Genomic DNA, 55,379 nt, shown 5'->3' on the forward strand with positions numbered 1-55,379 from the left:
TCATGTGCATCCGGCCGGCAAGATGGCTGACCGCCTTGCCGCCGTCCGAGGCCGGATCTTGCTCGCCTCCGACCAGATTGACGAACAGGTCGCGCCGCACGCCGGAAAAATTGCGGTCGCTGCCGCAATGCAGCGTCATCATGACGATGTCCTGCCACATCGACACCGATGCGTCCCAGCCGCAAAGCGGGTCGGCGATGTATTTCTCGACTTCAACGGCATCGCGCGACAGCCAGTCGAACGGCGTCCGGTGATTGGGCACCGCCTTGCCCCAGGCCCGGAACGTCAGCCGGGGCAGCAGGCGCGACGGCACGTCTGAGCCAAGCCGGAACTTTTCCCAACCAAGCATGGCCAGCGCGATTTGGCCGAGCAGTCCGGCCGAGAAATTGCCGTTCCAGATCGCGGCGGCATGGATGCGCGCCGAGTGGCGGAGGACAAAGTTCAGCGCGACCGACGCGCCCAAGGAGTGACCGAAGACGATGACCGGCAGGCCCGGCTGTTCCCTGGCGATGAGATCATGGACGGCGGCGACATCGGCGATGACCTTGGCACCGCCATCCACATCGGCGAACCTGCCAGGTGGCGCGTCGGGCGCCTTGGTGGCGCCGTGGCCACGGTGGTCGTGCGCGTAGACCTGGTAGCCGCGCTCGCCAAGGAAATCGGCGAAACGGGCATAGCGCGCCGCGTGCTCGGCCAACCCGTGATTGACCTGGACAATGGCGCGCGGTTGGCCGATGGCGTGTTTCACATAAAGGTTGAGCTCGGCGCCGGTCGGCGATGCCAGCATCCTCTGCTTGTCAAATGGCATGTCTCGCTCCCGTCGGCGACTGTTGGGCGACGCAGCGATCGACGTCAAGGGACGTAGGTACCCATTCGACGGTAGTTGACAGCATGCTGTCAATGTGATTACATGACAGCATACTGTCAAATGGTCAGCGGCAGATTGGGGGTATGACTATGAAAACCACCGGGGCCATTTCGCGGCGTGCAATCTTGCTGGCGGGCTTCGCCTTCACGACGACCACCCTGTTGTCAGGGATTGCTGCGTTCAGTCAGGAAACCAGGGAGATGACCATGATGACGTCCACTGTTCCAGGCCCGCAAGGCCAGCTTGCCACTTATAGGATCAACGCCGGCAATGGCCTGCCGATCATGTTCCTGCATGGAGATTGCAGCCGCGCTTCCCACTGGGACCGGGTGATGCAGCTCTCCGTCGAAGGCCGCGAGGCGGTAGCCTTCGATTTTCGCGGTCATGGCGCCTCCGCGCCGGCGCAGGACGGTGACTATGGTTATGACGGTCGTGCAATGGATGTCGGTGCCGTGGCCGACGCGTTTGGCCTGAAGCGGTTTCTCATTGTCGCGCACAGCGGCGGCGGTGGCGTGGCGCTCGCTTATGCCGCCAGCCATGCCGACCGGGTCGCCGGTGTCTTGCTCGTCGACCCGGCGACCGATCCTCGTGCGCTGCCGCAGGCGATTCGTGACGGCTTTGTCCGCGATCTGGCCGGTCCGCAAGGCCGTGATGTCCTGAACGCCTATTACACGTCGATTGCCGGCCCTAACGCGGCTGTTCGCCAGCGTGTTCTGGCCGATGCGGCAGTGGTCGATCCGGCGGCGAGGGCAAGTGTCGGCAAGGCACTGGCCGAATGGAACCCGGAGCCGGCACTCGATGCGTATCGCGGGCCTATGTTCGTATTGGCTACCGAGGCCAGTGACACTCCAGCCGCGCTCTACCGGCTGCGCACGGACATTCCGCGCCAGATCGTGGCGGGCAGCGGCCATTGGGTGATGCTTGACAAGCCCGAGGTCGTAGCCGAAGCCGTTAATAATTTCGTCGCGACCATCGAGGCCGGCCAGAAATGACGACCAGGACCGAAGCGGCAAATGTGCTCACCGAACTGGTGCTTGCCGTGTTCAGGATGAACGGCAGTTTTCTGGATGCGGCCGACCGGCTGGCCGCTCCAACCGGGCTGACGGCAGCGCGCTGGCAGGTTTTGGGTGCAGTTTTGAAGGAGCCGAAATCTGTGGCCGACATCGCCCGCGACATGGGTCTCGCCCGTCAGAGTGTACAGCGGCTGGCCGACATACTGGCTGCGGAGGGGCTTGCCGCCTACGCCGACAACCCGGCGCATCGCCGCGCCAAGCTGTTGTCAATAACCGATGCCGGCCGGGCAGCGGTCAAGAATATCGGCACACGCCAGCATGTTTGGGCGAACCGCGTTTCGGAGGGTATGGACGCCGACGCGCTGAAAGCCTCGCTTGATCTGCTGCGCACCCTGACGGAACGGGTGGAGGCGGGCGGATCCTGATCGACCGCGCGGGAGCCGTCTCAATGCGCTGGCGATTGTTTTTACGGCCGGCGAAAGAAATCGTAATTCTGACATGTCGCAAGTTTCTAGCTTGCGGCGTGAATCACGAGGAGTGCCGGAATGCGGATTTGGGCGATATGGGGGGCGGTGTTTGTTGCGTTTGCTGGCGCAAGCGCGGCGCGGGCCGATGTGAAGATGACCGGCTCTTTCGTCGCCGATGCCGCCTGTCCGGCAACGCAGGCGATCAAGAGCGGCAAGAATCCCGGCAATGTCTCGACCGCGGCTGGTCAGAGTTATGATCTGCTGGCCGGCAACAAGGACGCGCCCACGCACTATCTCATTCGCGTGCCGGGCGCCGATCCGGAGCGCCGCTGGGTTAAGATCAGCTGCGGTGGTGTTTCGGGCGGCAGCGCGTCGACGATGCCGGCTGCACCGGCGCCTGCCGAGCCGAACAAGCCATCGGCGTCCGGAAAGCCGGAATATGTCTTCGCGCTGAGCTGGCAGCCGGCTTTCTGCGAGACCAAATCCAGCAAGGCCGAATGCCGTGCGCAGACCGCCGCCGGTTTCGAGGCGACCCACTTCACCTTGCATGGGTTGTGGCCGCAGCCGAACGGAAATTTCTATTGCCAGGTCGCCGCAAGCGACAAGGCGAACGACGATCCGGCGCACTGGCGAGACTTGCCGCCGGTCACCCTTGACCCGAAAACGCGAGCGGAACTCGACCAGGTGATGCCGGGCACCGCATCCGCCCTCGAAAGGCATGAATGGATCAAGCACGGCACCTGCTACGGCAAGAGCCAGCAGGAGTATTTCGCCGTCGCTTTGAACCTGATGCGCGCGATGAATGCGTCGCCGGTGCGCGATCTCTTCATCAAGAACATCGGCAAGCAACTGACATCCGATCAGATCCGCAGCACCTTCGACAGTGCCTTCGGCAAAGGCGCGGGCGACCGGGTCCGCGTGTCCTGCGTGGTCGATCCTTCGAACGGCAGGCGGCTGATCGGCGAACTGACGCTCGGCCTGACCGGCCCGATCGCTTCGAACGCTTCGCTCGGTGCCCTGCTGCTTGCCTCGGCGCCGACAGCCAAGGCTGGCTGCCCGAAGGGCGCGGTCGATGCTGTCGGGTTCCAGTAAACAGGCCGTACGCGACTGTCGCTTTGCACCGGGGATGGTATGATCCCGGGGGCATCATTCATAGGGGGTGGCGATGAGTGGTATGACGGGCGGCGCGCTGGCGCGGCTGGCGTTCTGGGCCAAGGGCATGACGGCGATCCGCGACGGCCATATGGAGTGGCCGGGCTTTTCCTACACCGAAGTGGAGTGGGCGCGCATGACCACGCTCGCCAAACCCGTCGGCGGCGGCACCTACCAATTGTTCACGCTGGTCAACGCGGCGATCTTCATCGCCATTGCCGCGCTCGGGATATTCTGTGTCTTCCTGCCGCTGGCGGCGCTGCTGTTCCCGGTACCGGCCGAAACCAGTGCGATCAAGTTTTCGCTGCTCCTGGCGGCATGCGCCTTCCTGATCATCGGCATCGGCCTGCCGATTTCGCTGCGTCTTTCGACCACGCTGGTGGCGCCGAAGGCAATGCGGGCCGCGCTTGTCGCCGTGCCCGGCGACCAGGCGCTTGCGGCAAAAGTGTCATGGCAGATCAACCGGATCACGCTCGTGCTCTGCGGCCTGCTGGTACCGGGCATTCTTCTGTTCATTGCCTACGACATCGAAGCCGGCCCGATTATTACCGCGTTGAAATGGCTGGCGATCGCGCTGATGGCGGTTTCGGTTGCGATCGGCGGATGGCAGCGGCGCAAACAATCCTGATTGAGCCAATCGCAGGCCTGGGCAGCGTTACGCGCCGGCGCTGCGCTCCGGCCTGGTCCATGTGTTGCGGGCGTCTGCTTCGTTGCCGCCCGGTTCGCCGACAACGCGATCGCGTCCCGTGGATTTGGCCTTGTAGAGACGCTGGTCGGCCAGCGCAAAGAGATCGGCAAGGCAACGGGTCGTCTCGCTGACCGTCGAGATGCCGGCGCTGACGGTAATGTCGAACCGGCTGGTGCTCGCGGACGTCTTGACCGCTTGCCTGACGGTTTCGCCCAGCAGTCTGGCGAGCGGCTGCGGACGCCAGCCGAGGATGGCGAATTCCTCACCGCCGATCCTGAACAATTGATCTTCGGTCCCGACAAGTTCGCCAAGCAAAATTGCCAGGGCTTTCAGCACCTTGTCTCCCTCGGCGTGGCCGAAGCGGTCGTTGATCGATTTGAAGTGGTCGACATCGATGATCAGCAGGCTGAGCGCCCTGGCGGTCCGCAGGCTGGCGGCGACGGCGGCCTCGCCATCGCTGTCGAAGCGCCCCCTGTGCAGGAGGCCGGTGAGGCCGTCGCGACCGACATGCTCGACCAGCGCCTCATAGCGCTCGCGATAGGTCAGCGTGTCGAAAATGTCGGAAAGCCCGCGCGCCGCCGGCACCTGCCGCGCCTCGAACCACCTGATATAGCCGACCAGCATGGTGCTGTAGACCAGGGCCGCTGCCATCTTGGCGAACCAGCCGCCGAAGAACACCGCGACCGGCGCGCCGGTGACGAAATGCAGCGCCGTGAAAAAGCCTGCCTGGTCGAAGGTGAGCACGCAGGCGACGGAGACCAGGATGCGGGTGAAAAGCGCCTTGCGCAGATATTTGCCGAGCTTTTCATAGAGCAGAATGATCAGGATGGCGTCGCGAACAGCAGCGTCGTGCCCCACACCATCAGCCAGCCCATCTCGTCGATGAAGCCGATGTCGGGAAGCTTGCCGTCGGGCAGCGGTGCGATGTCGTGCAGGCGCAGGATCAGCACGAGCCCGATCATCAGGGCATTGCCGAGCAGCAGGCCATAAATCGGCTGCCGGACAGTTGCCGCGTCCTCCTTGATGTAGAGCAGGAGCAGCATGACCAGCTTGCCGGAAACAGCACGGCCGAACCCGGCGATACCATGCCGAACGGCAGCGCGACGTAGAAGACGCTGGCGAGATAGGTTTCCAGGAAATGCATGACGCCAAGGGCGCAAACAAAGACGCCGAGGCCGATGCGGCCCCTGAACCGGAAAAGCGTGACCATGATGCCGAAATAGAGAACCGCTTCGGCAAAAAGCAGGAAACTGTTCAACACGGCCCGATCTCTCTCCCCGAAATCGCGGCTGCCAGCGATTTCCCATCCAACATTGTTTGACGCGGAATGGTTAACCGGAGCTTTCGCCTGGGCGCCGGCACGAAATGAAGCGGCTAAGCGTTTGTGGGTGCGACCAAATCCGCTTGGGGCCAAAACTGTTTGCCGTTCGCGGCCGCATCGCTTACATAGCCCCCAACTTCCATTCAATCCGACATCAGTCGACTTTTCAGGGAAAGCGCGCGTGGCACGCCAGTTCATCTATCACATGGCCGGCCTCAACAAGGCCTACGGCACCAAGAAGGTGCTCGAGAACATTCATCTGTCCTTCTATCCGGACGCCAAGATCGGCATCCTCGGTCCCAACGGCGCCGGCAAGTCGACGATCCTCAAGATCATGGCCGGCATCGACAAGGAGTGGAGCGGCGAGGCCTGGCTGGCCGAGGGTGCTACCGTCGGTTACCTGGCGCAGGAGCCGGCGCTCGATCCGAACAAGAACGTGTTCGAAAACGTCATGGAAGGCGTCGCCGCCAAGACCGCCATCATCGAGCGCTACAACGAATTGATGATGAACTATTCCGACGAGACGGCGGACGAGTCGGCCAAGCTGCAGGACGAGATGGACCGGCTCAACCTCTGGGATCTCGAACAGCAGGTCGAGATGGCGATGGAGGCACTCGGCTGCCCGCCCAAGGAGGCCGATGTCACCAAGCTGTCGGGCGGCGAACGCCGTCGCGTCGCGCTTTGCCAGCTTTTGCTGCGCCAGCCCGACCTTCTGCTGCTCGACGAGCCGACCAACCATCTCGACGCCGAGACGACGGCGTGGCTGGAAAAGCATCTGCGGGCCTATCCGGGCGCGGTGATGATCATCACCCACGATCGCTACTTCCTCGACAATGTCACCGGCTGGATCCTCGAGCTCGATCGCGGCCGCGGTATCCCGTACGAAGGCAACTACACCAAATATCTCGAAGCCAGGGCCAAGCGGCTCAAGCAGGAAGGCCGCGAGGACGATGCGCGCCAGCGGGCGATCGGCCGCGAGCGCGAGTGGATCCAGTCCAGCCCGAAAGCCCGGCAGACCAAGTCGAAAGCCCGTATCCAGGCGTTCCAGGATCTGCTGGATGCAGCCGACAAGCGGCGTCCGAGCGACACCCAGATCGTCATTCCGCATGGCGAGCGGCTCGGCAATGTGGTGATCGAGGTCGAGGGCTTGTCGAAGGGCTTTGGCGACACGCTTTTGATCGACGATCTCGAATTCAAGCTGCCGCCCGGCGGCATCGTCGGCGTCATCGGCCCGAACGGCGCCGGCAAGACGACGCTGTTCCGCATGATCACCGGCCAGGAAAAGCCCGATGCCGGCACCATCCGCGTCGGCGAGACGGTCAAGCTCGGTTATGTCGACCAGAGCCGCGACGCGCTCGACCCGACCAAGACGGTCTGGGAAGAGATCTCGGGCGGCGCCGAAGTGGTCAAGCTCGGCAAGTTCGAAGCCAACACCCGCGCCTATTGCGCGTCGTTCAATTTCCGCGGCGGCGACCAGCAGCAGAAGGTCGGCAACCTGTCCGGCGGCCAGCGCAACCGCGTGCATCTGGCCAAGATGCTGAAGACCGGCGGCAATGTGCTGCTGCTCGACGAACCGACCAACGATCTCGATACCGAAACGCTGGCCGCACTTGAAGACGCGCTCGAGAGCTTCGCCGGCTGCGCCGTCATCATCTCGCACGATCGCATGTTCCTCGATCGCCTGGCGACGCACATCCTCGCCTTCGAGGGCGACAGCCATGTCGAATGGTTCGAAGGCAATTTCGAGGATTACGAGCAGGACAAGATCCGCCGGCTTGGGCCTGAGGCGGTCAATCCGCACCGCATGACGTATAAGCGGCTGACGCGGTAAGACATTTACAGGGCGGCGAATTCTCAAATGATCTGAGGAACCAAGATGGCCGACTGGTCCGCCGCCCTCTACCTGAAATTCGAGGACGAGCGCACCCGCCCCGCGCGCGATCTCGTTGCGCAGGTGCCGGTGCCGGAACCGCGCCGGGTGGTCGACCTTGGCTGCGGGCCGGGCAATTCGACCGAATTGCTGGTCGAGCGCTGGCCGCGGGCACAGATCAGCGGCTTCGATACCTCCCTCGATATGGTCGAGAAGGCCAGGGCGCGCCTGCCCGGCGTCAGCTTTGCCTTGGCGGATGCGGCGGCGTGGCAGCCGAACGAACCGGTCGACGTGATCTTTGCCAATGCGGTGTTTCAGTGGCTGCCGGAGCACCCGGCGGTCTTCCAGCGGCTGATGGGATTTTTGGCGCCCGGCGGCGCGCTTGCCGTGCAGATGCCGGACAATATGGCTGAGCCTTCGCACCGGCTGATGCGGGAGACCGCGGCCGAGATGCCGTTTGCCGAAAAGCTCGAGCGCGCGGCCCGCGCGCCGCTGCCGCCGGTCGCGTTCTACTACGACCTTTTGTCGCCATTCTCGGATCGGCTCGATATCTGGCACACGATCTACAACCATCCGCTGGCCGATGCCGAGGCGATCGTCGAATGGGTGAAGTCGACGGGGCTGAAGCCGTTCCTCGATCCGCTCGACGAGAACGAGCGGCAGCTTTTCCTGAAGCGCTACACGGCCGGGATCAGCGAAGCCTATCCGAAAACGGCAAGCGGCAAGGTATTGCTGCGCTTTCCCCGTCTCTTCATCGTGGCGCGGCGTTCTGCTTAGAAGCTCTTAGCTACACCCAAAAACAGCCAGCAGCGGATGCTTGACCGGCTTTCGCCGTCATGCGCATCTCGCTGGGGCAGGGATAAGGCCCTTCATGGGCCATGGGGATGGATGATGACACTGAAAAAGATGGGTTTCGGCGGCAGCGTTTGTGCGGCCGCTGTGCTTGCCTTGTCTATATCGGCGGAGGCCAAGCGAGCGCGCTGCTTCACCAGCGACGACGGCTATTTCTCGTGCAGCTATCGGGCGCTGGACGATGCCGGCAGCTTTCGCATCTCGGCGCCGGGTTATCCGACCTACGTCCTGGAAATCGACGGACCGGGTTTTGCCTATGGCTATGTCAATCTCGGCCGCCGCAACGTGCCGCTGCCCGGGCAATTCGTGCGCAGCCGCGATGACGGTGCCTGCTGGAACAACCCGCAGACCAATACCAAGCTCTGCGCCTGGTAAAGACCCGTCCCAGGGACTTGATTTAAGCCGGCATAAACTGGCTAGGTGCAAAAGAGGTTGCGCCGAGCTTTTTGCGGCGTCGACATGAAGCCGCAACGCCTGCGCACGGGACGAACTGGAAATGCATCGCGTCATCATCAGCGGCATCGGCGTTGAAATCCCCGAAGCTTCGATCACCAATGAGGAACTCGTCGCCAGCTTCAACAGCTGGGTGGACATGGAGAACATCCGGCGCGAGGTGTCGGGCGAGCCGCTGGTACAGAAATCGGACAGTGCCTTCATCGTCCATGCCTCGGGCGTCCAGACCCGCCATGTCATCGAACGGGAAGGCATCCTCGACCCGACCCGCATGGCGCCGCGCTTCCCGGCGCGGCCCGACGATGCGCTGTCGCTGGAGGCCGAGTTCGGCATCGCTTCGGCCGGCAAGGCGCTCGATCATGCCGGGCTGAAGCCGGGGGATATCGACCTGGTGATCTGCTCGGCCTCGCACCATCAGCGGCCCTATCCGGCGATCGCCATCGAAATGCAGCAGGCGCTGGGGACGAAAGGCGCCGGCTTCGATATGGGGCTTGGCTGCTCTTCGGCAGCGGCGGCGTTGCACATCGCCGTCAATCTGGTGCGGGCAGGGGCGCACAAGCGCGTGCTGGTGACGACGCCGGAGATCATCACCGGGCATCTTAATTTTCGCGACCGGCAGACGCATTTCATCTTCGGCGACGCTTCCGTGTCGATGATCGTCGAAGGGCTTGCCCAGGGCGAGAAGCGGCCGGGGCGCTTCGAGGTGCTCGACACGCGCGCCTGGACGCAGATGTCGAACAGCATCCGCACCAATCTCGGTTACTTTACCCGCGCCACCCAGGACGATCCGTATATGATCGATCTGGAAGGCAATCTGATCAAGCAGATCGGCAACAAGGTGTTCAAGGAAGTCACCGTTGCCGGCCACAAATTCATCGTCGAATTCCTGGCCGAGCACGGGCTGACGCCGCAAGCGATCCGGCGCTTCTGGCTGCATCAGGCCAATGCGCGGATGAACGCCATGATCCTGAAACTGTCGTTCGGCCATGACGTCGACCACGACCGCGCGCCGATGGTGCTGGAGCGCCTCGGCAACACCGCCGCCGCCGGTGCCATCATCGCCCTGTCGGAGAACCATGCCGACATGAAGGCCGGCGACTACGGCCTGCTCTGCGCCTTCGGCGCCGGCTACTCGATCGGCGGCGCGCTATTGCGCATGCTTTAGATTTTGTTTTACGCATGTCGTTGTCCCAAAACCGCTGCACACTTTTGGGCGACATGCATTAGCTCGGCGCGAACGGCACCAGCATCGGAACGCGCCTGGCATAGTCGCATCAGCCGTCTTGATCGGAGCATCAGCGCTTTCGACTGGACCTGATGAGCTGACCGCGGCTAATTGCGCGTATCACGCGAGGCACGAACCCATGCTGGATCTTTTTCCCGAAGCCGAAACTCCGGTCGAGATCGTCCCGTCGCGAAAACTCGCCGCCAGGGTGGCAGCGCTTTACCTCGCACCGTTCGATCGTTTTGAGACACGAGCGGTGGATACGCTGCAACTCGGTTTCGACGGCATTGAAGGCGATTTCCATGCCGGCACGACGCGGCGCTCCGGCGGGCGGGAACCCTGGTATCCGCGCGGCACCGAGATGCGCAACGAGCGGCAATTGTCGATCGTGGCAGCGGACGAACTGGCAATCGTCGCCGAACGGATGGGCATCGCCGAGATCAAGCCGGAATGGATCGGCGCCAATCTCCTGATCGAAGGCCTGCCGCACCTCTCGATGCTGCCGACCGGCACGCAGCTGTTCTTCAAAGGCGGCGAGACCGTCAAGATCGACGCGCAGAACGGGCCTTGCCGGATCGCCGGCCGGTCGGTCGCCGAAAATGCCGGGATGCCCGACCATGAGGCCGGAGCGCTGCTGTTCCCGAAGGCGGCGAAGCGCTTGCGTGGGCTCGTCGCCTGGGTCGAGAAGCCCGGCACGATCGCGGCCGGCGAGGAGATTTCGGTACGCGTGCCGGAGCAGTGGATTTACCGGGCCTAGTTGTTTTCCAGGCAAGGCGGCATTGCCAGTCAAAGCCGCGTTCCTTCGTACCCCGCTATCCTGCAGGGCAGGGAGGCACTGTCCCTCGACCTCTGAGAACCTGGGTTCCTCGCCCACCGCGAAGCGGGGGAGAGGTGGCCGCGAAGCNCCGGAGAGGGGCCTTCGTAGAGCGCGGTTCCCCCTCTCCGTCTCGGCTTCGCCGAGCCACCTCTCCCCCACTTTCGTGCTAGGGCATATACACATCTCGCAGAGCCCATCCATCGGCACAGGCACGGAAGTAGGCCAGGCCGTTGTAGAAGGTGATTGGTCCCGGTGGTCTGGAGGAAGCATAGCCGTTCCAGCCGCCGAGCTTGGCGATGATCCATGCCGCCCAGGCGAGCGAGCTCCTGGGGTGGGGATTGGCTTGCAGCTTGGTCTTGCCTTTGAAGCGCTTCTCGAGCGCGGCAAGTGTGTCGATCTCGTTTGGCGTGAAGACGAGGCTTGCCGGTTGAGCGTCCTGGCCGCTGCGGGACTGCACGAGCTGCATGACGATGACCGCGGCCTTGGCGGCGATGGCAATGAGTTTCTCCAGGCGTGCGGCCGATTGCAGCTGGCTGTCTTCGATCTTCAAGCCCTGGGCCTTCATCGTCCGGAAGAACTGCTCGATGGTCCAGCGCTGCTTGTACCAGGCGACGATCTGCCAGGCCTGGGCAGGGCTGCTCACCGCATGGGTGGTCAGAAGCAGCCAATGAAGCGGCTCCACGCCGTCGGGCGCAGCCGTCTCGACGACTTCGACCCAGCGCAGCGTCACCCCCTCTGGCAGCCCCTTTGCGCGCAGGTTCGCCGGCCGCTTGATCGTGGCTTCGCCAAAGCGCAGGCACAGCTCAGCCCGGCGCGCCGGGCGGTCCTGGCGCTCGCGCAGCTCGATCACCTGCGTATCGCAGAACACCACTTTCGCCACGGCGCGGCGCAGCGTGCCGCCAGTGGTGAGGGCCCGGTCATTCATGAGACGCGACAGAACATGGCAATGGCCGTCCGGCACACCAGCCCACATCATATACAAGTCGCTCTCACGGTCGGCGATGAAGGTGACCATGCCGGCCCGGGCCAGCACCGGCTTGGCCGCTTCGGCCGTCTCGATCCAGTGGCGCGATTCCTTTTCGCTCAACGGCCGCTCGGCATGCGGCGGCAGCTCCTCGTCCCCGCGCGTCCACACCTGCCCGCCCACAAGACCCAGGCAAGAACCGCGCTCGGCATCAAGAGCCAGCATTGGATGCAGCAGCAGGCCCCAGCAATTGCCCTTTTTGACCTTGCCCAGGCCGCGCCGGTTGCCCTCTGTCGTCGGGAACTTGATCTCGCTGGTGTCCTGCACCGCCAGGACATGCCGGCCCTCGACCGCAAGCCGGGTCTGATCGCTCCAGCCTGCGATGATCCGGTCCGCTGTCACCGCGTCATTGCCGAGAAAGCGCCCATAGCGGATCTCTTCGGAATGGTCGCCACCGGCAAGCCGGCGCAGGCAAACCGTTTCGCGCAGCACCATGCCTTGGAGCAGCCTCGCCCCCCTTTATCGAGACGACGATCTCCAAATGAACCCAAGGACCAGTCCTGGCATGTCTGCATCGGCGACGCTCCTCCAAATCAGAACGTCACAGAAGAATCATACAGCACACGCCGGCGGAATCCGACACGTCACAACCGAGTCAATCCGTCGCAGCAAGATGTGTATACGCCCTAGCTNACAGCACACGCCGGCGGAATCCGACACGTCACAACCGAGTCAATCCGTCGCAGCAAGATGTGTATACGCCCTAGCCCTTTGTGGGGGAGAGTGGGCGGGAACTCGGCGCAGTTAAAACACCTAAGACCGCCGCATCACCTTCGGCGCATGGCCATGCTCCTCCCGAAACGCCCGCGCAAAGCTCGACATCGAGGCAAAGCCGCAGGCCAGCGCGACGTCGCGCACCATCAGCGTCGAATGCGCCAAGAGGTCGGCGGCACGCTTCAGCCGCAGGCGGCGGTAATAGCTGTTGGGCGAGATACTGAGTTCGGAGCGGAAATTGCGTTCGAGCTTATCGGAGGAGACACCAAGTCGCCCCGCCAGTTCCGCCATGCCGAGCCGCTCCTCCACCGCATCCTCCATGATGGCGATGGCCGACAGCACCAGTTCGTTCTGCACGCCGGTCCGCAGCCTGAGCGGCATCAGCTTGCGGTCGACGCTGGAGCGTAGCGGGCTGTGCACAAACCATTCGGCGACGCCGGCGGCCAGTTCGGCGCCATAATCGCTGGTGATGATCTCCAGCATCATGTCGAGGCTGCCGACGCCACCGGCCGAAGTGAAGAGCTTGCGGTCGATGACATAGAGATCGCGCCTCAGCTCGATATCCGGAAACGCTTCGGTGAAGGCAGCCTGGCTGGTCCAGTGCAAGGTGCAGGCATGACCGTCGAGCAGGCCGGCCCGAGCCAGGAAGAAGGCGGCATCCGCCACCGCACCGATATGGGCGCCGTCGCGCAGGCTCCTGCGGATCCAGCTCACCGCATCGTGCGCGACGAGATGATCGGCATCGCCGCCCGAGCAGACGACGACGCGATCGACCTTCGGCGCGTCATGGGCGGCAAAGCCGGGCTGGATGACGACGCCGTTCGAGGCCTCCACCGGGCCTTCGGCGGCGCCGACGATGATCCAGCGATAGCAGTCCCGCTTGGCCAGCACGTTGGCGGCGCGGAGCGGCTCGATCACCGAGCTGAACGCCATCATCGGAAAGCCTGGGAAGACCAGGATGGCAAAGGTTAGGGGGGTGTCGCTTGCCGTCGGTTGGTTGCGTTGTCGGTTGTTCATAGCTTATGGAGCCAAAAGGATCGGGACGCTACAATTCAGGCAGATGCGCCCTGGGTCAACGGAATAGCGTGCAAGCTTGGGGGTGCGACGCAGAACAATTGCCGCTTGTCGGCGATCCCTCACGCCCCCCTCTGTCCTGCCGGACGTCTCCCCTTCGCCGTCCCGTCCGTTTCAGCGTTGGAGATTGGCGAAAGCGCAAGATAATGGCCAATCTCCCCCCTCGTGGGGAGATTCCCGGTAGGGCAGAGGGGGCGCCGTCCCGCCGACGTCTCGCTATCCGGCTCAACTGGCCAGCGCCTGATCCAGATCCGCGATCAGATCGTCGCCGTCCTCGATCCCGGCCGACAACCGCACCAGCGAATCCGAAATCCCGATCTCGGCGCGTTTTTTCGCCGGGATCGAGCCGTGCGTCATCAGCGCCGGGTGCTCGATCAGGCTTTCGACGCCGCCGAGGCTTTCGGCCAGCGTGAACAGTTGCGTATGTTCGAGGAAGCGTTTGGTGCCGGCGAGGTCGCGGTCGAGCTCGACCGTGATCATGCCGCCGAAGGCGTGCATCTGCCGCCTGGCGATGGCGTGCTGCGGGTGGCTGGGCAGGCCGGGATAGATGACACGGCGGATGTCGGGACGGCTTTCCAGCCAGTGCGCGATCTTCTGCCCGTTCGACGAATGACGCTCCATCCTCAGCGCCAGCGTCTTCAGTCCGCGCAGCGCCAGGAAACTGTCGAACGGCCCTGAAATGGCGCCGATGGCGTTCTGCAGGAATTTCAGCCGGTCGGCGAGATCCTTGTTGTCGCCGACCACGGCGACGCCGCCGACCATGTCGGAATGGCCGTTGAGGTATTTCGTCGTCGAATGGACCACGATGTCGATGCCGAGCTCCAGCGGCCGCTGCAGATAGGGGCTGCAGAAAGTGTTGTCGGCGACTGAGAGCACGCCTTTGCGCCTGGCAAGTGCCGCGACGCCTTCGAGGTCGACGACACGCAGCAGCGGGTTGGTCGGCGTCTCGACCCAGAGCAGTTTGGTTTCCGGGCGGATCGCCGCCTCGACCGCGGCAAGGTCGGTGAAGTCGACGAAGTCGACCTGCAAATTGGCCGAGCGCTTGCGCACCCGTTCCAGCAGCCGGAACGTGCCGCCATAGATGTCGTCGGTGGCGACGATATGCGCGCCTGAATCGAGCAATTCGAAAATGGTTGCGATCGCCGCCAGCCCCGAAGCGAAGGCGAAGGCGGCTGTGCCGCTTTCGAGGTCGGCCACCGCGCGCTCGAAGGCGAAGCGGGTCGGGTTCTGGCTGCGGGCATATTCAAAGCCCTTGTGCACGCCCGGGCTCTGCTGACCGTAGGTCGAAGTGGCATAGATCGGTACCATCACCGCGCCCGTCGTCGGGTCGTGGCTCTGGCCGCCATGGATGGTGCGCGTCGAAAAGGCGAGGCGGTTTTTGCCCGATACGGTGGCTTTGACGGTCATCGGGCGCGCCTCAGATGGTTGATCAGGTCGATGCGTGTTATCAGGCCGATGAATTCGTCGCCATCGAAGACGATGGCGACCTCGTTGCGATCGAAGACCGGCAGCAACGCGTCCAGCGTCTGGCTGGCTTCCAGCGTGTGCAGGGTAGAGGTCATAGCCGTACTGACCGGGGCCTTGAAGCGGTCCCAGCGGCTGTCATAGGGGCCTTCGACCTTGGCGAGGATATCGCTTTCGTCGATGATGCCGACGAGCTTGCCCTCGTCCAGCACCGGCAGCTGCGAGACATCCGATCGGCGCATGCGGCCATAGGCGTTGAGCAGGCTTTCGTCCGGGCCGACGGACACGACATCGCCGGTGCGGAGCGTGCGCATGACCAGGTCCCGCAGATCGCCATGCTGCTCCTGCTCGGCCAGGCCCTGCTCGACCAGCCAGAAATCGTCGAAGACTTTCGACAGGTACTTGTTGCCGCTGTCGCAGACGAAGGTACCGACGCGCTTCGGCACGGTCTGCTCGCGGCAATAGCGAAGCGCTGCCGAAAGCAGCGTACCGGACGACGAGCCGGCGAGAATGCCTTCCTTCGAAAGCAGGTCGCGCACCGCAAGCATGCTCTGCTTGTCGGGGATGGAATAGGCCTTCCTGACCAGCGACAGATCGGCATTGGGCGGCACGAAATCCTCGCCGATGCCTTCGACGGTCCAGCTTCCGGCCTCTACCATCTTGCCGGTCTTGATCAACGGTGCCAGCACCGAGCCGACCGGATCGGCCAAAATCATCTCGGTCTTCGGCGAGACTTTCGCAAAATAGCGGCCAAGCCCGGTCAGCGTGCCGCCGGAGCCGACGCCGACGACCACCGCATCGACATCGCCTCCGAGCTGTTGAAAGATTTCCGGCCCGGTCGTGGTTTCGTGGGCCAGCGGATTGGCCGGGTTGGCAAACTGGTTGGCGTAGAAGGCGCCGGGCAACTCGGCGGCGATCTTTTCGGCCATGTCCTGATAATATTCGGCATGGCCCTTGCCGACATCGGAACGCGTCATGCGCACTTCCGCGCCGAGCGCCCTCAGATGCTGGATTTTTTCGCGCGACATCTTGTCGGGCACGACGAGGATGATGCGGTAGCCCTTGGGGATGCCGACCTGGGCGAGACCAAGACCGGTATTGCCGGCGGTCGCCTCCACGATCGTCCCGCCGCGTTTCAGTTTGCCCTGTTTTTCGGCGGCGGCAATCATCGACAGCGCGATGCGGTCCTTGATCGAGCCACCGGGATTCTGGCTTTCGAGCTTGATGAACAGCCGGCACTTGCCGATGTCGAATTTGGTCAGCTCGACGACCGGTGTCTGCCCGATCAGGTCGAGAACCGAGGCATAGGGCGGGCGCAGGCGGGACGATGCATCGTCTGGTGCCACGATCTTGTGCTTGCTCATGTCAGATGCTCCGTTGCCAGAATGAGCAACCGCCCTGGAAGACGGCAACCTACCGTCTTTTCCAGCCGTTTGCAGTTGGAAAGAAGATAGATCGTGCCAATCCGGCCGCCAGCAGGGGAATGGAATTTCGCGAAAGCTTCGCCGGCCTGCAGGCAGGCAAAAGATTTGCAGAACCCGCTTAGGGTTCAGGCGATCGCCGCCTGGGCTTCGGTCTCGATCAGAAAATCCGGATTACCGAGGCCGGCGACGCGCAGCACCTTGATGATCGGCGGCGCGCCACGGTTTGCCCAGAAGGCCATCCAGGCGCCGAAGGCCGGCCCTATGTCCAGGTCGCCGGCGATATAGACCGAGAGGCTGACGAGGTCTTCAGGCTCTGCCCCACCGGCTTCGAGCACCTTTGCCAGGTTGGAAAGCGCCTGAGCGGCCTGTGCAGGGAGATCGTCCCTGGCGACGATCCGGCCTTGCGCGTCGACGCCATTCTGGCCGCCGACCAGCACGATGCGCGCGGATGCCGGCAGCGACACGCCTTGCGAATAGGCCGGATTGCTGTGCATGCCCTCGGGGTTCAGCCTTTCGATGTCACCGCGCTTTTCCTCCTCAGCGAAAATTATCCCGCGGCCGCCCGGCCGCCCATAGGGATCGCGCGGCACAGAACGGCAATCGTGCGGCCGTTTCAACGCACCATCTCGTTCGTTGCGGCTGCCGATTCCGCCATGCTACCCGGCGCTGGGCGAACAGCAATGCAAGGAACGGCCGATGAAGATTCTTGCCTATGACAATTTCAGGCCCGGCGTCACGCTCGACGATTTGCGGCCTTATCTGCGCGACGAAGTGTCGAATGTCTGGCGGCTCTGGAAGGCGGGGATCGTGCGCGAGAACTATGCGCGCGGCGATATTGGCGGCGTCATCATCGTCTTCGAGCTCGACAGCGTCGCGGAAGCGAGGCGATACACCGAGGACTTCCCGCTGTCCAAGGCCGGGCTGCTGGAATGGCACTTCATCGCCTTCGACGCGCCATTGCCGCTGGAATTCCTGTTCGATCCGACGGTCGATATCGCCAAGCCATGGGACCGGACTGCGGCATGATCCGGGCGAGCGACGGGATCGAAATCCCGGCCAGCCTGGCTGAGTGGTGCGATCCGCGCCGCACGGCGCTGGTGGTCTACGACATGCAGGTCGGCATCTGCCGGCAGGTGGCCGGCGCCGCCACCATCGTCGAGCGCACCGGCACGGTGCTGGAAGCGGCGCGCATGGCCGGAATGCGGGTGGCGTTCACGCGCCATCTGTCGCTGCCGCGCAAATGGATGGGCGCGACGCAGCTGCGCACCGCCATGAACTGGCAGCGGCGCGACAGCCCCGACACGGTTGAGCCGTGGTTCCCGCGCGACGCCGAAGCGACGCGGATCGTGCCCGAGCTGGAACCCCGCGATGACGAGGCGGTGTTCGACAAGCTCACGATGTCGGCCTTCGATTCCACCGCGCTCGGCTTTGCCTTGCGCGATTGCGGCGTGCGCACGATAGCGCTCGCTGGCATCGCCATGGAGATCGGCATCGAGCCGACCGTTCGCCAGGCGACCGACAATGGCTTTGTCGCCGTGGTAATCGACGACGCCTGTGGCTTCGGCAACCGCGAAGCGCGCGACCGCTCGATGGCGACGCTACGCTTCCTCGGCGAAGCCGTCGTCACCGACGTCGCAAGCTTCTGCAGCGCGCTTGCCGGCGCGGGTTGAGGGCAATCGGCTTGCCGCGCGACCCACCGTTTCACGGCAACGCCGAACCGCTCCATCGCTTTGTCTTCACGCAATTGCGGACGGAAAACCGCTCCGCGCTTTTCCCGGAATTGATCTAGGTGGTGGCTGCGCTGTCGGTGCGAAAACGCACGCCCTCGGCGCGGCCGTGCACGCTGCCCCAGTCGTAGAGCGCCTGGAGCGCGGCGGCGAGATCTTCACCGCGCCCGGTCAAGGCATAGCGCCCCTTGCCGTCGGGCGACGTCTCGAGCGTGACGAAGCCGATCTCGACAAGCTCGGCCAGGCGCTGCGTCAGCATCTTGTCCGAGAGTGAGGGGATCAGCCGGCGCAGGTCGGAATAGCGCATCGGCTGTTCCTTGATCCGCGCCAGGATCACCGTCTTCCATTTGCCGCCGAGCGCGTCGAGCGCGAACTCGACCGGACAGCCGTACAGTCTTCCGCGTTGGGTCATGCGCCAATGCTAGGCAAGGCACGGTGACAACGGAAGCAGAATTTGCCCGGTCATCTGGCCAGGGTCGCGGCTCACGGCCTGGCCGGCTACAAAATCCATGGAGGAGAACGAAGATGAGCGCCCGCGACACCAATCCGGTCAATGCGAGACGGCCGAAACGTGTGGCGTCATCGCCAACCCGGCTGTCTCGACCACCACGGGCTGGCCGGTCGGCTTCTGGTGGAGCGAGCTCCCGCACCCTTGGTTCGCCTTCACCGAACGCGGCTATGTGGCCGAGATCTTTTCACCCGGCGGCAGGTGTCCTGCGTCCGGAATTGCGTCAAGACAAAGGGCCTCATCCGAGTAAGCGCTTGCTTAGCCGCGCACACTGCACGCGAATATCGGGAATGGCGTCGATTTCGAAGAAGGTGCCGCGCGTCAGTGGCCCGACGGCGAGGATCTTGGCGGATACCGTGCCGTCGCCGGCGATGACCTCGCAGTTCGCGGTCACGTCGAGGCCGAGGCGCAGCGGATCCGGCCGTGCCAGCCCACGCTCGACCAGCGACCGCACCACGCTGTTCGAGGTGGTCGAGATGTCCCTGGCGATGCCTGTGCAATCATAGATGCGGGTGACGTCGAAGCTTTCGAGCTGCTGCGTGTGGCGCGACTGGACCTGTACGCTGAAGCCGTCGCCGGCGGCGATCTCGACGACGCGCCCGGCGACAAGGCGGATGCGGCCCGCTTGCACCGCCTCGGCAACGCGGGCGTAGACTTCAGGCGCCATGCGGTGGCGGTGGATGTCCCACCAGGCTTTGGTGTGCTCGACGAAGCGGCGCTTGGCCGAGGACGGCCAGTTCTGCCAGATCTTCTGGTTGAAGGGTCTCAGACCGTCGACGACGTCGCGCCAGTCGATGCCGGCCTTCTGGTTTTCCCGGATCAGGTCGCGGAACCAGCCGACGAAATAGGAAAGCTGGGTGCCGAGCGGAATGTCGGCAACGTCGAGCTTGATCGGATTGCCCTTGCGATGCGGCGAAGGCAGCAGGCCGCGCCGAGACACCGCGACGATCGCGCCGCGGTGGCCGCGCTGCTCGAGCGACAGGAAGGCATCGACCATGCTCAAGCCCGTGCCCAGCACCAGGACTCGGGCTTCGGGGTCGAGCGCAGTGTCCGCCTCGGATCCCATCCTGATCGCATGCCCCTGCCCCGCCCCCGGCTCTTCGTCATGCCCGGTGGCGAGCACGGCAAGATGCGCGACCACGCTGGTGCCATTGGCCAGCGCCACTTCGACGCCTGACGCGGTCGGCGAGATCGACAGGCTCTCCTCGCGGATCAGGCGCAGCCGGCCCGTCTGCTGCTCACGCGCCTCGAGCTCGTCGAGCAGCTCCTTGAGATAGCGGGCGTAGACGCTGCGCGGCGCATAGACCGGCGCCTGTTCCGGCGTTGCCAGGCCGCGTTCAAGCAGCCAGCGCGAGAAATTGCCGGGATCGTCGGCATAGGCGCTCATGCCCGACGCGCTGACATTCAGCACATGTGCCGACAGCAGCGTTGAATAGGCCATGCCTTGCCCAAAATGAGGGCGTTTTTCGATCAAGCTGACACGTAGATCGGGATTGGGCGACTTCAGCAGATGCGCGGCAAGCACGACGCCGCTGGCGCCGCCACCGACAATGATGATCGAACTTGGCGTAGCGCGCACGGTCATGCGCACACCAGCTGTCCTGGCGATCGTCGCCGGCTCAGGAGAGATTGGTTCAGGCTTGGATTTTCAACGCCGCCGAAAAATCCTCGTCGCCGGCGATGTCGCGCATTTCGGCGAGGCTGCGCTGGTCCAGCACCTCGGCGATGGCCTGCCGGACCTCCAGCATCAGGTGTCGGACTTGGCATGTCGCCTCGTTGCAGTCTTCGCAGCGCTGATACTGGGTGCGGCTGGCGCAAGGAATGGGGGCAAGCGGTCCGTCGAGCACGCGCACGACGTGGCCGACCTTGATCTCGTCCGCCGGGCGTGCCAGCCGGTAGCCGCCCTCCTTGCCCTTGCGGCTCTGAACGAAACCGGCATTGCGCAATTCGCCAAGGATGGCATCGAGGAACTTCTTCGGAATATTGTTTCCTGTGGCGATGTCGTTGACGAAGGCGAGCTGTCCAACCGGCAGGCGCGCCAGATGGACGAGCGCCTTGAGGCCGTATTTACCTTTTTTCGTGAGCATAACCCGAACGTTTCTCTGTCATGCGATGGCGCAAGGCCACCGGTTGCGAAACGCCTGGCGTGCCTCCCCGCCGCGTCCAAGCTGTCACTACAGATAAATTCTAGTGACATGATATACAAGCCGAGAAACGTTGATTTTGCTTCGTTTTCACGCCGCAATGGCCATTTTGGCCGGGGCTTGTGCTCTTGGAAGCACAGAAGCCGCCGCCAATGGCGCACCGCCAAACTGGCCGGCGGCAGGAATGTCCCCATTGGCGAGAATACCGACAGCAGCTTCTGCCCCTGAATTTGAAGGCCAAAGCATGCCGCGCGCGGCAACAAGGAGGGTGGCGTCGCTCATCGTCCTCTCCAATCCTTCAATGTCGATAAGGATACTAGACTTAACCGCGAACACAGGGAACTTGTTTCCAATTTCTTGGCTATTCACAGCACGGGTTTGCCGATGCAGGGGCGAAAACGGGAAATCCTTGTTGCGCGCATGGACGACGTGGAAGCGGTTCCCGGGCAAGGATGATGGTTCTCACCCGGGCCGTCACCCAGAAGCGCGCGAACTGCCATAGCCAGATGACTTTTTCTAACAAGACCGAACCGATTGGAAGGATTTAACTCTACAAGGACGATAGAGTTAGGTGACTATGAAACGCAATCCGGGTTTTTCTCGTTTTTCAAGGAGCCTTTCATGTCCACCATTTCGCGACGTATCGTTCTCTTGTCCTCGGCGGCCTTGGCTGGTGCGGCCTTTCTCGGCCCAGCCGATGCGCAGGACCTCAAGATCACTATCGGCTACCAGACGGTCGTCGAACCCTCGAAGGTGCCGCAGGCCGACGGCGCCTATGAGAGCGCGACCAAGGCGACAATCGACTGGCGGAAATTCGATTCCGGCGCCGACGTGATCGCGGCGATCGCTTCCGGTTCGGTCGACATCGGTTATGTCGGCTCGAGCCCGCTGGCGGCGGCGGCGAGCCACGAGCTTCCCATCCAGACAATCTTCATTGTCGGGCTGATCGGCGAATCCGAAGCCCTTGTCGCCCGCAACGGCGCCGGCATCGAGAAGGCCGCCGACCTTGCCGGCAAGAAGGTGGCGGTGCCCTTCGTTTCGACGACGCATTACAGCCTGCTTGCCGCGCTGAAGCATGAGGGTGTCGACCCGAAGTCGGTCGATATTCTCAATCTGCGGCCGCCGGAGATCGCGGCGGCATGGGCGCGCGGCGACATCGACGCCGCCTATGTCTGGGATCCGGCACTCGGCCAGATCAAGACTTCGGGCAAGGTCGTGCTGGATTCCTCGCAGGTCGCCGCCTGGGGCGCGCCGACCTTCGACGCCTGGATCGTGCGCACCGACTTCGCCGAAAGGAACCCGGAAGCGGTGCGCGACTTCGTCAAAGTGACGGGCGCGGCCTATGCCGAGTTCCTGGCCAAGCCGGACGTCTGGTCGGTGACGTCGCCGCAAGCGGCGAAGATCGCCACGATCACCGGGGCCAAGCTGGAGGACGTGCCGCAACTATTGAGGGGCTATGTCTTCCCGACGCTCGAGGAGCAAGCCTCGGACAAGTTCCTCGGTGGCGGCACGGTCAAGGCGGTCGAGGCGACATCGGCCTTCCTCAAGGAGCAGGGCAAGATTGACGCCGTGCTGCCGGATTATTCGAAATACGTGTCGTCGAAATATGTCAGCGAAGCGCTTGCCTCGAACTGACGCCAACGCGCGCGGTTCTCCTTCCCTGACGCCGCGTGCTCCCTGCCCCGAACCGCTTGCGAGGAGCGGCTTCGGGGCAGACAGATTCGGAATATCGGCGAGGTTCCCATGACGCATCTCGTGCTCGACAAGGTCTCGGTCCACTATGACGGTCAGCCGGCGCCGGCGGTCGAAAATGTGTCGATTGAGATCGCCAAGGATGACTTCGTTGTCCTGGTCGGCCGCTCAGGCTGCGGCAAGACCTCGTTGCTCAACGTCGCTGCGGGCCTGGTCGAGCCTGTGCGCGGACGCGCCACGATTGGCGGCAGGCCGATCACGGCGCCAGGTTCTGACCGCGCCGTCGTGTTCCAGAACGACGCGCTGTTTCCGTGGCTGACCGCGCGGGAAAATGTCGCCTTTGCGCTCAGGCTGCGCGGTGTCAGGGCCGCCGAACGGGCGCGGACTGCCGACGACCTTCTGGCGCTGGTGAAACTCGACGGCGCCGGCGACAAGCGCATCTGGGAGCTTTCCGGCGGCATGCGCCAGCGCGTCGGCCTGGCCCGGGCGCTGGCGGCCGAACCGCAATTCCTGCTGCTCGACGAGCCGCTGGGCGCACTCGATGCGCTGACCCGGGAACGCATGCAGACGATGCTGCTCGATCTGTGGACGGCAAGCCAGGTCGGCGTGCTGATGGTCACGCACGGCATCGACGAAGCGCTGGTTCTTGCCACCCGTATCATTGTGCTCGCTCCCGGCCCTGGCCGGGTGGTGTGGAGCTTCGAGACCGGCTTCAGCCGGCGCTATGCAGCCGGCGAGGCCATTCGCAGCATCAAGGCCGATCCCGCGTTTGTGGCGGCGCGCAGCGAACTGACCGACGCGATCTTCGAAGGAGAGGCGGCGTGACCATTTCCTCCTACACCGAGCGGCCGCAGCGCTCCAATATCGACGACGGAGCCGACGCACTGTCGGTGCCATGGTCGCGGCCGCCGCCGAGACGCAGCCGCGTTTCGGCCCGCATGGTCAGCGCAATCACCATTCTGGTGGTGCTGGCGGCGTGGACGGTATCGGCCCGCCTGCAATTGGTGTCGCCGGTTTTCCTGCCGTCGCCCGTGGCAGTCTGGAACAAATTTGTCGTCGTCGCCCGTGACGGCTTTGTCGACGCGACGCTCGCCCAGCATATTGCCGCCAGCCTGTGGCGGGTGTTTGCAGCGCTGATCGCGGCCGTTTTCGTCGGCGTTCCCATCGGGCTGGCGATCGGCGTCAGCACGATCGGGCGCGGCATCTTCGATCCGCTGCTCGAATTCCTGCGGCCGATCCCGCCGCTCGCCTATCTGCCGCTGATCATTATCTGGTTCGGCATTGGCGAGCCGTCCAAGATCCTGGTGATTGCCATTGCCATGCTGGCGCCAGTTGCGCTGTCGACGGCATCGGGTGTTCGCGGCGTATCGAAGGACCGCATCAATGCAGCGCGCTCACTTGGCGCCACGCGGCGCCAAGTGATCAGGCAGGTGATCCTACCCAGCGCGCTGCCCTCGATCCTGACCGGTCTGCGCATCGCGCTTGGCGCCGGCTGGTCGACGCTTGTCGCCGCCGAGCTGGTGGCCGCGACGCGTGGGCTTGGCTTCATGATCCAGTCCGCTGCCCAGTTCCTCGTCACCGACGTGGCGGTGATGGGCATCCTGGTGATCGCGGCCATTGCCTTCGTGCTCGAATTCATCATCCGCAGGATCGAGCGGGTGCTCGTCCCGTGGGCGGGGCGGGAGTAACCGGACCGGAGACGTGACGATGCCCCATTCCACCGCTGTACTGTTTGCGCATTTCGGCCATTGGCTCCGCCTGATCAAGGCCGGAGACAAACAGCCGCCTGACGGCGAACGCAAAACGCCGACGCCGGTGCATCTGGACGCGGAGCGCAACCGCCTGCCACCGCGCGACGAAAGTTTCTACTGGGGCTGGCAATACTGGTCGCGGTGAGCGGCCGCCACGGGTCCGCTGTGTGCTGCTCCGGCGAATGCCTGAGGATCGACCCCTGCTCAAACGCGCGAGCGGTTCGCCCAGGCCAGCCCCGCCAAGCCAACCAGCGCGGTGACGATGCCGGCATACAGCCATTGCGACTGGCCGGTCATGAAGCTGCCCTGGACCCAACCGATGCCTTGCAATGACCACAGCACGCCGATGGCGAGCACAATCAAGGCCAGCAGATTTTTGATCAATCTCATCGTTGCAAACTCCTTTTCAAAGTCGATCGCCAGCCGTGCCCTCGTACCGGTGGAAGAGCGAAAAGAAGCGGTTCGGTCACGCCAACTTCTACTTAGATGCTAACCTCTGATCCTGCGCAAGACATGCGGAGATCGGTGCAAAGATCATCAAGGAAGCTGTGCCGCTCTGCGGCAAATCTCTGACAAATTGTTTCGCGCCGACTCCAAACGTGTAACATTGCCATGGAACCGACAGATCATTGCCGCATTTGCTGCCTCATTCGCCCCTAACCGCCGCGGGTCTGTCAACGGAGCCAGTCCCCAACACATGAACAAAAGCAACCGGACCGCGCTCGTCGCGGCCATGATCGCGGCTGGCCTGATGGTCGGCGCATCCACTGCCAGCGCCGCCGCGCAGTGCGGCCGTGCCTCCTGGTACTCACTGCATTCCAGAACCGCTTCCGGTGAACGCATGAACCCGTCGGCGCTGACCGCAGCGCATCGCAGCCTGCCGTTCGGCACCAAGCTGAAGGTGACCAACCGCAACAATGGCCGCAGCGTCGTCGTGCGTATCAACGACCGCGGCCCGTTTATCAGGGGCCGGATGCTCGATCTGTCGAAGGGCGCCGCCAGCCAGCTTGGCTTCATCAGCTCGGGCCACACCGCTGTCTGCATGGCACGGGTCTAACGGCCGCCACGGCCGGACACCGCCTCCGACGCTCGTCCCCAATAGCCGTGCTGCTTGCCAGGCCTTCGCAGGTGCACATTGAGCCGGCTGTTGCCGTTCCAGGCGGATTCTCAACGCCTTGGACGAAAGAACGAGGATAAATCACGCAAGTTGACGTATTGCATCGCAGCAGATTGTTGCTAACTTCCCCGCAAGGCATTCAAGGCTCGGCGCTGCTCGTCGGCCCTTCGATCGCAGTCGGCAGCGGGGTTCTCGATGTTCTACCAGCTCTACGAACTGAACCACGCCGCCTTGCAGCCGGCGCGCCTCTATGCCGATGCGGTGCGCCTGTTCTACTCCAATCCGCTCAATCCGGTCTCACACACGTCCTGGGGCCGCTCGGTTGCGGCAACGGCCGAACTGTTCGAGCGCACGACGCGCCGCTACGGCAAGCCGCAATTCGGCCTGACCAAAACCGTGGTCGACTGGAAAACCGTCGAGGTCAGCGAACGCACCGTCTGGTCGCGGCCGTTCTGCAACCTGGTCCGTTTCGAGCGCGCGGTTCCGGCTGGGCGCCGGCCGGATCCGAAGCTGTTGATCGTCGCGCCGATGTCGGGCCACTACGCGACGCTGCTGCGCGGCACGGTGGAGGCGATGCTGCCCTATGCCGACGTGCATATCACCGACTGGGTCGACGCCCGCATGGTGCCGCTGGCCGACGGCAGCTTCGATCTTGACGACTATATCGACTACATCGTCGACATGCTGCATGCGCTGGGCCCCGACACCCATGTGATGGCGGTGTGCCAGCCTTCGGTGCCGGTGCTGGCGGCGGCGGCACTGATGGAAGCCAAGGGCGATCCGTTCGTGCCCTCGACGATGACGCTGATGGGCGGGCCGATCGACACGCGCCGCAATCCGACGGCGGTCAATCTGCTGGCGCAGGAAAAGGGCATCGACTGGTTCCGCGACAACGTCATTATGCGCGCGCCCTGGCCGGTGCCGGGCTTCGGCCGCGAGGTCTATCCTGGCTTCCTGCAGCTTTCGGGGTTCATGAGCATGAACCTCGACCGCCACATCATCGCCCACAAGGACTTCTTCATGCATCTGGTGAAGCATGACGGCGACAATGCCGAGAAGCACCGCGAGTTCTACGACGAATATCTGGCGGTGATGGATCTGACGGCGGAATTCTACCTGCAGACCGTCGACACCGTGTTTGTCCGCCAGGCCTTGCCCAAGGGCAAAATGACGCATCGCGGCGTGGCGGTCGACCCTTCGGCGATCCGCAATGTCGCCCTGTTCACGGTCGAGGGCGAGAACGACGACATCTCCGGACTCGGCCAGACCAAGGCGGCGCACGACCTGTGCATCAACATCCCGGCCGACAGGCACGCCCATTACATGCAGCCGGCGGTCGGCCATTATGGTGTGTTCAACGGCTCGCGCTTCCGCTCCGAAATCGTGCCGCGCATCGTTGATTTCATTACCAGCTATGGCCGTCAGAACCGCGTTGCGGTGAAGCCGAAACTGGTCCGGACCGGCAAGAAATAGGCGACCAGCGATGATGCCGCGCCCGCGACCTCGCATCAGGTCGGCCAACGCTAAAATTACCGGTTGGAACCGGTGTAGTCCATCCGAGCTGTTGCACAATAGTCGCGTTGGCGCCACGCGGGTAACCATGCCGCAAAATCAATCCATCCTCATAATTGACACGGACTGTAAATACCCCTTAACGTTTCGTTAATAACAAGGGACAAGCGGGGACAATGATTTCCTCACCAATGGCGAGAACGCTGCGCCTGTGCGCGCTGGCCGGACTTACTGTGGCGGCAGGTTGGGCCGGTTCGGCCTCGGCAGCCAGCCCGATGATAACAGGTGGCCCGACCTCGCAGCCGATCGGCCATTATGATTTCTGCAAGAGCTACGCGTCCGAATGCACGATCCGCCCGAAGGATCTGTCGCCCGCCAGCCTGACCGGCTCGCTGTGGCGCAAGCTGCTCAGCGTCACGGCAAGGGTTAACGCCGCCGTCAAGCCGGAGAGCGACTTCGACATCTACGGCAAGGACGAGGTCTGGGCCTATCCCGACAAGGGCGTCGGCGATTGCGAGGACTATGTCCTGGAAAAGCGCCGTGAGCTGAACCGGCTGGGCGTCTCGTTTTCCGATCTGCTTATGACCGTCGTGCGCAAGCCGGATGGCGAAGGCCACGCCGTGCTGACGGTGCGCACCGACAAGGGCGACTACATCCTTGACAATCTGACCGACCAGGTCCGTTCCTGGGACCAGACCGGCTATCGTTTCCTCAAGCGGCAGGCGATTGACAATACCGGCCGCTGGGTCTCGATCCGCGGCGGCCAGCAGGTTCTGGTCGGCTCGGTCCAGTAACAAGGCAGCTCATTTCGGCCGTGCCAGCGCGGCGCGGATCGACGCAATGATGCGGCGAAGCTCGGCTTCGTCGAGCTTTTCAATGTTGTCGGCCAGGAGATTGGCAAGCTCGGTCGCCGCCGGGCTAAGGCCCGACGTGTCGAGCTTGACGCGCGGATGCGAGGTTTCGGCCAGCCGCGCCAGTTCCTCGGCGTCATCCCAAATGATGTTGAAATAGCCGATGATCTTCTGGATCAGCGTCCAGCTCGGCGCACCGCGGCGGCCGTGTTCCAGCGCCGAGAGATAGGCTGCGCTGACGCCGATCGCCTTGGCCATGTCCTTCTGGCTGACGCCGCGCTCGTTTCGCAGCACGCGAAGCTTTTCGCCGAACGGGGTCACAAGCGCACCTTCATGGGTGCATCCTCATAGGTGCGTCCCTCATGGGCGTGTCCTCATGAGCGCGCCCGCCGCAAGCGGATATAGAGCGCACCCGAGCCGCCATGTTTGCGGGCGGCATGGTCGTGGCTGGAGACGAGGGGCCGGAAGGCGGGTGTCGACAGCCATGACGGTACGGCGCGCCGCAAGACGCCATCACCGCCCGACGAGGAACCCTTGCCGGTGATCACAAGGACGTAGCGGATGCCGCCGGCATGCGCCCGGCACAGGAAGGAAAACAGCAGCGAATAGGCTTCGTCCTGGGTCAGGCCATGCAGGTCGACGCGGCCCTCGATCGGCAGCCGGCCCTTCGACAGCTTGTCCAGCGTCGGTTCGTCGAGTGCGTGGGAGACATGCTGCGCCTTCGGCTTTGCGGCCGTGGCAGCATTGCCCGCGACCTGTGCCGGCGGCGGCGCCTGCCTGGTCTCGTCGATCTCCGGCCCGACGTCTGGAATTTCGACGGCGGTTTTGCCCTTCAGCGGCTTTGCCGTGCGCGCCACCAGGTTCCACAGCACCCGGTCGTCCTCGCTCAGCCTGTCGATGCGCCGGGTCATCGGCCTGCTCCTGAAACCAGCGCCCGGGGGATCAGCGCATAAAAATCGGCGGCGTTGCGGATAACGCCGGCGATCTCGCCGGCCGCATCGCCCGACCCGGCAAACAGATCGCCGCGGGCCGGCCCGGTGATCGCCGAGCCGGTGTCCTGCGCGATCATCAGCCGCCGGAACGGTTTTCCGTCGAAAGCGGTCAGCGACGGCGCATCGATATGGAAGGGCGTGCCGAACGTGTGCAGCAGCCGGTCGACGGCGATCGAGCGGCCGGGTGTCAGCGCCACCTTGGCGGCAGCGATCGGGCCGAGCTCTGGGTCGTCGACGCCCATCTCGCGGAAGAAGATGTAGGAGCGGTTGCGCCAAAGGATCTCGTCGACGCGTTCCGGATGCGCCTTGAACCAGGCACGGATCGACTGCATCGTCACTTTCTCCAGCGGGATCTCGCCTTCCTCGCTCAGGATCTGGCCCGGTCCGGTAAAGCGCTGGCCGGATTTGGCGGCATAGGTGATGCGGCGAAGCCTGCCGTCGGTCATCTTGAGCCGCGCCGCGCCCTGCACGTGAATGAAGAAGGCGTCGACCTTGTCGGCGAGCCAGGCAATTTCCAGCCTTTTTCCGGCAAGCACGCCGCACTCGATCTCGCCGCGGTCGAAATATTCGACCGGGCCGTTCGGCGTCGCACGAGCAAAGGCGAGATAAGGATCCAAGCCTGAAGGACGATTGCCGTCGTCGACGTCGACAAGATCGGCCGGGCGCGACAGCAACGGCACCGAAAACCGTTGCGTGCGTACCGGCGAGGCTTCGACCTCCGGCTCATAAAAGCCGGTGACCAGGCCGGGAGCACCATCTTCGGCATCGATACGGGCCGGCACGAAATGGCGCTCGAAAAAGCTTCGGGCCTGCAACCGATTCGCCGGCGAAACGGTGCGCGCTTCGGCATAGGCATCGGCAAAGCCATTGTAATCGACGCCGAGCGCGCCGGAGCGGTAGGGTTTGGTCAGGACATGAAAGGCCGAGCGGCGAAAGGCCTCAAAGGCAGGGAGATGGTCGTCCTCGCCCCAGCCCGGCAATTCGCCAAAGGATTTTTCGCTGAAGGCTCGAGAAAGCGACACGACAGCCTCCGCCGCCGTCCAGTTCAGTCTTCTTCTTCGGTGGCGACGAGCTTCCAGTTCGGATCGCGCGAGCGCGCGTCACGAGCGAAGGTCCAGACATCCTTGACCTCGGCGACGGTTTCGGGATCGCCGTCGATGACGGCGCCGGCCTTGTCGCGGGTCGCCGAAATCAGTTCGCTGACGATGCGCAGCGTGATGTGCGCCTCGCTGCCCTTCATCTCGGCCGAAACGATGTCGGCCTTGTCGATGCCGACGAAGGAGGACTGGATCTTTTCGGCTTTCGCCTCACGGTCGCCGATGGCCGCGACGAAGCCGTCATAGACCTCGCGCGACAAAAGGTTCTTCAGCGTTTTACGGTCGCCATCGGCGTAGGCCATGACGATCATCTCGTAGGCCATCTTGGCGCCGTCGACGAAGGTCTTCGGGTCGAAGGTCGGATCATTGTCCTTGATCGCCCGCAGGCCCCGGTTGAGATCGGTGTCGGGCTTGGCAAAGGCGTCGATCGCCGCATAGGTGTCGGCCGCCGGCTCTCCCGCCAGCCGCTTGCGCGGCAGCGAAACCACGTTCTCGGGTTTCTGGGCGGCATCCTTGTCGTTTTTGCGCGCTGCCGTATATGGATCGAAGGGTGGGCGCTCGTTGCCCGTGCGTCGGCCAAGCACGTTGCGCAGCTGGAAGAAGATCACCACCGCCGCAATCAGAAAGAAAATCGTGCCGAAGTCGAAGAAGCCCATATCTTGCGCCGATCAATCCCTGCTTTGGCCGGACCAGCGGCCAAGCAAGGGCCGCGATCACATAGCGTTCAGTATCCAAAGCATATAGAACGCATGGCGCAATCATTCAAATCAAAGGCAGCCATACCTATCTAACAGCTCTGGTGCCAGCGGCGATTGCTCGCCGGCCGGCAAAACATCGAAAACGATCGGTCAAGATTTGCGTATCTCGCTGCTTCCCCTGTTCATTCTGGCGCTTCCGCTGCTGGAGATAGCCGGTTTCGTTATTGTCGGCCGCCAGGTCGGCGCGCTGGCGACAGTCGGCTTGGTGCTGGCCTCGAGTGTCGCCGGCGCCTTGCTCCTTCGACACCAGGGTTTTGGCGTCATGGCCAGGGTCCGTGCCGAAATGGATGCCGGGCGTGATCCGAGCGGCCAGCTTGCGCATGGCGCCATGATCGTGCTGGCAGCGATCCTTTTGATCATCCCCGGCTTCATCTCGGATATTTTCGGCCTTCTGCTGTTCCTGCCGCCGGTGCGCGATCTTGCCTGGCGGATGCTGAAAGGCCGCATCGTGCTGGCAACCGATTTCAGCAGTGGTTTGCGGGCAAGGCAACGCGGCAAGACCATCGATCTCGACGACGGCGACTATTCGCGGGCCGACGACCATACGCGCGGACCGGGTTCTCCCTGGCGCCGCCTCAAGGACGAGTAGCTGCAAGGCAACCGGCGTCTTTTGCAAACTTGTCTTGTCGGGCCGGCCATGATAGCGAACGCCCGAATTTCAATCCGGTCAGCAACGCTGCCCAGGCAAAAGGACCACAGCTTATGGCCAGCAACGACGACGCGCCGACCGGCGCAGCCAACGGTAATGGAAATGCGGCGCAGCCTTCGCTCAACGTGCTTGCGCAATATGTGAAGGACCTGTCCTTCGAAAGCCCGGGCGCACCGAACTCGCTGCGCGGCCGCGACAAGGCTCCGGGCATCGCCATCAATGTCAACGTCAACGCCAATCCGCTTTCCGACAAGCAGTTCGACGTCAATTTGACGCTGAACGCCAAAGCGTCGTTCGACCAGGAAGTGCTGTTCAATGTCGAACTGGTCTATGGCGGCGTCTTCTCCATCAGCGGCTTCCCGCAGGAGCACATGCTGCCGATCCTGTTCATCGAATGCCCGCGGCTGCTGTTCCCGTTCGCCCGGCAGATCATCGCCGAGGCAACACGCAATGGCGGCTTCCCGCCGCTGATGCTAGACCCGATCGATTTCGCGCAGATGTTCCAGCAGAAGTTGGCCGAGGACCAGGCTGCCGCCAAGGTCAAGGTGAGCTAAAGCGGTTGTCTCGCTTGAGTGTGGAAAACCCGGCCTTGCGCCGGGTTTTTTGTTTGAGACGCCGGCGGGACAAGTACCCCCCTCTGGCCTGCCGGCCATCTCCCCCTCAAGTGGGGAGATCGGACTTCACGTCAGCCTTCGCCAATCCTTCATCGCCGCAGGAATGAGCGAGGCGCTGGGTCTGCCAATCTCCCCCCTTGAGGGGGAGATGTCCGGCAGGACAGAGGGGGGCGCGAAGGATCACTCCGGTCAAAATCACTATGCCGCGGAACTCGCTTCCGGGACGACCCGCAGCCACAGCGCCTTTTCGCCCAATGTGCCAACCATGCCTGCGTGTGCTGTGCGCTCGGCGTCGGTCAGGCGCGCGGGCAAGGCGATCGGCCGCACGCCGATCGAAATATCGATGTCGTCGACATTCTGCCTGCCGCCCGCCGGAGTCAGGATGCTGTCGAGGATGAGGCTTGCCTGCTTGCCGCCGATGAGCTCGATATAGACCTCGGCCAGCAATTCCGAATCGAGCAGCGCGCCGTGCTTGGTGCGGCGGCCGTTGTCGATGCCGTAGCGGCGGCAGAGCGCGTCGAGCGAATTGGGGCCCATCGGATGCTTGCGGCGCGCCAGCGCCAGCGTGTCGACGATCCGTCCCGGATCGATGGCCGGATGACCAAGCCGGCCGAATTCGAGATTGAGGAAGCCGATGTCGAAGCCGGCATTGTGCGCGACCAGCTTGGCGCCGTCGATGAAGGCCAGAAACTCCTCGGCGATCTCCATGAAAGTCGGCTTGCCCTGAAGATCGGCGGCGCTGATGCCGTGCACGGCCTGCGCCTCGTGATGGATCTGGCGGCCTTGCGGGTTGATATATTTGTGGAAGGTTCGGCCGGTCGGGAAGCGGTTGACCAACTCGACGCCGCCAAGCTCGATGACGCGGTCCTCGCGCGCGTCGAGGCCGGTGGTTTCCGTATCGAAGATGATCTCACGCATCGAATCAGTCCACTGGTTCCGGCATCATTCTAGCCGAATCACACCAGGAACAAAATGGCAACAAGTAATGTGAGTCTGCAAGCCTCTTAACCAGGCCTGGCTGCCTTATCCACGACTAGTTCGGCGATGATGGCCTTGACGGCCGCGCGAGCGGCGTCAAAACCCTGACCGGTGTCGATGACGAAGTCGGCGCGCCGGCGCTTTTCGGCGTCGGGAACCTGCCTGGCCAGGATCGACGCCAGTTTCTCCTCATTCATGCCCGGCCGCGCCAGCACGCGGGCGCGCTGGACTTCAGGCGGCGCGGTGACGACCACGACCTTGTCGACGCGATCGCGGCCGCCGGTCTCGAACAGCAGCGGTATATCGAGCACGGCAAGCGGCGCGCCGGCGGCACGATGTTCAGCCAGGAACGCATCGGCATCGGCACGGACCAGCGGGTGGATGATCGCTTCCAGCCGTTTCAGCGCGGGGGCGTCGCCGAGCACCCGCTCCGCCAGTGCCGCGCGGTCGACCGCACCGGATCTGGTGGTGCCGGGAAAGGCCGCCTCGACCAAGGGCGCGGCCTTGCCGGCATAAAGGCGATGCACAGCCTCGTCGGAATCATGGACCGGCACGCCGGCTTCGGCAAACATCTTGGCCGTGGTCGATTTGCCCATGCCGATCGATCCGGTGAGGCCGAGCACGATCATTTTATCGCGCCGATATCGGCGATGATCATTTGCCGCAGTTCGGCGGTGACTTCTGGCCTGATGCCGAACCAGCGCTCGAAGCCGGGCACCGCCTGGTGCAGCAGCATGCCGAGCCCATCGACGGTTCTCAGGCCGCGCGCTTTGGCCGCGGCAAGCAGCGGCGTCTCCAGCGGCACGTAGACGATGTCGGTGACGATGGCGCCGTCCGGCAGTCTGCGGGGATCGGCGGACAGGCCTTCATTGCCATGCATGCCGAGCGCTGACGTGTTGACCAGCAGGCCGGCATCTTCGAGCAATTCGCCGGTCGCCGCCATGCCATGGGCGGAGACGCCGGCACCGAAGCGGTCGCGCAGCTCCTGCGCCCTCGCAAGCGTCCGATTGACGATGCGGATGTCGCTGATGCCGCGCTGCTTCAGCGCATGAATAACCGCGCGAGCGGCGCCACCGGCGCCGAGCACCACGGCGCGGCCGTTGGCCGCCCAGCCCGGTGCATATTCGTCCAGATTGGCGGCAAAGCCATGGGCGTCGGTGTTGCCGCCGCACAATTCGCCATCCTCGAACCACAGCGTGTTGACCGCACCGATCTGTTCGGCGTCGGCGTCACGCCGCTTGGCCAAAGCGAAGGCGGCTTCCTTGTGCGGGATGGTGACGTTGCCGCCGCGATAGCCTTGTGCCTGCAGCGTCTGCAGGAATTCGGCAAACGCCTCTGGTGCAACGTCGATGGCCTCGTAGACGCCGCCGATGCCGTATTTCGCCAGCCAGTAGCCGTGGATCTTCGGAGACCTGGAATGCGCGATCGGGTGGCCCGTGACAAACGCCTTTTTCGTGGCCTCAGCCATCGATCGCCCCGAACTCACGCAGCTTGGCCAGCACCGGCAAAAGTGGCAGGCCGACAATAGTAAAATAGTCGCCTTCGATTTTTTCGAACAGCTGGATGCCTTCGCCTTCGATCTGGTAAGCGCCGACGCTGGACAACGCCTTGGCGCCGACGCGCGCAAGATGGCGGCCGATGAAGGCCGGATCGAGCTTGCGCATGGTCAGGCTGGCGATGCCGACATGCCGCCACAGAACCTGGCCGTCACGGCCGAGCACGACGGCGCTGTTGAGATGATGCGTCTTGTCCGACAGCGCCAGCAGATGACGGCGCGCTCCTTCCATGTCGGCCGGCTTATGGAACAGCTCGTCGCCGAGCGACAGCGTCTGGTCGCAGCCGAGCACTAGGGCGCCGGGCTTGCGCTCGCTGACGTCGGTGGCCTTGGCTTCGGCGAGCACCAGGGCGACGTCCTCCGGCGACACGCCACTATTCTGCAGCGGCGCCTCGAGCGCGCGCTCATCGACAGAAGCCGGAACCGCTTCGACAGTGACGCCGGCATTGACGAGCAGCGCCTTGCGGAACGGGCTGCCCGAGGCAAGGATGATTTTTTCAGCCATTTTTTTCGCCTGATCTTTCCTTCTCCCCTTGTGGGAGAAGGTGGATTGGCGCGCAGCGCCAAGATGGTTGAGGGGTGCTGGACGGAGTGCAGGTGATGCCAAGCTGGAACACCCCTCATCCGACCAAGCTTCGCTCGGCCACCTTCTCCCACAAGGGGAGAAGGTAAGGACCACCCACAGCACAAGCGCCCAAACCCTAGCGCGTCTTGCCGCGCAGGGCAACGATGGCCGCCGCCGTCTCCTCGATCGAACGGCGGCTGACGTCGATCATCGGCCAGCCGTGCCGCGTGCATATCTGGCGGGCATAGGTGAGCTCTTCGGCGATCGCGGCACGGTCGACATAGTCGGTCGGCTCATAGGCGCTGGTGCCGAGAATGCGGTTCTGCCGGACTTGCGATATGCGTTCGGCGGTGGCGACCAGGCCGACGATCAGCGGCCTCCTGGCATTGACCAGGATTTCGGGCACCGGCACGCCGAGCACGATCGGGATGTTGGCGGTCTTGATGCCGCGATTGGCGAGATAGATGCTGGTCGGCGTCTTCGAGGTGCGGGAGATGCCGACGAGCACGATGTCGGCATCGTCCATATTGGCCGGCAGCTGACCATCGTCATGCTCCATGGTGAAGTTGAGCGCGTCGATGCGGCGGAAATATTCGGCGTTCAGCACATGCTGGGCGCCGACGCGTCGGCCGGCAGGCGTGCCGAGATAGGACTGGAACACCGTCAGCACCGGCTCCAGCACCGAGACGCAAGGCAGGCCCATGGCCGCACAGCGTTCGTCGATGCCGCGGGCAAGCTTCTGGTCGACCACCGTGTAGAGGATGATGCCCGGCTCCTCCTCGATGTCCTCGAACACCTTCGTCACCTGCTTTTCGGTGCGGATGAGCGGGTAGATATGTTCGATGGCGCGCGCATCCTTGTATTGCGCGGAAGCCGCGCGGCCGGCGGCCAGCAGCGTTTCGCCGGTGGCGTCGGAAATCAGGTGAAGATGAAAGAAGCTCTGCGGTTTGTTCACAGGATACATTCCAGGCTGTGGGCCGATGTGGATAAGCCGGGCGGAAAACTCGGCCACCGCAAAGCGACTGTATCAGATGCCGGTTTGTCCACAATTCGATGTGCTGTCGGCTTCTCCGGGCGGTTGGGGACAAGTCCGGGGACGGAGCTTTTTGCCTTCGCTTCATCCACAGGGGCAATTTCCCTGGCCTGGCGGCAACGCATTGACTTCAGTCGTAAATTCGCGGTTTTCCACAAAGTCCTGCAATCCCGTTGGAGAAGCGCGCGACAATATGCTGGCTGGTCTTTTCGAGGGCAAAGCGGGACAGGAGACAACCACCACAACCAACAGACTCTTAGAATCATAAGATTCCTAAAAATAGAATATTTAATTATAGGGAAGCCTGGAAAGGCGAGCGCTCAATGCCTCAAGACCGGATCGTGCTGGACGTGTTGAGAGGCAAAGCGGCGTTTCCGCCGCCGCTCTGGATGATGCGCCAGGCCGGCCGCTATCTGCCGGAATACCGGGAGACGAGGAGACGGGCCGGATCCTTCCTCGATCTTTGCTACGACCCGGATCTCGCCGTCGAAGTGACGCTGCAGCCGATCGAACGCTTCGGCTTCGATGCATCGATCCTGTTTTCCGATATTCTTGTCGTGCCGCATGCGCTTGGCCGCGACGTGCGCTTCGAGGAAGGACGCGGCCCGCTGCTGACGCCGATCACGGCTGCGGAAATTGCGGCTCTCGACGGCGAAACGTTTCACGTGAATCTCGAGCCGGTCTACGAGACGGTGCGGCGGTTGCGCGCCAGACTGCCTGATGAAACGACGCTGATCGGCTTCTGCGGTGCGCCCTGGACGGTGGCGACCTACATGATTGCCGGCCACGGTACGCCCGACCAGGCGCCGGCCAGGCTGTTCGCCTATCGCGAGCCGGCGGCCTTTCTTAGGCTGCTGAAGGTGCTCGCCGATCATTCGGCTGCCTATCTGATCCGCCAGATCGAGGCCGGCGCCGACGTGGTGCAGATCTTCGATTCGTGGTCAGGCGTACTCGACGAAGCGTCTTTCGAGTTGTTCTGCGTCGAGCCGGTGGCCTCGATCGTCCGGCAAGTGAAGGCTGCCCATCCCAATGTTCCGATCATCGGCTTTCCCAAGGGCGCGGGAGATCACTATCGAAGCTATCGCCAGAAGACCGGCGTGACCGGGCTGGGCCTCGACTGGACCGTGCCATTGTCGACGGCGAAGGAATTGCAGCGTGACGGCGCCGTGCAGGGCAATCTCGATCCGCTGAGGCTTGTAGCCGGCGGCAAGGCGCTTGACGACGGCGTGGGGGCGATCCTGAAGGCGCTGGGCGACGGGCCGCTGATCTTCAATCTCGGCCATGGCATCACGCCGGAGACGCCGCTCGCTCATGTCGAGCGGATGGTCAAGCTGGTGCGGAGCGCATCGTGACGATGATGGGCGCGGACAATGCGAACGGCACCAACACCGGTAAGGGCGCGATGCGCCGCGCGGCAATCGCGATCGCCATTTTCCTGGTGCTGGCCGGCCTGCTGTTGCTGTTCGGGCCCGATGATTTCTATCCCTGGGCAAAGGCGATCCATGTGATTGCCGTCATCTCCTGGATGGCTGGCATGCTCTATTTGCCGCGCTTGCTGGTCTATCATGCCGATGCCGAAAAAGGCTCCGTCCAGTCGGAGACTTTCAAGGTGATGGAGCGCCGCCTGCTGCGCGGCATCATCAATCCGGCAATGGTGATCACCTGGGCATTCGGCCTGTGGCTTGCCTGGAAAGGCTTTGGTTTTCAAGGCGGCTGGCTGCATGCCAAGATCGCCGCGGTGGTTGGCCTGTCGGCCGTGCATGGCTATCTCGCCGGCGCCGTCCGGAAATTTGCCGAAGACCGCAATGAAAAATCGGCAAGGCACTGGCGGATCGTCAATGAGATCCCTACATTGCTGATGATCGTCATCGTCGTCCTGGTTATCGTGAAACCGTTCTGACGTCTTCGGTTGCCCGCAAAAGGCGGCTTGCTCTTTCAACCGACCGACGATAAAAGACGGGTCTTCCTTCCCGTCATGCGCCGCCCATTTATCGCTTCGGCCGCGCCCGGCATTTGTCGCATCCCGCCGATATTTTTCCCAAAGCTTACTCAGAGTCCGTCTAATGATGCAAGAAATGAAACTCACAGAGTTCAAGAACAAGAAACCGCCAGAGCTGATCGCTTATGCGGAATCGCTCGAAGTCGAGAATGCCAGCGTCATGCGCAAGCAGGAGCTGATGTTCGCGATCCTGAAGAGGCTGGCGACCCAGGATATCGAGATCATCGGCGACGGCGTCGTCGAAGTGCTGCAGGACGGCTTTGGCTTCCTGCGCTCCGCCAATGCCAACTATCTGCCAGGTCCCGACGACATCTATATTTCACCGTCGCAGATCCGGCGGTTCTCGCTGAAGACCGGCGATACGGTCGAAGGGCCGATCCGCAGCCCGAAAGAGGGCGAGCGCTATTTCGCGCTGCTCAAGGTCAACACGATCAATTTCGACGACCCGGAAAAAATCCGCCACAAGATCCATTTCGACAATCTGACGCCGCTTTATCCGACCTCGCGGCTGAAGATGGAGATGGAGGTTCCGACCTCCAAGGATATTTCGGCGCGCGTCATCGACCTGGTGGCGCCGCTCGGCAAGGGCCAGCGCGCGTTGATCGTGGCGCAGCCGCGCACCGGCAAGACGGTGCTGCTGCAGAACATCGCCCATTCGATCACCACCAACCATCCGGAATGCTATTTGATCGTGCTTCTGATCGACGAGCGGCCGGAGGAAGTCACCGACATGCAGCGCTCGGTGAAGGGCGAGGTGGTGTCCTCGACCTTCGACGAGCCGGCGGTGCGCCACGTCCAGGTCGCCGAAATGGTCATCGAAAAGGCCAAGCGCCTGGTGGAGCACGGCCGTGACGTGGTCATCCTGCTGGACTCGATCACCCGCCTCGGCCGCGCCTACAACACCGTGGTGCCGTCGTCCGGCAAGGTGCTGACCGGCGGTGTCGACGCCAATGCGCTGCAACGGCCGAAGCGCTTCTTCGGTGCTGCCCGCAATATCGAGGAAGGCGGCTCGCTGACCATCATCGCGACAGCGCTGATCGATACCGGCAGCCGCATGGACGAGGTCATCTTCGAAGAGTTCAAGGGCACCGGCAATTCGGAAATCGTGCTCGACCGCAAGGTGGCGGACAAGCGCATCTACCCGGCCATGGACATCCTCAAATCCGGCACCCGCAAGGAGGACCTGCTGGTCCCACGCCAGGACCTGCAGAAGATCTTCGTGCTGCGCCGCATCCTGGCGCCGATGGGAACGACCGACGCCATCGAGTTCCTTATCGACAAGCTCAAGCAGACCAAGACCAACGCGGATTTCTTCGATTCGATGAATACGTAAGGGTTGCGGGCCTTCCCTTCTCCCTTGTGGGAGAAGGTGGATTGGCGCGCAGCGCCAAGCCGGTTGAGGGGTGCCGGACGGAACTCCGTCGGCGCCAAGCTGGAACACCCCTCATCCGACCGAGCTTCGCTCGGCCACCTTCTCCCACAAGGGGAGAAGGTGGAGCCGCGTTGGACTCATTGCCGGTGCAACAGCCGCTCAAGCTCCTCGGCACTAGTCACCACCGGCAGGCAGACCTGCCCCGTGCAGAGCCAGGCGCCGGGCTCGGCCGTTGGCGGCATGACGCCGCCTGGCAAGGCCGGCAGATTTGTCGCCGAGCCAACAGGCACGACGATGTCCACCCGGCGCGGGTCTGGATTTCGATTCGCAACCGGAACAAGCCTTGGATTCTCCGGTCTATCCACGATCACCAGCTTCAGCGGTTCAAGCGACAAGGCACAGGCATTGACTATACCCGCCTGGCCATAGCCCTGGTGCTCCGCCCGCCCGCCCGCGTGCTCTGCGACTGTCCAGGCTTTTTCCCAGAGATCGAGATCGCCCGAAAGCGACGACAATCGGACCAGGGCTTCGATGATCTGGCCGGTAGCGGAAGGAATGGCTTCGTCGACATCGCCGCGGATGCGGATCGGCACATCCGCGCTGTCGGACGCGGTCAGATAGTAGCCGGTCTTGTCGCTGTCCCAGTGCCAAAGATCGAGTTGCTCAATGAAGTTCCCGGCGCGATCGATATAGTCGGGATTGCCGGTCGCCTCGAACAGTGAGATGGCGGCGTTGGCCATGGCGGCATAGTCGCTCGACAGAGCCGGAAACAGCTTCTTTGCGCCGAGCATCGAATGCGGCAGGCGGCCGTCACGTCCGGCAGCCGCAATTGCGGCAAAGGCCGCTGCCGCCGCTTCGATCCAGTCGGATCGGCCAAGCGACCGTCCGGCCTCGGCAAGGGCTGCGATCATAAAGCCGTTCCAGTCGGTCAGGGCCTTGCCGTCACGCCCGGGCCGCACGCGCTGTTCCCTCGCTGCCAGCAGCCTTTGCCTGAGCGGAACGAGAAGGTCACGATCGACGACGCTCTGCGCCTGTTGAGCATCAGTCTGGCAAATGATCGGCTTGCCTTCCCAACCATGCGTACCGGCAAGCGTGAAGTATTTGAAAAACAATGCTGAATCGTCGCCAAGGGCTGCTTCGAGCTCATCCCTGCTCCAGGTGTAGAACAACCCCTCCTCGCCCTCGCTATCGGCATCAAGGCTGGCGGCAAAGGCATCGCCCTCGACTCGCATTTCGCGCAACAGCCAGGCAATCGTCTCTTCGATTCGCAGCCGGAACAATTCCTTGCCGGTTGACGCACAGGCCCAATTGCACAAGCGGATGAGCTGGGCATTGTCGTAGAGCATTTTTTCGAAATGCGGGACCAGCCATTCGGCGTCGGTCGAGTAGCGGCTGAGTCCGCCGCCAATATGGTCATAGATGCCGCCGGCCACCATCTTTTCGAGGCTTAGGAGAACAGTGTCGCGGTGGGATGCGGTGCCGTCGCGCAGCCAGGACAGCCAGAGGCTCTGCATGAACGGCGCGTTGGGGAATTTCGGCGCGCCGCGCAGACCGCCCAAATCGCGGTCGATCATGCCGTCAATGCCATTGGCGAGGTTCGCCAGCATGCCGCGGTCGAGCACGGCCTTGCCATGGCTGCCCGCCAGCCGCGTCTCGACATGCGTGGTCAGGCCGTCGGCACTCTGGTTGAGGCTTTCTTTCTTCTCCCGCCAAGCCTTGTCAACCGCCTCCAGCACCTGGACGAAGCCCGGCCGGCCGTAGCGGGCTTCGCGCGGAAAGTAAGTGCCGCCCCAGAACGGCTTGCCGTCCGGGGTCAGGAACATGGTCAGCGGCCAGCCGCCTTGCTCGCCCATCGACGACAGCGCCGCCATGTATATCTGGTCGATGTCGGGGCGCTCCTCGCGGTCGACCTTGATATTGACGAAGAGACGGTTCATGACGGCGGCGACGTCGTCGTTCTCGAAGCTCTCATGCGCCATGACGTGGCACCAATGGCACGCGGCGTAGCCGACAGAGAGCAGGATCGGACGCTGCAGCACCTTTGCTTCGGCCAGAGCGGCGCGCGACCATGGCCGCCAGTGCACTGGATTGCCGCTGTGCTGCTGCAGATAGGGGCTGGCCTCTTCGGCAAGCAGGTTTTGTGCAGGCAATGTCACGGCGCTACTCGATGGCGGATTGAACAAGCATAGCTAGGGCGCTTCGGCAGAGCGGGCAAATGATTTCAAAAGACTCCATCGTGGCGCTGTCGAGCGGGCGCCTGCCGGCCGGCATGGCAGTGATCCGGATTTCGGGGCCGCAGAGTCGATTTGCTGTCGAAACGACTGCGGGATCGAAGGTGCCAAACCGCGTTGCCACCTATCGCAAGTTCCGGGCGCCCGACGGATCGGTGCTGGACAGCGGCCTGGTCGTCTTCTTTGCCGGCCCCGACAGTTTTACCGGCGAGGACGTTGCAGAGTTCCATGTGCATGGCGGGCGCGCCGTTGTGGCGAGGATGCTGGAAACGATCACCTCCTTCGACGGCGTCAGGCATGCCGAGGCTGGCGAATTCACCCGCCGCGCCTTTCTCAACGGCAAGCTCGATCTGGTCGAAACCGAGGCGCTGGCCGATCTCATCAACGCCGAAACCGAGGCGCAGCGGCGCTTTGCCGTTCACAACGCCCAAGGCGTGCAGAGCGAACTCTATCTGGGCTGGCGCCGACGGCTGATCCACGCCCGCGCGATGATCGAGGCCGAGATCGACTTTGCCGACGAGGATGACGTGCCGGGCTCGGTCGCCGATACAGTCTGGTCCGATGTCCGGGCGATGATCGGGGAAATAGAGCGCCACGTCGCCGGCTTCCGAGCTGCCGAAATCATTCGCGATGGGTTCGAAGTGGTAATCCTCGGCGCGCCGAATGCCGGCAAGTCCAGCCTGTTCAACGCCTTGGCGCAGCGCGAAGCGGCCATCGTCACCGACGAGCCGGGCACGACCCGCGACCTGCTCGAGGTGGTACTGGACCTTGAGGGGATGCGGGTAAGGGTAACCGACACCGCCGGCCTGCGCGAGGCGCCTGGCATGATCGAGGCGATCGGCATCGAGAAAGCCAGGACCAAGGCGCACAGCGCTGATCTGCTGTTGCTGCTGGAGGATCTGGCAGACCCAATCGCGATCGGTGTGCTGACGAGCGACATTCAGGCGCTGAGGGTCGGAACAAAAATTGACCTGTTGGGGGGCAAATCGCCCTCGCCCGCGGCGCACTATGATTTCGCTATCTCGACGCGGGACGGCACGGGTCTGACCGAACTGCTGGACGAGATCGGGCGTCGTGCCGCAGTCCAGATCGGCAAGGCCGGCGATATCCTGCCGTCGCGGCTGCGGCATGTCGAGCTGCTCAACGAGACGAAACGCTTCCTGCTCGCAGCAGTGGCCAGTTGTGATCGCGGCCAGGAACTGCAGGCCGAGGAGCTGCGCCTGGCGGCGGATCGGCTCGGACGAATCGTTGGGTCGGTCGATGTAGAGGATATGCTCGACGTTATCTTTTCGCAGTTCTGTATCGGCAAATGACTCACGTGAAACATTGCCAAGTGCCGAGATGCGGGCGTGTCGCTAGCGTGCTCGCATAGTGGCGGGAAGCCGGTGATGATTCACGTGAAACACGTAGCGATGAACGCAGACGGAATTGTTTCACGTGAAACGACTAGTTGGTGTCCTTGACAGTGCAGGCTCACGGGCACATGTGTCGGCAGATTTGAATCGGAATATACAAATGACCAATCACTATGATGTGGTTGTGGTGGGTGGCGGTCATGCTGGTTGCGAGGCAGCCAGTGCCGCTGCGCGGGCTGGCGCCAGGACGGCGCTGGTGACGCTGCGCTTCGACACGATCGGCGTGATGTCCTGCAATCCGGCGATCGGCGGCCTCGGCAAGGGCCATCTGGTTCGCGAGATCGACGCCATGGACGGGCTGATGGGGCGCGTCGCCGATGCCGCCGGCATCCAGTTCCGCCTGCTCAACCGCCGCAAGGGGCCAGCGGTGCGTGGTCCGCGAACGCAGGCCGACCGAAAACTCTATCGCCTCGCCATGCAGGCGGCAATCCGCCAGCAGGCTGGCCTCGATGTCATCGAAGGCGAGGTGCTGGATTTCGAAATCAACAACGGGGAAATCGACGACGGACGCATCGCGGCGGTGCTATTGGCGGATGGAAGCCGGCTCGCCTGCGGCGCCGTGGTGCTGACGACCGGCACTTTTCTGCGCGGGCTGATCCATATCGGCGAGAAGAAGATCGTCGCCGGCCGCATGAACGAGCAGGCGAGCGTCGGCCTGTCGGCGACGATGAGCCGCGCCGGCTTCAGGCTCGGGCGGCTGAAGACCGGCACGCCGCCGCGGCTGGACGGCAGGACGATCGATTGGGCGTCACTGGAGAGCCAGGCGGCGGACGAGGACCCCGTGCCGTTCTCGCTGCTGACCGATCGCATCGAAAATCCGCAGATCCATTGCGGCATCGCCCGAACGACCAATGCGACGCACGAGCTGATTCGCACCAATCTCGGCCGCTCGGCCATGTATTCGGGGTCGATCGAAGGCGTCGGGCCGCGTTATTGCCCGTCGATCGAAGACAAGATCGTCAAGTTCGGTGACCGCGAAGGCCACCAGATCTTTCTGGAGCCGGAAGGGCTGGACGACGACACGGTGTACCCGAACGGCATTTCGACCTCGCTGCCCGAGGACGTGCAACTCGACATCCTGAAGACCATTCCGGGGCTGGAGCGGGCAACCATGCTGCAGCCGGGCTATGCCATCGAGTATGACCATGTCGATCCACGCGAGCTCAAGCCGACGCTGGAAACCAGGCGGATCGCCGGCCTTTTCCTCGCCGGCCAGATCAACGGTACCACCGGCTACGAGGAGGCCGGCGCGCAAGGGCTGCTTGCCGGCTTGAATGCAGCGCGCAAGGCGTCGGCGAGCGAGGAAATCGTGCTGAGCCGCACCGAAGCCTATATCGGCGTGATGGTCGACGATTTGACCAGCCGCGGCATCGCCGAGCCGTACCGCATGTTCACCTCGCGGGCCGAGTTCCGGCTTTCGCTGCGAGCCGACAACGCCGATGAGCGGCTGACGCCACTGGCGATAAGGCTGGGGATTGCCTCGCCGGAGCGGATGCAGCGGTTCAACAATGGTATGCAAGACCTTGAGAAGGCGCGACAGCTCGCCCTCGGCACCACCATGACCCCCAATGAGGCAGCGCGCCATGGGCTCGAAATCAACCGGGACGGCGTCCGTCGCTCGGCCTATGAGTTGCTGGCCTATCCCGGCGTCGACATCGCTTGGCTGGCGCGGGTCGAGCCGGCTTTCGCGGCGATCGACAGCAAAACGGCCGAACGTCTTGAAACGGAAGCCAAATATTCTGTCTATCTCGACCGCCAGCAGGCCGATGTTTCGCAGATCAGGCATGAGGAGAGCAGGCTTATTCCCGAGTCGCTCGACTTTGCTTCTGTTCCCGGCCTGTCGAACGAGTTGAAGCAGAAGATGCTGGCACGCCAGCCGCGCTCGATTGCCGATGCGCAACGCATGGAAGGCATGACGCCGGCGGCGCTGGCGATTATTGTCGCCCATGTCCGCAATGCCGAGGCGGCCGCGCGAAAGCAGGTCGCGTGAGCGCTGCGTCCTGGGCAAACCTGCAGACGGCAGCGGGCCCGGTTTCACGTGAAACATTCGATCGCCTGGTCGAGTTCGAGGCCGTCTTCCAGAAATGGAACCGCCGGATCAATCTGGCCGCGCAATCGACGCAGGACGATGTCTGGCGCCGCCACATCCTCGACAGCGCGCAGCTGGCGCGAATCAAACCAGAGGCGAAGCGCTGGGTCGATCTCGGCTCCGGCGGTGGGTTTCCGGGCCTTGTGCTGGCCTTTTTGCTTGCCGAGCGGGACGGCGCCGGTATCGACCTGGTTGAAAGCAACCGGAAAAAAGCATCGTTCCTGCAAGCGGTCATCGGACAGTTCAGCCTGCCCGCCAAGGTTATCGCGCGCCGCATCGACGACAGCTATCCTCTTGTTCCAGCACCGCAAATCGTCACAGCCAGGGCACTCGCCTCGCTGCCGGCTTTGCTCAACCTGGCGGCACCGTGGCTGACCAAGGGGTCGCGCGGCCTGTTTCACAAAGGCCGGGATTACCGCGCCGAATTGGCAGAAAGCGCTCAACGATGGTCTTTCGATCTGGTAGAACATGCCAGTGCAACCGACGCGCAGGGCGTCATTCTCGAAGTATCCGACTTGCGACAGCACCCTGGCTTGTGACCGGCGACCCAAATGAATTTCTGGCATAGACCCATGATGAAGAACGGCCCCCGAATCATCACAGTCGCCAACCAGAAGGGCGGCGTCGGCAAGACGACGACGGCCATCAATCTGGCCACCGCGCTGGCGGCCATAGGCGAACAGGTGCTGATCGTCGATCTCGACCCGCAGGGCAATGCCAGCACCGGGCTTGGCATCGACCGGCGCGACCGCAGCGTCTCGTCCTATGATGTGCTGACCGGCGAGCTGGATCTCGAAGCGGCGGCGATCCCGACGGCGGTGCCTGGCCTGTCGATCGTACCGTCGACGCTCGACCTGCTCGGCATCGAGATGGAAATCGCCTCGGCGCCGGATCGGGTGCTGCGGCTGCGCAACGCGCTGCGGGCTTCGGCCGAGCGCTCGGCCAACTTCGGCTATGTGCTGATCGACTGCCCGCCGTCGCTCAACCTGCTGACACTGAATTCGATGGCTGCGGCCGATTCGGTGCTGGTGCCGCTGCAGTGCGAGTTCTTCGCGCTGGAGGGCCTGAGCCAGCTTTTGGAGACGGTCGAGCAGGTGCGCCGCTCGATCAACCCCGACCTGACGATCCAGGGCATCGTGCTGACCATGTTCGACGGGCGCAACAATCTCGCCAACCAGGTGGTGCAGGATGTGCGGGCGCATATGGGCGACAAGGTCTATGAAACCGTCATCCCGCGCAATGTCCGCGTTTCCGAGGCGCCGTCCTATGGCAAGCCGGCGATTCTCTACGACCTAAAATGCTCGGGCAGCCAGGCCTATCTGCAGCTTGCTTCGGAAGTCATCCGCCGCGAGCGCAAATTGCGTGTCGCCTAGCAGTAACCAACAAGCGATTCGATACCGAAACGATTTGGACGGACGATGAACGAAGACCCTTCGAGAAAAAGACTGGGACGGGGACTGGCGGCGCTGATCGGCGAAATCGATCGCCCGGCGGCTCCGGAAAAGCCCGGGCTGGCGGCCGACGGCAAGGTGCCGATCGAGTTCCTCAGCCCCAACCCGAAGAACCCGCGCCGGCATTTTGGCGACGCCGACCTGACCGACCTCGCCCAGTCGATCCGCGAACATGGCGTGGTGCAGCCGGTGGTGGCGCGGCCGTCGAAAACCCAAACGGGCCGCTACGAGATCATCGCCGGCGAGCGTCGTTGGCGCGCGGCGCAACGCGCCGGGCTGACCGAAATCCCGATCATCGTACGTGACGTCAACGATCGCACGGCGCTCGAACTGGCGATCATCGAAAACGTCCAGCGCACCGACCTCAACCCGGTCGAGGAGGCGCTGGGCTACCAGCAGCTGATCGACGACCACGGCTATACCCAAGCCGATCTCGGCCAGGTGATCGGCAAGAGCCGCAGCCATGTCGCCAATACGCTGAGGCTGCTGAAGCTGCCCGACGTCATTCGCGACATGCTGGTCGACGGCGCGCTCTCGGCCGGCCACGCCCGCACCCTGGTGACGGCCGACGACCCGGCCGGGCTTGCCAAGCGGATCATCGACGAGGGGCTTTCGGTGCGCCAGGCCGAGGCCTTGGCGCAGCTGCCGGTCGGCGCGCCGGCGGCAAAACGCCAGCCCGCCGCACCGCCGCAAAAGGATGCCGACACGCTGGCGCTGGAGCGGCTGATGACCAGCACGATCGGCATGATCGTCACGATCGAGCACAACCAGCGCGGCGGCGTGATCAGCGTCGCCTACCGGACACTGGAGCAGCTCGACGAGCTTTGCCGAAGGCTGAAGCGGGAGTAGGTAGGTTGCTAAAATTAGCCGGCAAATAACGTTTTGCTGCCGCGCGGTGATTGGCGAAATCGTCGAAGTAGTTAATCTCCCCCCTTGAGGGGGAGATGGCCGGCAGGCCAGAAGGGGTCGTCAAATTTCAAGCGCCCACGTCCTCTGTCTTCGCGGAAGGGGCTGGTGTTCTACGCGCTGTGACCCCCTCTGTCGCCTTTGGCGACATCTCCCCCTCAAGGGGGGAGATTAGGTGCGCTGCGCCAGCCTGGCACTCTCCACGGTAATGCCGAGCAGGGCCTGGCGTGCCAGCGCGACCGACAGATCCGGCCGCCGGCGTGTCTGCAGGATCGCCGTCTGCAGGCGGTTGAGGGCGCGGCCGAGCGCTTCGCTGCTCCACCGTTCGAGGGCTTTCTCGACCAGCTTGCGCCGCGAAAAAAAAACCGGCGGGCGCGCCGCGGCTACGACCGAAGCGGCATTGCGGCCGCCGGCGTCCATCTGGCCGCGCATCGCCTGGATCGCCTGCAACTGCCGCATCGCCGATGAAAGTACCAGAAAGGGCTGGCCGCCGGACTGGCAATGGCGGGTGAAGGCGGTATCGAAGTCGGCGATCCTGCCTTCGAGCAGGGCGTCGACCGCCGCATCGAAGGAGAGGCCCGAGACATCGCCAGACGTCGCCTTGACGTCGTCGAGGCCGATTTCGGCCTGGCCATGCGCGTAAAGCACCAGCTTTTCGATCTCGCCGCGCGAGGCCAGCCGGTCGCCGCCGAGATTGCGGCGCAGCGCCTGCCGCGCCTCCAGTGTCATCGACATGCCGGCCTTGCGCAGTTCGTCGTCGATGACCGTATCGATATCCCTGGCCTCATCGGCATAGCAAGGCAATGCCATGGCATTGTCCGCCGCCTCCACCACGGCGCGCAGGCCGACACCCTTCTTCAAGTCGCCGGCCTCGATGAGAATGATCGCGTCCCGCGCGGGCTCCGACGTCAGCGCCTTGACGTCATCGGCAAGCGCCTTCTGAGCGCCGGCATTGCGCACCCATAGCAGGCGCCGCTCCGAAAACATCGGCACGGTGCGGGCCTCGTCGAGCAGGCGGCCCTCGTCGCGATCGACTTCCGATCCGTCCAGCCTGACGACCGAGAACGGATCGTCAAGCGGCAGGCCGGTCTTGCCGGCAAAGGCCTTTGCCCGCTCGGCAACCAGCCCGCGATCGGGACCGTAAAGCAGCACGATCGAGACGCGCGGATCCGGCTTCGCGAGCCATGCATCGACCTCGTATGCTTTCTTTTGTGCCATAGGCGCTGATTAGCATGACGCGGGCGCGGGGTGAACGGCGCCGCCCTCCTTTCCTTCTCCCCCTTGTGGGAGAAGGTGAATTGGCGCGTAGCTCCAAGACGGTTGAGGGGTGCCGGCCGGAGTGCTGTCGATGCCAAGCTGGAACACCCCTCATCCGACCGAGCTTCGCTCGGCCACCTTCTCCCACAAGGGGAGAAGGAGGTGCTCGCGCCGACCAACCCGACGCATTGCCTTATCTGGCGGGAAACCCGGCGCAATCATCTCCCAAATTGCGCGCCGATCCGGAAGATCGACAAGAAATTTCGCCGACATATCTCCATCCTGTCTGCCGCGGGCAGCAGCCAGCGGCAGCGAAGCCTCGCCCGACGAATTGGCACTGGTCTGGCGGTGTGCAAATATCCTAGCCGGGCAACAGTGGAGGACCGAGATCATGGCCGATGCCGGAATGCTGCGCTTCCATGTTCCGGAACCGGAAGTGCGGCCGGGCGGGACGCCGGATTTCTCCAATGTGAGCATTCCAAAAGCTGGCTCGGTGCCGCGCCCGAAGATCGACGTCGACCCGCGCGACATCCGCGATCTGGCGTTCTCGATCATTCGCGTGCTCAACCGCGCCGGCGAGGCTGTCGGGCCGTGGGCCGGCCTGCTTTCCGACGAGGAACTGCTGGAGGGGCTGCGCCATATGATGACGCTGCGCAGCTTCGATGCGCGCATGCAGATGGCGCAGCGCCAGGGCAAGACCTCTTTCTACATGCAGCATCTCGGCGAAGAGGCGGTGAGCTGCGCCTTCCGCAAGGCGCTGTCGCGGGGCGACATGAATTTTCCGACCTATCGGCAGGCAGGCCTGCTCATCGCCGACGGCTACCCGATGGTCACGATGATGAACCAGATCTATTCGAACGAGGCCGATCCGCTGAAAGGGCGGCAATTGCCGATCATGTATTCGTCGAAGGAGCACGGCTTCTTCTCGATCTCCGGCAATCTGGCGACGCAGTACATCCAGGCGGTCGGCTGGGCGATGGCCTCGGCGATCAGCAATGACCAGAAGATCGCCGCCGCCTGGATCGGCGACGGCTCGACTGCCGAGTCCGACTTCCATTCGGCGCTGGTGTTCGCCTCGACCTACAAGGCGCCGGTCGTGCTCAACGTCGTCAACAACCAGTGGGCGATCTCGACCTTCCAGGGCATCGCCCGCGGCGGTTCCGGCACGTTTGCCGCCCGTGGGCTCGGCTTCGGTATTCCGTCGCTGCGCGTCGACGGCAACGACTATCTCGCCGTCCATGCGGTGGCCAAATGGGCGGCGGAACGGGCGCGCAGCAATCTCGGGCCGACGCTGGTCGAATACGTCACTTACCGCGTCGGCGCCCATTCGAGCTCCGACGACCCGTCGGCCTACCGGCCGAAGGCCGAGTCCGATGCCTGGCCGCTCGGCGACCCGATCGTCAGGCTGAAGAACCATCTCATCCAGCGCGGCGTCTGGTCGGACGAACGCCACGCCCAGGCCGAGGCCGAAATCCTCGACACGGTGATTTCGGCGCAGCGGGAGGCCGAGCGCCATGGCACGCTGCATGCCGGCGGCAAGCCCTCGGCGCGCGACATGTTCGAGGGCGTCTATGCCGAGATGCCGCCGCATCTCAGGCGCCAGCGCCAACACGCAGGGGTCTGACCATGCCGCGGCGGACCATGATCGAGGCGATCCGCGACGCCATGGACGTGTCGATGGCGCGCGACGAGCGCGTCATCGTGTTCGGCGAGGATGTCGGCTTCTTCGGCGGCGTCTTCCGCTGCACCCAGGGCCTGCAGGCGAAATACGGCAAGAGCCGCTGCTTCGATGCGCCGATCAGCGAATCCGGCATTGTCGGCGCGGCTATCGGCATGGCCGCCTACGGGCTGAAGCCTTGCGTCGAGGTGCAGTTTGCCGACTATGTTTATCCGGCCTACGATCAGATCGTCTCGGAAGCGGCGCGGCTGCGCTACCGGTCGAACGGTGATTTCACCTGCCCGATCGTGGTCAGGATGCCGACCGGCGGCGGCATTTTTGGTGGCCAGACCCACAGCCAGAGCCCGGAGGCGCTGTTCACCCACGTCTCCGGCCTGAAAGTCGTGGTGCCCTCGAACCCGCATGACGCCAAGGGCCTTTTGATCGCGTCGATAGAGGATCCGGACCCGGTGATCTTCCTGGAACCGAAGCGGCTTTATAATGGCCCTTTCGACGGTCATCACGAGCGGCCGGTAACGCCATGGTCGAAACATGAGCTCGGCGAAGTCGCCGACGGCCATTACACGGTGCCGCTCGGCAAGGCGGTGATCCGACGGCCGGGTGCGGCAGTCACCGTGCTTGCCTATGGCACGATGGTCTATGTCGCCCAGGCGGCAGCCGAGGAGACCGGCATCGATGCCGAGATCATAGATCTGAGGACACTGCTGCCGCTCGATCTCGAGACGATCGTCGCCTCGGTCAACAAGACGGGGCGCTGCGTCATCGTGCACGAGGCGACGCTGACATCGGGGTTCGGCGCCGAACTTTCGGCGCTGGTTCAGGAGAGCTGCTTCTACCATCTGGAAGCGCCGGTGGCGCGGGTCACCGGCTGGGACACGCCCTATCCGCATGCGCAGGAGTGGGACTATTTTCCTGGTCCTGCCCGGCTAGGCCGCGCGCTCGTCGAAACGGTGGAAGCCTGAAGGGGGAACGATGGGCGAATATGTCATCAAGCTGCCCGATGTCGGCGAAGGCGTAGCCGAGGCCGAGCTCGTCGAATGGCAGGTCAAGGTCGGCGATCTCGTGCGCGAGGATGCCGTGCTGGCCGCTGTCATGACCGACAAGGCGACGGTCGAAATTCCTTCGCCCGTCGATGGCGAAATCGTCTGGTTGGGCGCCGAGATCGGCGACACGGTGGCGATCGGCTCGCCGATTGTCAGGTTGAAGGTGGCGGGCGAGGGCAATGTCAGGGATGCTGCGTCGCAGGCCACTGAGGCGGGCGCCAAGAATACCCCCACCGAGCGCAGTACCCCCACCCCTAACCCCTCCCCACAAGGGGGAGGGGGACGTGCCGCAACCTCCAAGGCCGAACCCGAGACCGCTCCACGATCATCTGAAAAAACACCAACGCATAAGGGACTAAGTGCGGCGGGTGGCGAATCCCCCTCTCCCTTGTGGGGAGGGGTTAGGGGTGGGGGTACTGCCGCCGGTGGGGGTACTGCGCGGACCTCCGGCGCGCCGCGTCCGGAGGGCGAAAAGCCACTGGCCTCACCGGCCGTCCGCTTGAGGGCGAAAGAGGCCGGCATCGACCTTCGGCAGGTCCCGGGAACCGGCCCGGCCGGCCGCATCCAGCATGAGGACATCGAGGCTTTCCTGGCGCGCGGACCTCTGCTCGCCAAGGTTTCCGGCCTTGCCCGCAACGAGGCGGTCGAGGACATCAAGATAGTCGGGCTCAGGCGAAAGATCGCCGAGAAGATGACGCTGGCCAAGTCGCGCATCCCGCATATCACCTATGTCGAGGAGATCGACGTCACCGCGCTCGAGGATTTGCGCGCCGCGCTCAACAAGGAGAAGCGGCCGGGCGGGAACAGGCCGAAGCTGACGCTGCTGCCGTTCTTGATGCGGGCGATGGTCAAGGCAATCGCCGACCAGCCCAATGTCAACGCACTGTTCGACGACGAAGCCGGCATCGTCCACCAGCATGGCGGCGTCCATATCGGCATCGCCGCGCAGACGGCTTCCGGGCTGATGGTGCCCGTGGTCAAGCACGCCGAGGCGCGCGACATCTGGGACTGTGCAGCCGAGGTTGTCAGGCTGGCCGAGGCAGCAAAATCCGGCACGGCGACGCGCGACGAACTCTCGGGATCGACCATCACCATCACTTCGCTGGGCGCCATGGGCGGCGTGGCGACGACGCCGGTGATCAATCATCCGGAAGTGGCGATCGTCGGCGTCAACAAGATGATGGTGCGGCCGGTATGGGACGGTACCCAGTTCATCCCGCGCAAGATGATGAACCTGTCCTCCAGCTTCGACCACCGCGTCATCGACGGCTGGGACGCGGCGGTGTTCATCCAGCGGATAAAGACGCTGCTGGAAACGCCGGCGCTGATTTTTGTGGATTGATGAGATGAACAGAGGATCGCAGGGGCGCGAGATGAGAGCAGTAGCGATCCTTCGCGCCCCCCTCTGCCCTACCGGGCATCTCCCCCTCAAGGGGGGAGATCGGCCGTCATCCCGCCTTTCGCCAATCTCCAGCTTTGCAGGACTAAGCCGAACGCGAAAGCTGCCAATCTCCCCCCTTGAGGGGGAGATGTCCGGCAGGACAGAGGGGGGTGCTGCCCCGCCGGCTCGTCGAACTAAGGTGCAATGATGAAGGAAATCTCCTGCAAGCTGCTGGTCATCGGCGCCGGTCCGGGCGGCTATGTCTGTGCCATCCGCGCCGGGCAGCTTGGCATCGACACAGTGATCGTCGAGGCAGGCAAACCGGGCGGCACTTGCCTCAATGTCGGCTGCATCCCGTCAAAGGCGCTGATCCATGCAGCCGAAGAGTTCGAAAAGCTCTCGCACATGGCCGGCGGCAAAAGTCCACTCGGCATAACGGTCGCGGCACCGTCGCTTGATCTCGCGGCGACCATTGCCTGGAAAGACGGCATCGTTAGCCGGCTGAACAACGGCGTCGCCGGCCTGCTGAAGAAAGCTGGCGTGAAGACGGTGCATGGCTGGGCGACATTTCGCGACGGCAAGACCGTTGCCGTCGAGACCGAGATCGGCATGCAGGTGATCCGAGCCGAAACTGTGGTGATAGCGACCGGCTCGGCGCCGGTAGATCTGCCATCGCTGCCGTTCGGCGGGCCGGTCATTTCGTCGACCGAGGCGCTGGCGCTGAGCGAAGTTCCGGAGAGGCTGGCGGTGGTCGGCGGCGGCTATATCGGGCTGGAACTCGGCATCGCCTTTGCCAAGCTGGGCGCCAAGGTGACCGTAGTCGAGGCGTTGCCGCGCGTGCTGGCGCAATATGATGCGGAACTGACCCGGCCGGTGGTGAAGCGGCTGGCCGAACTCGGCATCGAGGTGCTCGTGAACGCCAAGGCCAAGGGGCTGTCCACTAAGCGCGACGCGCTGCTGGTCGAGACGAATGGCGGCAAGAACGGCAAGATTGCCGGCGACATGGTGCTGGTCACGGTCGGTCGCAAGCCGGTGACCGAAGGCTGGGGGTTGGAGCAGATCGACCTCGACATGGCCGGATCCTTCATCCGCATCGACGACCAGTGCCGCAGCTCGATGCGTGGTATCTTTGCCATTGGCGACGTCACCGGCGAGCCGATGCTGGCGCACCGGGCCATGGCGCAAGGCGAAATGGTCGCCGAGATCGTCGCCGGCCACAAGCGCAGCTGGGACAGACGAGCGATCCCGGCTGTCTGTTTCACCGATCCGGAGCTGGTCACCGCAGGCCTGTCGCCGGAGGAGGCCAAGACCCGTGGCGAGATCAAGGTCGGACTGTTTCCCTTCATCGCCAATGGCCGGGCGATGACGAAGTTGGGCGAGGACGGATTCGTCCGGGTAGTGGCGCGGGCGGACAACCATCTGGTGCTTGGCATTCAAGCCGTCGGCCAGGGCGTGTCGGAGCTGTCCACTGCGTTTGGGCTGGCGCTGGAGATGGGTGCGACGCTGGAGGATATCGCCGGGACGATCCATGCCCATCCGACACAGGGCGAGGGTTTTCCGGAAGCGGCGCTGAAGGCGCTGGGGCGGGCGGTGCATGTCTGAGGGCTCGCGCTCTCCCCCCTTGAGGGGGAGATGGCCGGCAGGCCAGAGGGGGTCGGTTCGACTGGATGCGACCTCCCTTGCGACAGATGGAGGTTGGCGCTCTACGCGAGGCGACCCCCTCTGTCGCCTTCGGCGACATCTCCCCCTCGAGGGGGGAGATTACGCAGCTCACCCTGCAAGCCGGCTAACCATTTCGTGCTGCGCATAGGCGCGGCCGAAGCGGTTGGCTAGGAAGGCGTCGAGGGCGATGTCCTCCTGCTTGATGAAGCCCCTGGCCGGCAAGCTGCCGTCGGCCAGCATGTCGAGCACCGCGCAGATGGCGGAGGCGGTGGTGATCTGGATGGCGCTGCGCACCGTTTCGCCGACGCGCTTGGCGTAGATCTTGTTGGCGTAGGTCTCTTGCAGCAGGCGGCCGTTCTTGCGGCCGCTGACGGTGACGAAGACGATGACCACGTCCTGCAGCGTCGCCGGCAGGGCGCTTTCGAAAATGTCCTTCAGCACGTCGCGGCGGTGGCGCAGGCCGAGGTCGTTGAGCAGCGCCTTCATGATCGCGGCATGGCCGGGATAGCGGATGGTGCGGTAGTTCAGCGTCCGCACTCTGCCTTTCAGCGTTTCGGCCAGCGTGCCCAGCCCGCCCGAGGTGTTGAACGCCTCGTAGGTGACGCCGTCGAGCGAGAATTCTTCACGCTCCTCCAGCGGCGGCACTTCGACAAGCTCGCCTTCGACGATCGCCTCGCACGGCTCGCAATATTCGTTGATGACGCCGTCGGTGCTCCAGGTCAGATTGTAGTTCAGCGCATTCGACGGGTATTGCGGCAGCGCGCCGACCCGCATGCGCACGCTTTCCAGCGTGTCGAAGCGGCTGGCGAGATCGTTGGCAACGATCGAGATGAAGCCCGGCGCCAGCCCGCATTGCGGAATGAAGGCGCTGTTGCCGGAACGCGCCAGTTCCTTGACGCGCCTGGTGCTGACGACGTCCTCGGTCA

At 63.7% G+C, this 55,379-nt stretch carries 56 protein-coding genes and 1 pseudogene (2 of these 57 cut by a window edge); 33 read left to right on the forward strand and 24 right to left on the reverse strand.

Annotated features, from left to right (window positions below):
- Positions 1 to 808 carry the 5' portion of an alpha/beta hydrolase gene (locus tag X773_RS49890; RefSeq protein ID WP_023675880.1) on the reverse strand. Its footprint begins 128 nt before the window's first position, so 808 of the gene's 936 nt are visible here — the first part of the coding sequence; its start codon is at positions 806 to 808; the stop codon falls past the left edge of the window.
- Positions 809 to 1,074: 266 nt separating this feature from the next.
- Here X773_RS49890 and X773_RS73610 point away from each other — a divergent pair, with 266 nt between their 5' ends.
- The 4 genes from X773_RS73610 to X773_RS49905 all read left to right on the forward strand — a co-directional run bounded on the left by X773_RS73610 (position 1,075) and on the right by X773_RS49905 (position 4,128).
- Positions 1,075 to 1,860 (forward strand): alpha/beta hydrolase, encoded by a 786-nt coding sequence (locus X773_RS73610; RefSeq protein WP_198023545.1) that lies wholly within the window; start codon positions 1,075 to 1,077, stop codon positions 1,858 to 1,860.
- 23 nt (positions 1,861 to 1,883) lie between these two features.
- The gene (locus X773_RS49895) at positions 1,884 to 2,306 is read left to right on the forward strand and encodes a MarR family transcriptional regulator (RefSeq protein WP_245274664.1); all 423 of its coding nucleotides are present in this window, start codon (positions 1,884 to 1,886) and stop codon (positions 2,304 to 2,306) included.
- A gap of 120 nt (positions 2,307 to 2,426) precedes the next feature.
- Entirely contained in the window at positions 2,427 to 3,440 is a 1,014-nt protein-coding gene (locus tag X773_RS49900) for a ribonuclease (RefSeq protein WP_023675883.1), read from the forward strand.
- A gap of 73 nt (positions 3,441 to 3,513) precedes the next feature.
- Entirely contained in the window at positions 3,514 to 4,128 is a 615-nt protein-coding gene (locus X773_RS49905) for a hypothetical protein (protein ID WP_156937311.1), read from the forward strand.
- 27 nt (positions 4,129 to 4,155) lie between these two features.
- On the opposite strand, the pseudogene X773_RS49910 reads toward X773_RS49905, so the two are convergent.
- Positions 4,156 to 5,398 (reverse strand): annotated as a pseudogene (locus tag X773_RS49910) (GGDEF domain-containing protein).
- Between X773_RS49910 and X773_RS77315 the strand changes: the two are divergent.
- From X773_RS77315 to X773_RS49935, 6 genes are all read left to right on the forward strand, one after another.
- On the forward strand, positions 5,327 to 5,509 hold the full coding sequence (locus X773_RS77315) for a hypothetical protein (RefSeq protein ID WP_198023548.1): 183 nt from the start codon (positions 5,327 to 5,329) through the stop codon (positions 5,507 to 5,509). The pseudogene X773_RS49910 and the gene X773_RS77315 overlap by 72 nt on opposite strands.
- Before the next feature lie 181 nt (positions 5,510 to 5,690).
- Positions 5,691 to 7,340, forward strand: coding sequence for an energy-dependent translational throttle protein EttA (ettA, locus tag X773_RS49915; protein ID WP_023675885.1), 1,650 nt, complete (start codon positions 5,691 to 5,693; stop codon positions 7,338 to 7,340).
- 45 nt (positions 7,341 to 7,385) lie between these two features.
- Positions 7,386 to 8,156 carry a trans-aconitate 2-methyltransferase gene (tam, locus tag X773_RS49920; protein ID WP_023675886.1) on the forward strand — a complete coding sequence of 257 codons (771 nt, stop codon included), beginning with the start codon at positions 7,386 to 7,388 and terminating at the stop codon, positions 8,154 to 8,156.
- 114 nt (positions 8,157 to 8,270) lie between these two features.
- Positions 8,271 to 8,606, forward strand: a complete 336-nt coding sequence (locus X773_RS49925; RefSeq protein WP_023675887.1) for a hypothetical protein — start codon at positions 8,271 to 8,273, stop codon at positions 8,604 to 8,606.
- Positions 8,607 to 8,727: 121 nt separating this feature from the next.
- Positions 8,728 to 9,849 (forward strand): beta-ketoacyl-ACP synthase III, encoded by a 1,122-nt coding sequence (locus X773_RS49930; RefSeq protein WP_023675888.1) that lies wholly within the window; start codon positions 8,728 to 8,730, stop codon positions 9,847 to 9,849.
- Positions 9,850 to 10,048: 199 nt separating this feature from the next.
- Entirely contained in the window at positions 10,049 to 10,666 is a 618-nt protein-coding gene (locus X773_RS49935; protein ID WP_023675889.1) for an MOSC domain-containing protein, read from the forward strand.
- Positions 10,667 to 10,892: 226 nt separating this feature from the next.
- Here X773_RS49935 and X773_RS73615 read toward each other — a convergent pair whose 3' ends face one another.
- The 5 genes from X773_RS73615 to X773_RS49960 form a co-directional block, all read right to left on the reverse strand.
- Positions 10,893 to 12,185 carry an IS4 family transposase gene (locus X773_RS73615; RefSeq protein WP_023675890.1) on the reverse strand — a complete coding sequence of 431 codons (1,293 nt, stop codon included), beginning with the start codon at positions 12,183 to 12,185 and terminating at the stop codon, positions 10,893 to 10,895.
- Positions 12,186 to 12,503: 318 nt separating this feature from the next.
- Complete coding sequence (locus tag X773_RS49945) at positions 12,504 to 13,481, reverse strand: GlxA family transcriptional regulator (protein WP_023675891.1); 978 nt, start codon at positions 13,479 to 13,481, stop codon at positions 12,504 to 12,506.
- A 282-nt stretch (positions 13,482 to 13,763) separates the two neighbouring features.
- Positions 13,764 to 14,945: a cystathionine gamma-synthase gene (locus X773_RS49950; protein ID WP_023675892.1), complete on the reverse strand. Its 1,182-nt coding sequence runs from the start codon at positions 14,943 to 14,945 to the stop codon at positions 13,764 to 13,766.
- Entirely contained in the window at positions 14,942 to 16,366 is a 1,425-nt protein-coding gene (locus X773_RS49955) for a pyridoxal-phosphate dependent enzyme (protein WP_023675893.1), read from the reverse strand. Before X773_RS49955 ends, X773_RS49950 begins: the two co-directional genes overlap by 4 nt.
- A gap of 185 nt (positions 16,367 to 16,551) precedes the next feature.
- Positions 16,552 to 17,043, reverse strand: coding sequence for a RidA family protein (locus tag X773_RS49960; RefSeq protein ID WP_245274665.1), 492 nt, complete (start codon positions 17,041 to 17,043; stop codon positions 16,552 to 16,554).
- 79 nt (positions 17,044 to 17,122) lie between these two features.
- Between X773_RS49960 and X773_RS49965 the strand changes: the two genes are divergently transcribed.
- Entirely contained in the window at positions 17,123 to 17,452 is a 330-nt protein-coding gene (locus tag X773_RS49965) for a hypothetical protein (protein ID WP_023675896.1), read from the forward strand.
- The gene (locus X773_RS49970) at positions 17,449 to 18,096 is read left to right on the forward strand and encodes a cysteine hydrolase (protein ID WP_031211561.1); all 648 of its coding nucleotides are present in this window, start codon (positions 17,449 to 17,451) and stop codon (positions 18,094 to 18,096) included. Before X773_RS49965 ends, X773_RS49970 begins: the two co-directional genes overlap by 4 nt.
- 115 nt (positions 18,097 to 18,211) lie before the next feature.
- On the opposite strand, the gene X773_RS49975 is transcribed toward X773_RS49970, so the two are convergent.
- The 4 genes from X773_RS49975 to X773_RS49990 form a co-directional block, all read right to left on the reverse strand.
- Positions 18,212 to 18,565, reverse strand: coding sequence for a helix-turn-helix domain-containing protein (locus X773_RS49975; protein WP_023675899.1), 354 nt, complete (start codon positions 18,563 to 18,565; stop codon positions 18,212 to 18,214).
- Positions 18,566 to 18,899: 334 nt separating this feature from the next.
- The gene (locus X773_RS49980; protein WP_023675901.1) at positions 18,900 to 20,246 is read right to left on the reverse strand and encodes an FAD/NAD(P)-binding protein; all 1,347 of its coding nucleotides are present in this window, start codon (positions 20,244 to 20,246) and stop codon (positions 18,900 to 18,902) included.
- A gap of 49 nt (positions 20,247 to 20,295) precedes the next feature.
- Positions 20,296 to 20,748: an Rrf2 family transcriptional regulator gene (locus X773_RS49985; RefSeq protein WP_023675902.1), complete on the reverse strand. Its 453-nt coding sequence runs from the start codon at positions 20,746 to 20,748 to the stop codon at positions 20,296 to 20,298.
- A gap of 147 nt (positions 20,749 to 20,895) precedes the next feature.
- Positions 20,896 to 21,087: a hypothetical protein gene (locus X773_RS49990; protein ID WP_156937312.1), complete on the reverse strand. Its 192-nt coding sequence runs from the start codon at positions 21,085 to 21,087 to the stop codon at positions 20,896 to 20,898.
- A 339-nt stretch (positions 21,088 to 21,426) separates the two neighbouring features.
- On the opposite strand from X773_RS49990, the gene tauA reads away from it, so the two are divergent.
- The 4 genes from tauA (at position 21,427) to X773_RS50010 (ending at position 24,393) form a co-directional block, all read left to right on the forward strand.
- Entirely contained in the window at positions 21,427 to 22,440 is a 1,014-nt protein-coding gene (tauA, locus tag X773_RS49995; RefSeq protein ID WP_023675904.1) for a taurine ABC transporter substrate-binding protein, read from the forward strand.
- A gap of 108 nt (positions 22,441 to 22,548) precedes the next feature.
- Positions 22,549 to 23,322 carry a taurine ABC transporter ATP-binding protein gene (locus tag X773_RS50000; protein ID WP_023675905.1) on the forward strand — a complete coding sequence of 258 codons (774 nt, stop codon included), beginning with the start codon at positions 22,549 to 22,551 and terminating at the stop codon, positions 23,320 to 23,322.
- The gene (locus X773_RS50005; protein ID WP_023675906.1) at positions 23,319 to 24,185 is read left to right on the forward strand and encodes an ABC transporter permease subunit; all 867 of its coding nucleotides are present in this window, start codon (positions 23,319 to 23,321) and stop codon (positions 24,183 to 24,185) included. Before X773_RS50000 ends, X773_RS50005 begins: the two co-directional genes overlap by 4 nt.
- Positions 24,186 to 24,204: 19 nt before the next feature.
- Complete coding sequence (locus X773_RS50010; RefSeq protein WP_023675907.1) at positions 24,205 to 24,393, forward strand: hypothetical protein; 189 nt, start codon at positions 24,205 to 24,207, stop codon at positions 24,391 to 24,393.
- A gap of 59 nt (positions 24,394 to 24,452) precedes the next feature.
- Here the strand turns inward: X773_RS50010 and X773_RS77320 are convergent, their stop codons facing one another.
- Positions 24,453 to 24,638, reverse strand: a complete 186-nt coding sequence (locus X773_RS77320) for a hypothetical protein (protein ID WP_023675908.1) — start codon at positions 24,636 to 24,638, stop codon at positions 24,453 to 24,455.
- Between the two features lie 307 nt (positions 24,639 to 24,945).
- Here X773_RS77320 and X773_RS50020 point away from each other — a divergent pair, with 307 nt between their 5' ends.
- The 3 genes from X773_RS50020 to X773_RS50030 all read left to right on the forward strand — a co-directional run bounded on the left by X773_RS50020 (position 24,946) and on the right by X773_RS50030 (position 27,671).
- Positions 24,946 to 25,305, forward strand: coding sequence for a septal ring lytic transglycosylase RlpA family protein (locus X773_RS50020; protein WP_023675909.1), 360 nt, complete (start codon positions 24,946 to 24,948; stop codon positions 25,303 to 25,305).
- A gap of 255 nt (positions 25,306 to 25,560) precedes the next feature.
- Positions 25,561 to 26,838, forward strand: a complete 1,278-nt coding sequence (locus tag X773_RS50025; RefSeq protein ID WP_023675910.1) for a polyhydroxyalkanoate depolymerase — start codon at positions 25,561 to 25,563, stop codon at positions 26,836 to 26,838.
- A gap of 215 nt (positions 26,839 to 27,053) precedes the next feature.
- Positions 27,054 to 27,671 carry a transglutaminase-like cysteine peptidase gene (locus tag X773_RS50030; protein ID WP_023675911.1) on the forward strand — a complete coding sequence of 206 codons (618 nt, stop codon included), beginning with the start codon at positions 27,054 to 27,056 and terminating at the stop codon, positions 27,669 to 27,671.
- A gap of 9 nt (positions 27,672 to 27,680) precedes the next feature.
- Here the strand turns inward: X773_RS50030 and X773_RS50035 are convergent, their stop codons facing one another.
- Genes X773_RS50035 through X773_RS50050 form a run of 4 tightly spaced genes read right to left on the reverse strand, consistent with a single transcriptional unit; the run spans position 27,681 to position 30,473 of the window.
- Entirely contained in the window at positions 27,681 to 28,049 is a 369-nt protein-coding gene (locus X773_RS50035; protein WP_023675912.1) for a helix-turn-helix transcriptional regulator, read from the reverse strand.
- Positions 28,050 to 28,102: 53 nt separating this feature from the next.
- Positions 28,103 to 28,639 carry a Smr/MutS family protein gene (locus tag X773_RS50040; protein ID WP_023675913.1) on the reverse strand — a complete coding sequence of 179 codons (537 nt, stop codon included), beginning with the start codon at positions 28,637 to 28,639 and terminating at the stop codon, positions 28,103 to 28,105.
- Complete coding sequence (locus tag X773_RS50045; RefSeq protein WP_023675914.1) at positions 28,636 to 29,742, reverse strand: murein transglycosylase A; 1,107 nt, start codon at positions 29,740 to 29,742, stop codon at positions 28,636 to 28,638. The genes X773_RS50040 and X773_RS50045 overlap by 4 nt, the downstream gene beginning before the upstream one ends.
- Before the next feature lie 23 nt (positions 29,743 to 29,765).
- Positions 29,766 to 30,473, reverse strand: a complete 708-nt coding sequence (locus X773_RS50050; RefSeq protein WP_023675915.1) for a Tim44/TimA family putative adaptor protein — start codon at positions 30,471 to 30,473, stop codon at positions 29,766 to 29,768.
- 199 nt (positions 30,474 to 30,672) lie between these two features.
- Here X773_RS50050 and X773_RS50055 point away from each other — a divergent pair, with 199 nt between their 5' ends.
- Together X773_RS50055 and secB are read left to right on the forward strand one after the other, a co-directional pair.
- The gene (locus X773_RS50055) at positions 30,673 to 31,164 is read left to right on the forward strand and encodes an FxsA family protein (protein WP_023675916.1); all 492 of its coding nucleotides are present in this window, start codon (positions 30,673 to 30,675) and stop codon (positions 31,162 to 31,164) included.
- Between the two features lie 113 nt (positions 31,165 to 31,277).
- Complete coding sequence (secB, locus tag X773_RS50060) at positions 31,278 to 31,778, forward strand: protein-export chaperone SecB (RefSeq protein WP_023675917.1); 501 nt, start codon at positions 31,278 to 31,280, stop codon at positions 31,776 to 31,778.
- 258 nt (positions 31,779 to 32,036) lie between these two features.
- Here the strand turns inward: secB and dnaQ are convergent, their stop codons facing one another.
- The 5 genes from dnaQ to X773_RS50085 all read right to left on the reverse strand — a co-directional run bounded on the left by dnaQ (position 32,037) and on the right by X773_RS50085 (position 35,891).
- Positions 32,037 to 32,756, reverse strand: a complete 720-nt coding sequence (gene dnaQ, locus X773_RS50065) for a DNA polymerase III subunit epsilon (protein WP_023675918.1) — start codon at positions 32,754 to 32,756, stop codon at positions 32,037 to 32,039.
- Positions 32,757 to 32,842: 86 nt separating this feature from the next.
- On the reverse strand, positions 32,843 to 33,445 hold the full coding sequence (gene coaE, locus X773_RS50070; RefSeq protein WP_023675919.1) for a dephospho-CoA kinase: 603 nt from the start codon (positions 33,443 to 33,445) through the stop codon (positions 32,843 to 32,845).
- Complete coding sequence (locus tag X773_RS50075; RefSeq protein WP_023675920.1) at positions 33,442 to 34,284, reverse strand: shikimate dehydrogenase; 843 nt, start codon at positions 34,282 to 34,284, stop codon at positions 33,442 to 33,444. The genes coaE and X773_RS50075 overlap by 4 nt, the downstream gene beginning before the upstream one ends.
- The gene (locus tag X773_RS50080; RefSeq protein ID WP_023675921.1) at positions 34,277 to 34,876 is read right to left on the reverse strand and encodes a Maf-like protein; all 600 of its coding nucleotides are present in this window, start codon (positions 34,874 to 34,876) and stop codon (positions 34,277 to 34,279) included. The genes X773_RS50075 and X773_RS50080 overlap by 8 nt, the downstream gene beginning before the upstream one ends.
- Before the next feature lie 196 nt (positions 34,877 to 35,072).
- On the reverse strand, positions 35,073 to 35,891 hold the full coding sequence (locus X773_RS50085; RefSeq protein ID WP_023675922.1) for a pyruvate, water dikinase regulatory protein: 819 nt from the start codon (positions 35,889 to 35,891) through the stop codon (positions 35,073 to 35,075).
- A gap of 401 nt (positions 35,892 to 36,292) precedes the next feature.
- Here X773_RS50085 and hemE point away from each other — a divergent pair, with 401 nt between their 5' ends.
- The 3 genes from hemE (at position 36,293) to rho (ending at position 39,301) form a co-directional block, all read left to right on the forward strand.
- Positions 36,293 to 37,321 (forward strand): uroporphyrinogen decarboxylase, encoded by a 1,029-nt coding sequence (gene hemE, locus X773_RS50090; RefSeq protein ID WP_023675923.1) that lies wholly within the window; start codon positions 36,293 to 36,295, stop codon positions 37,319 to 37,321.
- 5 nt (positions 37,322 to 37,326) lie between these two features.
- Entirely contained in the window at positions 37,327 to 37,869 is a 543-nt protein-coding gene (gene hemJ / locus X773_RS50095; RefSeq protein WP_023675924.1) for a protoporphyrinogen oxidase HemJ, read from the forward strand.
- Between the two features lie 166 nt (positions 37,870 to 38,035).
- Positions 38,036 to 39,301, forward strand: a complete 1,266-nt coding sequence (rho, locus tag X773_RS50100) for a transcription termination factor Rho (RefSeq protein ID WP_023675925.1) — start codon at positions 38,036 to 38,038, stop codon at positions 39,299 to 39,301.
- Between the two features lie 176 nt (positions 39,302 to 39,477).
- Here rho and X773_RS50105 read toward each other — a convergent pair whose 3' ends face one another.
- Positions 39,478 to 41,496 (reverse strand): thioredoxin domain-containing protein, encoded by a 2,019-nt coding sequence (locus X773_RS50105; protein ID WP_023675926.1) that lies wholly within the window; start codon positions 41,494 to 41,496, stop codon positions 39,478 to 39,480.
- 59 nt (positions 41,497 to 41,555) lie between these two features.
- Here X773_RS50105 and mnmE point away from each other — a divergent pair, with 59 nt between their 5' ends.
- The 5 genes from mnmE (at position 41,556) to X773_RS50130 (ending at position 47,375) form a co-directional block, all read left to right on the forward strand.
- The gene (gene mnmE / locus X773_RS50110) at positions 41,556 to 42,884 is read left to right on the forward strand and encodes a tRNA uridine-5-carboxymethylaminomethyl(34) synthesis GTPase MnmE (RefSeq protein WP_023675927.1); all 1,329 of its coding nucleotides are present in this window, start codon (positions 41,556 to 41,558) and stop codon (positions 42,882 to 42,884) included.
- Positions 42,885 to 43,086: 202 nt separating this feature from the next.
- Positions 43,087 to 44,976: a tRNA uridine-5-carboxymethylaminomethyl(34) synthesis enzyme MnmG gene (gene mnmG, locus X773_RS50115; protein WP_023675928.1), complete on the forward strand. Its 1,890-nt coding sequence runs from the start codon at positions 43,087 to 43,089 to the stop codon at positions 44,974 to 44,976.
- Positions 44,973 to 45,614: a 16S rRNA (guanine(527)-N(7))-methyltransferase RsmG gene (rsmG, locus tag X773_RS50120; RefSeq protein WP_023675929.1), complete on the forward strand. Its 642-nt coding sequence runs from the start codon at positions 44,973 to 44,975 to the stop codon at positions 45,612 to 45,614. The genes mnmG and rsmG overlap by 4 nt, the downstream gene beginning before the upstream one ends.
- A 33-nt stretch (positions 45,615 to 45,647) precedes the next feature.
- Positions 45,648 to 46,448, forward strand: coding sequence for a ParA family protein (locus X773_RS50125; protein WP_084641031.1), 801 nt, complete (start codon positions 45,648 to 45,650; stop codon positions 46,446 to 46,448).
- 45 nt (positions 46,449 to 46,493) lie between these two features.
- Entirely contained in the window at positions 46,494 to 47,375 is an 882-nt protein-coding gene (locus X773_RS50130; protein WP_023675931.1) for a ParB/RepB/Spo0J family partition protein, read from the forward strand.
- A gap of 228 nt (positions 47,376 to 47,603) precedes the next feature.
- On the opposite strand, the gene holA is transcribed toward X773_RS50130, so the two are convergent.
- A complete protein-coding gene (holA, locus tag X773_RS50135) occupies positions 47,604 to 48,650 on the reverse strand; it encodes a DNA polymerase III subunit delta (RefSeq protein ID WP_023675932.1) in 1,047 nt (348 codons plus the stop codon).
- A 430-nt stretch (positions 48,651 to 49,080) separates the two neighbouring features.
- Here holA and X773_RS50145 point away from each other — a divergent pair, with 430 nt between their 5' ends.
- From X773_RS50145 to lpdA, 4 genes are all read left to right on the forward strand, one after another.
- Complete coding sequence (locus X773_RS50145; protein WP_023675934.1) at positions 49,081 to 50,313, forward strand: 3-methyl-2-oxobutanoate dehydrogenase (2-methylpropanoyl-transferring) subunit alpha; 1,233 nt, start codon at positions 49,081 to 49,083, stop codon at positions 50,311 to 50,313.
- Between the two features lie 2 nt (positions 50,314 to 50,315).
- Positions 50,316 to 51,329: an alpha-ketoacid dehydrogenase subunit beta gene (locus X773_RS50150; RefSeq protein ID WP_023675935.1), complete on the forward strand. Its 1,014-nt coding sequence runs from the start codon at positions 50,316 to 50,318 to the stop codon at positions 51,327 to 51,329.
- Between the two features lie 10 nt (positions 51,330 to 51,339).
- Entirely contained in the window at positions 51,340 to 52,752 is a 1,413-nt protein-coding gene (locus X773_RS50155; protein ID WP_023675936.1) for a dihydrolipoamide acetyltransferase family protein, read from the forward strand.
- 246 nt (positions 52,753 to 52,998) lie between these two features.
- Complete coding sequence (lpdA, locus tag X773_RS50160; RefSeq protein ID WP_023675937.1) at positions 52,999 to 54,393, forward strand: dihydrolipoyl dehydrogenase; 1,395 nt, start codon at positions 52,999 to 53,001, stop codon at positions 54,391 to 54,393.
- 168 nt (positions 54,394 to 54,561) lie between these two features.
- On the opposite strand, the gene X773_RS50165 is transcribed toward lpdA, so the two are convergent.
- A protein-coding gene (locus tag X773_RS50165) for a saccharopine dehydrogenase family protein (protein WP_023675938.1) crosses the window boundary here: on the reverse strand, positions 54,562 to 55,379 show its 3' portion. Its footprint extends 286 nt past the window's final position; the window shows 818 of its 1,104 coding nt (coding positions 287-1,104); its start codon lies beyond the right edge, outside the window; it ends in the stop codon at positions 54,562 to 54,564.

The sequence above is a fragment of the Mesorhizobium sp. LSJC280B00 genome (assembly GCF_000502835.1).
Lineage (GTDB): Bacteria > Pseudomonadota > Alphaproteobacteria > Rhizobiales > Rhizobiaceae > Mesorhizobium.

Excerpts from the sequence above, each read along its gene's own strand:
- secB (WP_023675917.1), top strand. The coding sequence starts at position 31,278 with ATGGCCAGCAACGACGACGCGCCGACCGGCGCAGCCAACGGTAATGGA.
- X773_RS49900 (WP_023675883.1), top strand. The coding sequence starts at position 2,427 with ATGCGGATTTGGGCGATATGGGGGGCGGTGTTTGTTGCGTTTGCTGGC.
- X773_RS50050 (WP_023675915.1), bottom strand. The coding sequence starts at position 30,473 with ATGGGCTTCTTCGACTTCGGCACGATTTTCTTTCTGATTGCGGCGGTG.
- X773_RS50000 (WP_023675905.1), top strand. The coding sequence starts at position 22,549 with ATGACGCATCTCGTGCTCGACAAGGTCTCGGTCCACTATGACGGTCAG.
- X773_RS49970 (WP_031211561.1), top strand. The coding sequence starts at position 17,449 with ATGATCCGGGCGAGCGACGGGATCGAAATCCCGGCCAGCCTGGCTGAG.
- X773_RS49905 (WP_156937311.1), top strand. The coding sequence starts at position 3,514 with ATGAGTGGTATGACGGGCGGCGCGCTGGCGCGGCTGGCGTTCTGGGCC.
- dnaQ (WP_023675918.1), bottom strand. The coding sequence starts at position 32,756 with ATGCGTGAGATCATCTTCGATACGGAAACCACCGGCCTCGACGCGCGC.
- lpdA (WP_023675937.1), top strand. The coding sequence starts at position 52,999 with ATGAAGGAAATCTCCTGCAAGCTGCTGGTCATCGGCGCCGGTCCGGGC.
- hemE (WP_023675923.1), top strand. The coding sequence starts at position 36,293 with ATGCCTCAAGACCGGATCGTGCTGGACGTGTTGAGAGGCAAAGCGGCG.
- X773_RS49945 (WP_023675891.1), bottom strand. The coding sequence starts at position 13,481 with ATGAACAACCGACAACGCAACCAACCGACGGCAAGCGACACCCCCCTA.
- X773_RS49975 (WP_023675899.1), bottom strand. The coding sequence starts at position 18,565 with ATGACCCAACGCGGAAGACTGTACGGCTGTCCGGTCGAGTTCGCGCTC.
- X773_RS50075 (WP_023675920.1), bottom strand. The coding sequence starts at position 34,284 with ATGGCTGAGGCCACGAAAAAGGCGTTTGTCACGGGCCACCCGATCGCG.
- X773_RS49930 (WP_023675888.1), top strand. The coding sequence starts at position 8,728 with ATGCATCGCGTCATCATCAGCGGCATCGGCGTTGAAATCCCCGAAGCT.
- X773_RS50030 (WP_023675911.1), top strand. The coding sequence starts at position 27,054 with ATGATTTCCTCACCAATGGCGAGAACGCTGCGCCTGTGCGCGCTGGCC.
- X773_RS50010 (WP_023675907.1), top strand. The coding sequence starts at position 24,205 with ATGCCCCATTCCACCGCTGTACTGTTTGCGCATTTCGGCCATTGGCTC.
- holA (WP_023675932.1), bottom strand. The coding sequence starts at position 48,650 with ATGGCACAAAAGAAAGCATACGAGGTCGATGCATGGCTCGCGAAGCCG.
- X773_RS77320 (WP_023675908.1), bottom strand. The coding sequence starts at position 24,638 with ATGAGATTGATCAAAAATCTGCTGGCCTTGATTGTGCTCGCCATCGGC.
- X773_RS49980 (WP_023675901.1), bottom strand. The coding sequence starts at position 20,246 with ATGACCGTGCGCGCTACGCCAAGTTCGATCATCATTGTCGGTGGCGGC.
- X773_RS49965 (WP_023675896.1), top strand. The coding sequence starts at position 17,123 with ATGAAGATTCTTGCCTATGACAATTTCAGGCCCGGCGTCACGCTCGAC.
- X773_RS50020 (WP_023675909.1), top strand. The coding sequence starts at position 24,946 with ATGAACAAAAGCAACCGGACCGCGCTCGTCGCGGCCATGATCGCGGCT.
- X773_RS50155 (WP_023675936.1), top strand. The coding sequence starts at position 51,340 with ATGGGCGAATATGTCATCAAGCTGCCCGATGTCGGCGAAGGCGTAGCC.
- coaE (WP_023675919.1), bottom strand. The coding sequence starts at position 33,445 with ATGATCGTGCTCGGCCTCACCGGATCGATCGGCATGGGCAAATCGACC.
- hemJ (WP_023675924.1), top strand. The coding sequence starts at position 37,327 with ATGGGCGCGGACAATGCGAACGGCACCAACACCGGTAAGGGCGCGATG.
- X773_RS49935 (WP_023675889.1), top strand. The coding sequence starts at position 10,049 with ATGCTGGATCTTTTTCCCGAAGCCGAAACTCCGGTCGAGATCGTCCCG.
- rho (WP_023675925.1), top strand. The coding sequence starts at position 38,036 with ATGCAAGAAATGAAACTCACAGAGTTCAAGAACAAGAAACCGCCAGAG.
- X773_RS49955 (WP_023675893.1), bottom strand. The coding sequence starts at position 16,366 with ATGAGCAAGCACAAGATCGTGGCACCAGACGATGCATCGTCCCGCCTG.
- X773_RS50080 (WP_023675921.1), bottom strand. The coding sequence starts at position 34,876 with ATGGCTGAAAAAATCATCCTTGCCTCGGGCAGCCCGTTCCGCAAGGCG.
- X773_RS50130 (WP_023675931.1), top strand. The coding sequence starts at position 46,494 with ATGAACGAAGACCCTTCGAGAAAAAGACTGGGACGGGGACTGGCGGCG.
- mnmE (WP_023675927.1), top strand. The coding sequence starts at position 41,556 with ATGATTTCAAAAGACTCCATCGTGGCGCTGTCGAGCGGGCGCCTGCCG.
- tauA (WP_023675904.1), top strand. The coding sequence starts at position 21,427 with ATGTCCACCATTTCGCGACGTATCGTTCTCTTGTCCTCGGCGGCCTTG.
- X773_RS77315 (WP_198023548.1), top strand. The coding sequence starts at position 5,327 with ATGCATGACGCCAAGGGCGCAAACAAAGACGCCGAGGCCGATGCGGCC.
- X773_RS49990 (WP_156937312.1), bottom strand. The coding sequence starts at position 21,087 with ATGAGCGACGCCACCCTCCTTGTTGCCGCGCGCGGCATGCTTTGGCCT.
- X773_RS73615 (WP_023675890.1), bottom strand. The coding sequence starts at position 12,185 with ATGGTGCTGCGCGAAACGGTTTGCCTGCGCCGGCTTGCCGGTGGCGAC.
- X773_RS50025 (WP_023675910.1), top strand. The coding sequence starts at position 25,561 with ATGTTCTACCAGCTCTACGAACTGAACCACGCCGCCTTGCAGCCGGCG.
- mnmG (WP_023675928.1), top strand. The coding sequence starts at position 43,087 with ATGACCAATCACTATGATGTGGTTGTGGTGGGTGGCGGTCATGCTGGT.
- X773_RS50150 (WP_023675935.1), top strand. The coding sequence starts at position 50,316 with ATGCCGCGGCGGACCATGATCGAGGCGATCCGCGACGCCATGGACGTG.
- X773_RS49925 (WP_023675887.1), top strand. The coding sequence starts at position 8,271 with ATGACACTGAAAAAGATGGGTTTCGGCGGCAGCGTTTGTGCGGCCGCT.
- X773_RS49985 (WP_023675902.1), bottom strand. The coding sequence starts at position 20,748 with ATGCTCACGAAAAAAGGTAAATACGGCCTCAAGGCGCTCGTCCATCTG.
- X773_RS50125 (WP_084641031.1), top strand. The coding sequence starts at position 45,648 with ATGATGAAGAACGGCCCCCGAATCATCACAGTCGCCAACCAGAAGGGC.
- X773_RS73610 (WP_198023545.1), top strand. The coding sequence starts at position 1,075 with ATGATGACGTCCACTGTTCCAGGCCCGCAAGGCCAGCTTGCCACTTAT.
- X773_RS50145 (WP_023675934.1), top strand. The coding sequence starts at position 49,081 with ATGGCCGATGCCGGAATGCTGCGCTTCCATGTTCCGGAACCGGAAGTG.
- X773_RS49950 (WP_023675892.1), bottom strand. The coding sequence starts at position 14,945 with ATGACCGTCAAAGCCACCGTATCGGGCAAAAACCGCCTCGCCTTTTCG.
- tam (WP_023675886.1), top strand. The coding sequence starts at position 7,386 with ATGGCCGACTGGTCCGCCGCCCTCTACCTGAAATTCGAGGACGAGCGC.
- X773_RS50040 (WP_023675913.1), bottom strand. The coding sequence starts at position 28,639 with ATGACCCGGCGCATCGACAGGCTGAGCGAGGACGACCGGGTGCTGTGG.